The organism is Nonomuraea sp. NPDC049655, from assembly GCF_044465465.1.
GTDB lineage: Bacteria > Actinomycetota > Actinomycetes > Streptosporangiales > Streptosporangiaceae > Nonomuraea.
This window is the reverse complement of record NZ_JBITLS010000001.1, coordinates 508,110-564,003: the sequence shown is the minus strand read 5'-3', so window position 1 is coordinate 564,003 and position 55,894 is coordinate 508,110. Positions and strand designations below refer to the sequence as shown.

The 55,894-nt window shown below is 74.7% G+C and carries 48 protein-coding genes (2 of these 48 only partly in view); 19 read left to right on the top strand and 29 right to left on the bottom strand.

The features are described from left to right. The 3 genes from ACIBQ6_RS02510 to ACIBQ6_RS02500 all read right to left on the bottom strand — a co-directional run. Positions 1-2,308, bottom strand: the 5' portion of a protein-coding gene (locus ACIBQ6_RS02510) for a hypothetical protein (RefSeq protein WP_397209810.1). It extends 185 nt beyond the left edge of the window; the window shows 2,308 of its 2,493 coding nt (coding positions 1-2,308); it begins with the start codon at positions 2,306-2,308; the stop codon falls past the left edge of the window. A 70-nt stretch (positions 2,309-2,378) separates the two neighbouring features. Next, positions 2,379-2,984: a cysteine hydrolase gene (locus ACIBQ6_RS02505; protein ID WP_397209809.1), complete on the bottom strand. Its 606-nt coding sequence runs from the start codon at positions 2,982-2,984 to the stop codon at positions 2,379-2,381. A 26-nt stretch (positions 2,985-3,010) separates the two neighbouring features. After that, on the bottom strand, positions 3,011-4,252 hold the full coding sequence (locus tag ACIBQ6_RS02500; RefSeq protein WP_397209808.1) for an MFS transporter: 1,242 nt from the start codon (positions 4,250-4,252) through the stop codon (positions 3,011-3,013). Positions 4,253-4,388: 136 nt separating this feature from the next. On the opposite strand from ACIBQ6_RS02500, the gene ACIBQ6_RS02495 reads away from it, so the two are divergent. Then, positions 4,389-5,339: a LysR family transcriptional regulator gene (locus ACIBQ6_RS02495; protein WP_397209807.1), complete on the top strand. Its 951-nt coding sequence runs from the start codon at positions 4,389-4,391 to the stop codon at positions 5,337-5,339. Positions 5,340-5,353: 14 nt separating this feature from the next. Here ACIBQ6_RS02495 and ACIBQ6_RS02490 read toward each other — a convergent pair whose 3' ends face one another. Then, positions 5,354-5,701: a hypothetical protein gene (locus ACIBQ6_RS02490; protein WP_397209806.1), complete on the bottom strand. Its 348-nt coding sequence runs from the start codon at positions 5,699-5,701 to the stop codon at positions 5,354-5,356. Between the two features lie 125 nt (positions 5,702-5,826). Between ACIBQ6_RS02490 and ACIBQ6_RS02485 the strand changes: the two genes are divergently transcribed. The 3 genes from ACIBQ6_RS02485 to ACIBQ6_RS02475 all read left to right on the top strand — a co-directional run bounded on the left by ACIBQ6_RS02485 (position 5,827) and on the right by ACIBQ6_RS02475 (position 8,258). Then, the gene (locus ACIBQ6_RS02485; RefSeq protein ID WP_397209805.1) at positions 5,827-6,429 is read left to right on the top strand and encodes a cadmium resistance transporter; all 603 of its coding nucleotides are present in this window, start codon (positions 5,827-5,829) and stop codon (positions 6,427-6,429) included. A 121-nt stretch (positions 6,430-6,550) separates the two neighbouring features. Beyond that, the gene (locus ACIBQ6_RS02480) at positions 6,551-7,204 is read left to right on the top strand and encodes a hypothetical protein (protein ID WP_397209804.1); all 654 of its coding nucleotides are present in this window, start codon (positions 6,551-6,553) and stop codon (positions 7,202-7,204) included. 70 nt (positions 7,205-7,274) lie between these two features. Then, positions 7,275-8,258 carry a hypothetical protein gene (locus ACIBQ6_RS02475; protein ID WP_397209803.1) on the top strand — a complete coding sequence of 328 codons (984 nt, stop codon included), beginning with the start codon at positions 7,275-7,277 and terminating at the stop codon, positions 8,256-8,258. On the opposite strand, the gene ACIBQ6_RS02470 is transcribed toward ACIBQ6_RS02475, so the two are convergent. After that, positions 8,223-9,215: an AraC family transcriptional regulator gene (locus ACIBQ6_RS02470; RefSeq protein ID WP_397209802.1), complete on the bottom strand. Its 993-nt coding sequence runs from the start codon at positions 9,213-9,215 to the stop codon at positions 8,223-8,225. The two genes, ACIBQ6_RS02475 and ACIBQ6_RS02470, sit on opposite strands and share 36 nt — an antisense overlap. 89 nt (positions 9,216-9,304) lie before the next feature. Between ACIBQ6_RS02470 and ACIBQ6_RS02465 the strand changes: the two genes are divergently transcribed. Further along, positions 9,305-10,924 carry an alcohol dehydrogenase catalytic domain-containing protein gene (locus tag ACIBQ6_RS02465; protein WP_397209801.1) on the top strand — a complete coding sequence of 540 codons (1,620 nt, stop codon included), beginning with the start codon at positions 9,305-9,307 and terminating at the stop codon, positions 10,922-10,924. 33 nt (positions 10,925-10,957) lie between these two features. On the opposite strand, the gene ACIBQ6_RS02460 is transcribed toward ACIBQ6_RS02465, so the two are convergent. From ACIBQ6_RS02460 to ACIBQ6_RS02450, 3 genes are all read right to left on the bottom strand, one after another. Beyond that, a complete protein-coding gene (locus tag ACIBQ6_RS02460; protein ID WP_397209800.1) occupies positions 10,958-12,082 on the bottom strand; it encodes an alpha/beta hydrolase family protein in 1,125 nt (374 codons plus the stop codon). Between the two features lie 46 nt (positions 12,083-12,128). Further along, positions 12,129-12,623, bottom strand: coding sequence for an RNA polymerase sigma factor (locus ACIBQ6_RS02455; RefSeq protein WP_397209799.1), 495 nt, complete (start codon positions 12,621-12,623; stop codon positions 12,129-12,131). A 90-nt stretch (positions 12,624-12,713) separates the two neighbouring features. Then, positions 12,714-13,661, bottom strand: a complete 948-nt coding sequence (locus tag ACIBQ6_RS02450) for a MerR family transcriptional regulator (protein WP_397209798.1) — start codon at positions 13,659-13,661, stop codon at positions 12,714-12,716. 213 nt (positions 13,662-13,874) lie between these two features. Here ACIBQ6_RS02450 and ACIBQ6_RS02445 point away from each other — a divergent pair, with 213 nt between their 5' ends. The 3 genes from ACIBQ6_RS02445 to ACIBQ6_RS02435 are packed head-to-tail and all read left to right on the top strand — an operon-like array spanning position 13,875 to position 17,196. Further along, positions 13,875-15,329 (top strand): phytoene desaturase family protein, encoded by a 1,455-nt coding sequence (locus tag ACIBQ6_RS02445; RefSeq protein ID WP_397209797.1) that lies wholly within the window; start codon positions 13,875-13,877, stop codon positions 15,327-15,329. After that, positions 15,326-16,225 carry a phytoene/squalene synthase family protein gene (locus ACIBQ6_RS02440; protein ID WP_397209796.1) on the top strand — a complete coding sequence of 300 codons (900 nt, stop codon included), beginning with the start codon at positions 15,326-15,328 and terminating at the stop codon, positions 16,223-16,225. The genes ACIBQ6_RS02445 and ACIBQ6_RS02440 overlap by 4 nt, the downstream gene beginning before the upstream one ends. Further along, a complete protein-coding gene (locus tag ACIBQ6_RS02435) occupies positions 16,222-17,196 on the top strand; it encodes a phosphate acyltransferase (RefSeq protein WP_397209795.1) in 975 nt (324 codons plus the stop codon). The genes ACIBQ6_RS02440 and ACIBQ6_RS02435 overlap by 4 nt, the downstream gene beginning before the upstream one ends. 5 nt (positions 17,197-17,201) lie before the next feature. Here the strand turns inward: ACIBQ6_RS02435 and ACIBQ6_RS02430 are convergent, their stop codons facing one another. Beyond that, positions 17,202-17,909, bottom strand: a complete 708-nt coding sequence (locus ACIBQ6_RS02430; RefSeq protein WP_358301610.1) for a spheroidene monooxygenase — start codon at positions 17,907-17,909, stop codon at positions 17,202-17,204. On the opposite strand from ACIBQ6_RS02430, the gene ACIBQ6_RS02425 reads away from it, so the two are divergent. Further along, positions 17,881-18,486 (top strand): glycerol-3-phosphate acyltransferase, encoded by a 606-nt coding sequence (locus ACIBQ6_RS02425; RefSeq protein ID WP_397209794.1) that lies wholly within the window; start codon positions 17,881-17,883, stop codon positions 18,484-18,486. The two genes, ACIBQ6_RS02430 and ACIBQ6_RS02425, sit on opposite strands and share 29 nt — an antisense overlap. Here the strand turns inward: ACIBQ6_RS02425 and ACIBQ6_RS02420 are convergent. Genes ACIBQ6_RS02420 through ACIBQ6_RS02410 form a run of 3 tightly spaced genes read right to left on the bottom strand, consistent with a single transcriptional unit; the run spans position 18,428 to position 21,767 of the window. Further along, positions 18,428-19,561, bottom strand: a complete 1,134-nt coding sequence (locus ACIBQ6_RS02420; RefSeq protein WP_397209793.1) for a glycosyltransferase — start codon at positions 19,559-19,561, stop codon at positions 18,428-18,430. The genes ACIBQ6_RS02425 and ACIBQ6_RS02420 overlap by 59 nt on opposite strands. Next, on the bottom strand, positions 19,558-20,997 hold the full coding sequence (locus ACIBQ6_RS02415; RefSeq protein ID WP_397209792.1) for a phytoene desaturase family protein: 1,440 nt from the start codon (positions 20,995-20,997) through the stop codon (positions 19,558-19,560). The genes ACIBQ6_RS02420 and ACIBQ6_RS02415 overlap by 4 nt, the downstream gene beginning before the upstream one ends. After that, entirely contained in the window at positions 20,985-21,767 is a 783-nt protein-coding gene (locus tag ACIBQ6_RS02410) for a carotenoid biosynthesis protein (protein ID WP_397209791.1), read from the bottom strand. The genes ACIBQ6_RS02415 and ACIBQ6_RS02410 overlap by 13 nt, the downstream gene beginning before the upstream one ends. A gap of 121 nt (positions 21,768-21,888) precedes the next feature. Between ACIBQ6_RS02410 and ACIBQ6_RS02405 the strand changes: the two genes are divergently transcribed. Beyond that, on the top strand, positions 21,889-24,024 hold the full coding sequence (locus ACIBQ6_RS02405) for an NACHT domain-containing protein (protein ID WP_397209790.1): 2,136 nt from the start codon (positions 21,889-21,891) through the stop codon (positions 24,022-24,024). Here the strand turns inward: ACIBQ6_RS02405 and ACIBQ6_RS02400 are convergent. Beyond that, positions 24,019-24,516 (bottom strand): ion channel, encoded by a 498-nt coding sequence (locus tag ACIBQ6_RS02400; protein WP_397209789.1) that lies wholly within the window; start codon positions 24,514-24,516, stop codon positions 24,019-24,021. The two genes, ACIBQ6_RS02405 and ACIBQ6_RS02400, sit on opposite strands and share 6 nt — an antisense overlap. Before the next feature lie 100 nt (positions 24,517-24,616). Between ACIBQ6_RS02400 and ACIBQ6_RS02395 the strand changes: the two genes are divergently transcribed. Continuing rightward, positions 24,617-24,862 (top strand): hypothetical protein, encoded by a 246-nt coding sequence (locus ACIBQ6_RS02395; RefSeq protein WP_397209788.1) that lies wholly within the window; start codon positions 24,617-24,619, stop codon positions 24,860-24,862. Here the strand turns inward: ACIBQ6_RS02395 and ACIBQ6_RS02390 are convergent. Together ACIBQ6_RS02390 and ACIBQ6_RS02385 are read right to left on the bottom strand one after the other, a co-directional pair. Further along, positions 24,846-25,469, bottom strand: a complete 624-nt coding sequence (locus tag ACIBQ6_RS02390; protein WP_358301630.1) for a response regulator transcription factor — start codon at positions 25,467-25,469, stop codon at positions 24,846-24,848. The genes ACIBQ6_RS02395 and ACIBQ6_RS02390 overlap by 17 nt on opposite strands. After that, entirely contained in the window at positions 25,466-26,650 is a 1,185-nt protein-coding gene (locus ACIBQ6_RS02385; protein ID WP_364338349.1) for a sensor histidine kinase, read from the bottom strand. The genes ACIBQ6_RS02390 and ACIBQ6_RS02385 overlap by 4 nt, the downstream gene beginning before the upstream one ends. A 148-nt stretch (positions 26,651-26,798) precedes the next feature. On the opposite strand from ACIBQ6_RS02385, the gene ACIBQ6_RS02380 reads away from it, so the two are divergent. Next, complete coding sequence (locus ACIBQ6_RS02380) at positions 26,799-27,887, top strand: FtsX-like permease family protein (protein ID WP_397210362.1); 1,089 nt, start codon at positions 26,799-26,801, stop codon at positions 27,885-27,887. Then, positions 27,884-28,573 (top strand): ABC transporter ATP-binding protein, encoded by a 690-nt coding sequence (locus tag ACIBQ6_RS02375; protein WP_397209787.1) that lies wholly within the window; start codon positions 27,884-27,886, stop codon positions 28,571-28,573. Before ACIBQ6_RS02380 ends, ACIBQ6_RS02375 begins: the two co-directional genes overlap by 4 nt. 30 nt (positions 28,574-28,603) lie before the next feature. Here the strand turns inward: ACIBQ6_RS02375 and ACIBQ6_RS02370 are convergent, their stop codons facing one another. From ACIBQ6_RS02370 to ACIBQ6_RS02360, 3 genes are all read right to left on the bottom strand, one after another. Further along, positions 28,604-29,353, bottom strand: coding sequence for a hemerythrin domain-containing protein (locus ACIBQ6_RS02370; RefSeq protein ID WP_397209786.1), 750 nt, complete (start codon positions 29,351-29,353; stop codon positions 28,604-28,606). Between the two features lie 107 nt (positions 29,354-29,460). Next, complete coding sequence (locus ACIBQ6_RS02365; RefSeq protein ID WP_397209785.1) at positions 29,461-31,314, bottom strand: vWA domain-containing protein; 1,854 nt, start codon at positions 31,312-31,314, stop codon at positions 29,461-29,463. Between the two features lie 160 nt (positions 31,315-31,474). Next, complete coding sequence (locus ACIBQ6_RS02360) at positions 31,475-32,737, bottom strand: MFS transporter (protein ID WP_397209784.1); 1,263 nt, start codon at positions 32,735-32,737, stop codon at positions 31,475-31,477. A gap of 183 nt (positions 32,738-32,920) precedes the next feature. Between ACIBQ6_RS02360 and ACIBQ6_RS02355 the strand changes: the two genes are divergently transcribed. The 3 genes from ACIBQ6_RS02355 (at position 32,921) to ACIBQ6_RS02345 (ending at position 35,802) form a co-directional block, all read left to right on the top strand. Then, positions 32,921-34,309, top strand: a complete 1,389-nt coding sequence (locus ACIBQ6_RS02355) for a rhodanese-like domain-containing protein (RefSeq protein ID WP_397209783.1) — start codon at positions 32,921-32,923, stop codon at positions 34,307-34,309. Positions 34,310-34,384: 75 nt separating this feature from the next. Then, the gene (locus ACIBQ6_RS02350; protein ID WP_397209782.1) at positions 34,385-34,957 is read left to right on the top strand and encodes a rhodanese-like domain-containing protein; all 573 of its coding nucleotides are present in this window, start codon (positions 34,385-34,387) and stop codon (positions 34,955-34,957) included. Further along, positions 34,954-35,802: a sulfite exporter TauE/SafE family protein gene (locus ACIBQ6_RS02345; protein ID WP_352323726.1), complete on the top strand. Its 849-nt coding sequence runs from the start codon at positions 34,954-34,956 to the stop codon at positions 35,800-35,802. The genes ACIBQ6_RS02350 and ACIBQ6_RS02345 overlap by 4 nt, the downstream gene beginning before the upstream one ends. On the opposite strand, the gene pta is transcribed toward ACIBQ6_RS02345, so the two are convergent. Continuing rightward, positions 35,788-37,848 carry a phosphate acetyltransferase gene (gene pta, locus ACIBQ6_RS02340; RefSeq protein WP_397159961.1) on the bottom strand — a complete coding sequence of 687 codons (2,061 nt, stop codon included), beginning with the start codon at positions 37,846-37,848 and terminating at the stop codon, positions 35,788-35,790. The genes ACIBQ6_RS02345 and pta overlap by 15 nt on opposite strands. Before the next feature lie 159 nt (positions 37,849-38,007). On the opposite strand from pta, the gene ACIBQ6_RS02335 reads away from it, so the two are divergent. Further along, entirely contained in the window at positions 38,008-40,911 is a 2,904-nt protein-coding gene (locus tag ACIBQ6_RS02335; protein ID WP_397209781.1) for a pyridoxamine 5'-phosphate oxidase family protein, read from the top strand. Positions 40,912-40,935: 24 nt separating this feature from the next. Here ACIBQ6_RS02335 and ACIBQ6_RS02330 read toward each other — a convergent pair whose 3' ends face one another. From ACIBQ6_RS02330 to ACIBQ6_RS02320, 3 genes are read right to left on the bottom strand one after another with little or no spacing between them, the layout of a single operon-like run. Further along, positions 40,936-42,060: a M50 family metallopeptidase gene (locus ACIBQ6_RS02330; protein WP_397209780.1), complete on the bottom strand. Its 1,125-nt coding sequence runs from the start codon at positions 42,058-42,060 to the stop codon at positions 40,936-40,938. 46 nt (positions 42,061-42,106) lie between these two features. Continuing rightward, on the bottom strand, positions 42,107-42,952 hold the full coding sequence (locus tag ACIBQ6_RS02325) for a universal stress protein (RefSeq protein ID WP_397209779.1): 846 nt from the start codon (positions 42,950-42,952) through the stop codon (positions 42,107-42,109). A gap of 40 nt (positions 42,953-42,992) precedes the next feature. Next, complete coding sequence (locus tag ACIBQ6_RS02320; protein WP_358301668.1) at positions 42,993-43,832, bottom strand: universal stress protein; 840 nt, start codon at positions 43,830-43,832, stop codon at positions 42,993-42,995. 222 nt (positions 43,833-44,054) lie between these two features. Here ACIBQ6_RS02320 and ACIBQ6_RS02315 point away from each other — a divergent pair, with 222 nt between their 5' ends. Further along, positions 44,055-44,966, top strand: coding sequence for a universal stress protein (locus ACIBQ6_RS02315; protein ID WP_397209778.1), 912 nt, complete (start codon positions 44,055-44,057; stop codon positions 44,964-44,966). Positions 44,967-44,976: 10 nt separating this feature from the next. Here the strand turns inward: ACIBQ6_RS02315 and ACIBQ6_RS02310 are convergent, their stop codons facing one another. The 5 genes from ACIBQ6_RS02310 to ACIBQ6_RS02290 form a co-directional block, all read right to left on the bottom strand. Next, positions 44,977-45,687: a universal stress protein gene (locus ACIBQ6_RS02310; RefSeq protein WP_358301674.1), complete on the bottom strand. Its 711-nt coding sequence runs from the start codon at positions 45,685-45,687 to the stop codon at positions 44,977-44,979. A 134-nt stretch (positions 45,688-45,821) separates the two neighbouring features. After that, positions 45,822-48,107 (bottom strand): phosphoketolase, encoded by a 2,286-nt coding sequence (locus ACIBQ6_RS02305; protein ID WP_397209777.1) that lies wholly within the window; start codon positions 48,105-48,107, stop codon positions 45,822-45,824. 42 nt (positions 48,108-48,149) lie between these two features. Further along, the gene (gene mgtA / locus ACIBQ6_RS02300; RefSeq protein WP_397209776.1) at positions 48,150-50,828 is read right to left on the bottom strand and encodes a magnesium-translocating P-type ATPase; all 2,679 of its coding nucleotides are present in this window, start codon (positions 50,826-50,828) and stop codon (positions 48,150-48,152) included. A gap of 133 nt (positions 50,829-50,961) precedes the next feature. After that, entirely contained in the window at positions 50,962-51,810 is an 849-nt protein-coding gene (locus ACIBQ6_RS02295; RefSeq protein ID WP_397209775.1) for a universal stress protein, read from the bottom strand. A 16-nt stretch (positions 51,811-51,826) separates the two neighbouring features. Further along, positions 51,827-52,387 carry a universal stress protein gene (locus ACIBQ6_RS02290; protein WP_397209774.1) on the bottom strand — a complete coding sequence of 187 codons (561 nt, stop codon included), beginning with the start codon at positions 52,385-52,387 and terminating at the stop codon, positions 51,827-51,829. 218 nt (positions 52,388-52,605) lie between these two features. Between ACIBQ6_RS02290 and ACIBQ6_RS02285 the strand changes: the two genes are divergently transcribed. Then, positions 52,606-55,134: a cation-translocating P-type ATPase gene (locus ACIBQ6_RS02285; protein WP_397209773.1), complete on the top strand. Its 2,529-nt coding sequence runs from the start codon at positions 52,606-52,608 to the stop codon at positions 55,132-55,134. Positions 55,135-55,180: 46 nt separating this feature from the next. Here the strand turns inward: ACIBQ6_RS02285 and ACIBQ6_RS02280 are convergent, their stop codons facing one another. Both ACIBQ6_RS02280 and ACIBQ6_RS02275 read right to left on the bottom strand, forming a co-directional pair. Then, complete coding sequence (locus tag ACIBQ6_RS02280) at positions 55,181-55,699, bottom strand: flavodoxin family protein (protein WP_387676455.1); 519 nt, start codon at positions 55,697-55,699, stop codon at positions 55,181-55,183. Between the two features lies 1 nt (position 55,700). Then, positions 55,701-55,894, bottom strand: partial view of an HPP family protein gene (locus ACIBQ6_RS02275; RefSeq protein WP_397159937.1) — the end only. 307 nt of this gene lie beyond the right edge of the window; the window shows 194 of its 501 coding nt (coding positions 308-501); its start codon lies off the right edge, out of view — the gene reads right to left on this strand; its stop codon occupies positions 55,701-55,703.

Sequence of the window (55,894 nt, the reverse complement as noted above, 5' to 3'; positions counted from 1 at the left end):
CGATCGTCCCCGTCGCGCCGCGCAGGCCGGCGTCGCCGCCGACGCCGAAGGAGGACAGGACCTGCACCGAGCCCCGCCCGCACCCCGCCGCCTTGTTGAGCTGGCAGACGGTGTTGACGGCCGTGGCCATGGTCATGAGGGCGTCGTAGGCGAGCGGCCCGCGCCAGTGGTCGTACCAGGCGTCGTGGCCGTAGGCGGCGGAGTAGCGGGCGAGGTACTCCCTGCCCATCTCGTTCGGCGGCCGGCTGGGGAGCGCGTGCGCCGAGTAGTACAGCGTGACGCCGTCGAACGACAGTTGCTGCGCGCGCGTCACCGTGGTGGTGACGTCGGCACCGGCCAGCACGGTGAGGGCGCTCGGGCACGCGTTCTTGCCCTTGACGGTCTGCAGGAAGTCGCGCAGCCGCTGGGCCCGTCCCGGCCAGAGGACCAGGGTGCGCCGCGGGTCCTTGGCGACGATCGCGCAGGTCTCGTCGGCCAGCGCCGACAGGCTGTACACCGTCTTGCCGCCGGGCTGGGGGCTCTTGTTCGACGGCGAGAACCACAGCTGGGTGTTCGGCCGGAACTCGGCGGCGAAGTCGTCGCTGAGGGTCTTGCTGTAGTCGTCGTCGGGATCGCCGAGGATGACGGCCGAGGCGGCGGGGGCGCAGGTGCCGTCGTCGGCGGGGATGACGCCGGCGTTCCTGACGAAGGCCGCGATGAGCCGGGCCTGTTCCGGATTGTCGTAGGAGACCTGGTGATAGAGCGGGTGCGACTGGAAGGTCTCCGAGGTGGCGCCGATGCCCAGCATGGGCAGGCCGCCGTCGCCGAGGATCCGCTGGGCCTCGATCGTCTCCTTCCGGCTCTCGCCCAGCCCGATCACGCCGAGCACCTTCCGGTCCGGCTGGGCCGCGATCCGGCGCGCCATCTCGGGCGCCTTCGCGTACCCGGCGCCGGCCTCCTCGACGTTCACCCGCACGAAGACGTTGCCGTCGTAGTTGCGCCGGCTGTGCGGGGTGGCCTCCGCCATGTCGTTCATCTTCTGCTGGGCCAGCCGGATCCCGCGCAGCTCGGGGAGCACGCCGTTGTACTCGGGATGCTCGAAGGTCGCGACGCCGGAGCCGAGGTACACCACGGTCTTGACGGTGTATCCCTGTTTCTCCTTGGCCTCGACCCTGGCGTTCTCGGCCTCGATCCGCTGCTTGTCCGCGGCGTAGAGGCTCTGCGCCCCGGCGGCGTCCGGGACCGGGGCGGGCGGGCTCGCGGGGCCGGGCGCGGGCCGCGCGAGGCAGGAGGTGTCCGGCGGCCGGATCGGGGGCAGCCAGGGGATCGCGAGCACGGCCGCCAGCCCGACGGCGGCCAGGCCCTGCGCCACGGCCTCGGTCGCGGCGAGCGCGGGGCTGCCGAGCCGCACGGGGATCCTGGTCCGGCCCGCCAGGGCGGCGGCGTCGAGGCCGGCGGTCCCCTGGATGACGCCCTCCGTCGTGGCGAGGGCCGGCCGGCCGTCGAGAGCGCTCGCCGTCCACCTGAGGTCCGGGTCGGCGGCCTCGGCGTCGGACGCCGGCGCGGCGATCACCATCGTGCGGCGTACGCGGGTGTCCCGTACGGCTTCGGCGACGCGGTCGGTGAGCGCGGCCTCGCCGGTGACGAAGAGCACGAACCTGCTGCGGCGACGCCGCCGCCACGGTGACAGCCTGGGGGTGAAGGCCGCCTCCAGGTCGCACAGGAGCGCACGGAGCAGGGCTCCCTCCTGTCTCTCCCGGTCGGGGCCCCACATGAGCCGGCCGGCTTCCGGGAAGAAGTCGGCCTTGTCATGCCCGATGTGGCCGGGGAACCAGCCGCGGGTCCGGCGGCGCCACGACCAGCGGAAAACTCCGCGGATCGCCCAGCCCGCCAGGATGAACAGGAGAACCTGGAAAAACAACGACAATCCGCCTACCTGGTTGGCACTCCGTACGAAATAGGCGAGATTTGGGTGAAGGTCGTGAAATGCCAGCTCCAGTGCGCCGGTTGCCCGTTCGCCATCTTTTATCGCGCTCAAGGCTCGATAACGAGGAAAACGTACTGTGCCCCAGCCACGTGGTGTCGTGTTGCCCAGCTGGACGACGATCCCGCCCAGGCGGGTGGCCTCGTCGATCTCGGCGTGCGGGACGAGGGGCCGGTCGTCCGCCGTGCGCAACCGGCGGGCGAGCGCCTTGACCACGACGCCGGGGGCGGCCGCCCGGGTGCCCTTATAGATCTTCACGACGAGCGCCGGAGCGGCCCTGCGTGCCGTGACTCTTTCGTCGATCATCGAGGCGAACGCGTCGAAATCGCCGTTCAGGGGAGCCATGCACCCAGTATTGGGGGCACGGGCAATTCGGCCCGCCCGCGATACGAAAGTGAAATCGAACGGTTCGCGACTATCGGCTCTCGCGCAGGAGCGAATGCAGCCCGGCGGTGCCGACGACGTGGGCCGTTCTCGGGAACACGCCGGTCATCAGCGTCCGGTGGAGGTGCGGGTCCGGATCGGCGACACCGTCCGACAGGACGTGCAGCCGGTAGTCGCGGTCGGCGGCGTCGGCCACGGTGGACAGGACGGCGCCGCTGGTGGTGAGCCCGGCGACGACCAGGGTGGTGATCCCGCGCTCCCGCAACCGCCGGTCGAGGTCCGTCGTGGACAGCGCGCCCACCCTGGTCTTGCGGACGACGAGGTCCCCGGGCTCGGGCGCGACCCGCCGGTGGAAGTCCGTGCCGGGGTCCTCGTGGTGCAGCAGGCGTCCGCGCCCGATGAGCGAGAACGTCGGGTTGGCGGCCGGGATCGCCGCCCAGTCGGCCTCGGTGAAGCCGAGCCGCACGTGGACGACGGCGGCGCCGTGCGCGCGCATGGCGGCGGCGGCGTCGGCCACCCGGGACAGCAGCGCCTCCTGCTCCTCCGGGCCGGGGAGCGAGGCGAGCACGCCCTGCTGGAGGTCCAGGACGAGCAGCGCGGACGTCCGGGGGTCGAGCTCGGGGGACGTGACGGTCATCGTTGTCTCCTTGGTGATGAGGGGATTCAGGCGTGGGGCGCGGGCACCGGCTCGGGAAGGGCCGCGGCGGCGCGCCGGGGAAGCAGCAGCGGGGTCGCCAGCAGGATCACGCCGGCCAGGCCGATGGCCGGACGGGGGCCGAGCAGGGCGCCCAGCACCCCCCACGCGGCCGTCAGCAGCGCGGTCGACGCCTTGGTCGTCACCGACCAGGCCGACAGCGTGCGGGTGATCCGGTCGTTCGGGGTGCGTTCGAGGCGGTAGGTGGCCGAGACGGGGTTGAAGACGCCGCAGCAGAAGATGAGCCCGAGTTCGACGCCCATCACCAGCAGCAGCCCTCCGGTGCCCGGCCCCACGAAGGCCAGCCCGAGCGGCCACACCGCGCGCAGCGTCCCGGTGACGATCAGGACGCGGTGCTGCCCGAACCGGGTGACCAGCGGACGGGCCAGCCGCGCCCCGAGCAGCCCGCCGATCGCGGGCACGGCGAAGGCGAGACCGTACTGCCACGAGGTGAACCCCAGCCGGCCGAGCATCAGGACGGCCAGCAGCGCGTCGGCGGCCATCAGCAGCCCGTTGAACAGGGCGGTGTTGAGGAACAGCGGGCGCAGCGCGGCGTCGGCGAGGATGTGCCGCCAGCCGTCGAGCAGGTCGCCGGCGCGCATGCGCGCGGGCTCCCGGCGTGCGGGGCGCGGCTCGCCGCCGCCCGCCGCGCGCACTCCCAGCGCCGACAGCAGGTAGCTGACCGCGTCGGCCACCACCGTCGCGACCGGGCCGAGCAGTGCGATGGCGGCGCCGCCCAGCGGCGGTCCGACGATCGTGGTCGTCCAGGTCGTGGACTCCAGGCGGGCGTTCGCGACGAGCAGGTGCTCGCCGGGCAGCAGCGTCTTGAGGTACGCCCCGGAGGCGGCGCGGAAGGTGATGTCGGCCGCCGCCACCACGACCGAGACCAGCAGCAGCTGGACGAAGGTGAGCACGCCGAGCGCGAACGCGGCGGGGATCGTCAGCAGCGCCGCGAACCGCACCAGGTCCGCCGCGATCAGCACGGGCCGCTTGCGGCGGAACTCCACCCACGGGCCGAGCGGCACGGCCACGGCCGCGCCCACCGCCGCGCCCACCGCCGACAGCGCCGCGACCTCCGCCGGCCCGGCGTGCAGCACCTGGACGGCGATCAGCGGGAACGCGCCGAAGGCGAGCCACGTGCCGAGCGCGCTGGTGCCGTACGCCGCCCACAACCATCCGAACCGGCGGCCCAGCCGGTGCCCGTCCCTCATGTCCCCGACGCTCCTCGTCACTCGCCCGTACAACCGATACGCGATCGGGAGCATCCAATCGGGCCGGCGAGCAGGAGATCAAACAACCGGACGGCCTGATCCGCACAACGGATGGTTGTGTCCGTAAGGTGTGCGCATGGACCTCGACATCGTCCGGACCTTCGTCGCCGCCGCCGAGGCGGGGCAGTTCCAGGAGGCCGCCGCCGACCTGGCGGTCACCCAGCAGGCCGTCTCCAAACGCATCGCCGCCCTGGAACGTGACCTCGGGGTGCGGCTGTTCACCCGCACCCCGCGCGGCACCACGCTCACCATCGACGGGCAGGCGTTCCTGCCGCACGCCCGCGAGCTGCTGCGGGTCGCCGAGCGGGCGGTCGCGTCCGTACGGGCGGGCAGCCGTCCGCTGCGGGTCGACGTGCTGGCCTCGCGCGGCGCGGGGTCGGGCCTGATGCGCGGCTTCCATCACGCCTACCCCGGCATCGACCTCGACGTGGTGATGTTGTCCGACATCGACGCGGCCGTCTCCGCCATCCGGTCCGGCACGATTGACGCCTCCTTCCGCGCCGTCGCCATGCCCGGCCGGCCCCTTCCCGACGACGTCGAGTCCGCCTGGGTCGTCGACGAGGCCCTCCAGCTCCTCACCGGCCCCGCCCACGCGCTGGCCGACGCCCGTTCGGTGACCCTCGACCAGCTCACCGGACACCGGATCTGGATGCCCGGCCTCGCCCCCGGCACGGAGTGGACCGCCTTCTACGACGACCTGGTCGCCGAGTTCGGCCTCAGCATCGAGGCGACCGGCCCCAATTTCGGCTCCGACGTGCTCCTCGACACCATCGCCGACACCCCGGCCCTGGCCACGTTCATGGGCGACCGGACCCGGCTCGTCTGGCCCGCCGGTCACGGGCTGCGCCGCATCCCGGTCACCGGCCCCACGCCCGTCTACCCGCACTCCCTCCTGTGGCGCCGCGACAACCCGCACCCGGCGCTGGCCACCCTGCGCGCCCACCTCGCCGCCACGGCGGCCGAGTGCCAGGCCGGGACGTGGGCCCCGGCCTGGGCACGGGCGGGGGACGGCCGCCGGGCGGGCTGACCGCCCCTCGCCGGTCAGCCCTCCTGAGGCCCTTGGGTGACCCAGTAGTCCTGGAGCAGGGTGTTCTTGGGGCACCACTCCTCCGAGACGGACGTGCCGCCCACCATGGGCCCGGGGCGCTCCGGCTCGATCCCGCAGCGGATGTGGACCTGGTGCCAGTGCTGGTAGGTGCCGGCCGGGCAGACGGACCGCGCCCCGAACTGCTCGTACCTGAACACGCCGCCGCCGACGCGGTGGGTCTGCTCGGCCCGGCACGGCCCGTCGGCCGCCCGGAGGTCCGGCCCGGCGTGCGCCGGCCCGCCGGGCACCGTCAGGGCGCCGGCGGCGAGGACGGCGGCTGTGAGTGCGCTGCGTGCGCGCATGGTGCTCTCCTTCGGCCGGACTCGGCCGGACCCGTCCGGTGTGGGACGTCGCGTCGGCGGCTCTCAGGCCCGCCTGCGCCCCGATAGGGTCATCCGGGCATCTCCGGACAGAAGGACCACCTCTGGTGAATCTGGGCATCGTCGGGCAGGCCGCGGGGCTGTTCGCCGTCACCAACATCGACGACATCCTGATCCTGGCGCTGTTCTTCGCCCAGGGCGCGGGCAGGCGGGGCGTCGCCGTCCGGATCGTGGCCGGCCAGTACCTGGGCTTCCTCGCGCTCGTGGCGGTGGCCGTGGCGGCGGGCTTCGGGGCGACCTTCCTGCCCGGGTCGCTGATCCCGTACCTGGGGCTGCTCCCCCTCGCCCTGGGCGTCAAGGCCGCCTGGCAGGCGTGGCGGAACCGCCGCGACGGGGACGACGGCGACCCGGACGGCGACCCGCCCGGCGGCCCGAGCACGCTGGAGGTCGCCGCGGTCACCTTCGCCAACGGCGGCGACAACATCGGCGTGTACGTGCCGGTCTTCGCCACCGCCGGGCCGGGCGGCACCGGCGGGTACGTCGCCGTGTTCCTCGTCCTGGTCGGCGTGTGGTGCGCGGCCGGACGGTTCTTCGCCACCCGTCCCCTGGTCGCCCGCGCCCTGAGCCGGTGGGGGCACGTCCTGCTGCCCGTGGTCCTGATCGGCCTGGGTCTGCTCATCCTCGTCGAGGGCGGCGCCTTCGGCCTCTAGATCCGGGGAAACTTCGGCGCGGCCCGAACCAAGGGCCGGGCGGGGACGTCCAACGAGATCACGGCATCGGAAGGGGGTGGCGGATGTTGATCCGCTCGGGCGGCGCCTCGGGGGCGCGGGCATGGTGACGCGCCGACGCGCAGCCCGTCCGGCCCCGCGGGTCGACGTGGCCCGCCTGCCGGAGGACGTCGTGGCGCTCGTCGACGCCCTCGAACCCGGCGAGAGCCTGGTCCTCACGCGGGACGGCGCGTCGATCGCGACGATCTCCAGCACCGTCGACGTGGTCCAGGGCGCCGTCGTCGGCCGCGGGGCGCCGGACGAGCCCGGCGATCCGCCGCCGGTCGACCACGACAGTGTGACGGTCGTGGCCACCGCGATGGAGCTGTCGAACGCCGCCCGCCTCGCGCTGTCCGACCGGCTCGGCGCCGACTACGTGGTGCTCGACATGCACGCCGCCCCGGCGACGGCCGACGTGCTCCTGGTGCCCGCCGGCAGTCCGCAGCTGATCGCCGGGCTCCGGTCAATGTTCCCGAAGGCCCGCGTGGTCGTCACCGAGATCGAGGACCCGGAGCTCGGGGTCCGGTACCACGGCCCGGTCCGGCGGCTGCTCGACGCCGGCGCGGACGCGTACCTGCCGCCGGCGACCGTCCCGCTGCTGGCCAGGCAGCTCGGCCATGTCCTGGCCCAGGGGCGCGAGCTCACCGGCGAGGCCACGGCACCGCTGCAGATCGCCCCGGCCCCGGCAGCGGACGGCGACCCGGAGGAGCAGGTCTAGCCGGGCACCGAAGAGCTCTCCCGTCAACCGGACGATTGCTTGAAATCGATCACCAGGCGACGATTGGCGCATGCGTCTGAACTTCCAGGTGGGCGACCTCGCGGCCACCCGGTTCGTGGTCTCGCCCCTGACCCACGCGATCTTCGCGGCCTTCAGCGTCCATCATCCCGACCTGACCGAGAAGGGCTCGATCTGGCGGGACATCGCCACAACCGTGCCGCGCCGGACGCTGCCGCTGCTCGACATCCTCAACCGCGGCGCCTCCCGCGTCACCCTGCATGAGGGGCTGGTCACCTCCGAGGTGGCCCCGCCGATCGAGACCGCCGCGCTCTCCGACGAGCTCGACGCGCTCGCCGCCCTGGACACCCCACCCGAGGAGCGCGAGTTCGGCGGCGACCTGTGGCGCTTCAGCGGGGTGCCGGGACGGCCCGACCTCGACATGGACCCGGCGCGGTTCCGCCGGGCCCTGGCCGACAGCATGTACGTGCTCTTCCACCGTTTCCTCGCCCCGGAATGGCCCGGCATGCGCCGGAGGCTCGAAACCCGCCTGGCCGGCTACCAGGAGACGGTGGCGCGGATCGGGCTCGGCTCCGCGCTCAGCACCCTCAGCCCGCGGCTGTCCTGGGACGGCGGCGGCATGGTCGTCGCGGGCGGGCCGCCGATCACGGTCGATCTCGGCGGACGCGGCCTGCTGCTGCACCCGATCTCCGGCGCCTCGCCCCGCTACCTGGGCATCGCGACCACCCGGGACCGGCGCAGCTCGGTGCTCACGGTGCCGATGCCCGACGGCGGCCGCCAGGTGCTGCCGTCACCGGCCTTCGACACGCTCGCCGCGCTGGTCGGGCGGGCGCGGGCGCGGGTGATGCGGGCCGTCGGCGGACACGGCTGCCGTACGGACGAACTGGCCGGGCGGCTCAGGGTCAGCGCCTCCACCGCCTCCGAGCACGTCACCGTGCTGCGCAACGCCGGGCTGATCGCCACCCGCCGCAACGGCCAGGCCGTCCACCACCACCTGACCTCACTCGGCGCCCGCCTGCTGGAGGCCAACGGCTGACCCGGCACGGACGGGCTCACCCCCTCCCGGGGGCGGGCAGCCGACGCGGCGGTACTTGCCGGGGGGCATGCCGTACTCGCGTTTGAAGGCGTTGGCGAAGGCGAACTCCGAGCCGTAGCCGACCGCGGCGGCGACCGTGCTCAGCGCGGCGTCGGAGTCGCGCAGCATGCGCGCGGCCGTGCTCAGCCGCCACCAGGTCAGGTAGCTCAGCGGCGGCCGGCCGACGAACTGGGTGAACCGGCGGGAGAACGCCGCGCGCGACAGCCGGGCGCGGCGGCCGAGTGACTCGACCGTCCAGGGGTGGGCGGGATCGCGGTGGATGCCGTCGAGCGCGGCGCCGACGGCGGGGTCGGCCAGCGCGGCGGCCCAGTTGCCCGCCTCGCAGTGGTCGGCCGAGGCGTCGAACCAGGCCCGCAGGATGTACAGCAGCAGCATGTCCAGCAGCGCCGGGACCACCAGGTCGGCGCCCGGCCGCGGGTCGTCGATCTCCTTGCCGAGCAGCTCGACGGCGGCGCGCAGGTCGGTGTTGCGCCCCAGGCCGGTGGGCAGGTGGATCATCTCGGGCAGCCCGCCGAGCAGCGGATGCGCCCGGCCGGCATCGAGCCGGTAGCCGCCGCAGAGCGTCACGGTGACGGGCCCGGCGCCCTCCAGCGAGGCCGAGGAGAACAGCTCGGCCGGGGCGTAGGGGTCGCAGTCGGGCTCCGGGAGGGGCCGGTCGGGCGAGTCGGCCAGCCCGTAGCCGTGGCCGTGGGGGAAGAACAGCACGTCGCCCGTGCCGACCGGGAACGGCTCGCCCTCCGGCGGGATGGCCCAGCACGAGCCGCGCAGCACGACCTGGAACCCCGCCGACCCGGGCGCCGGCGGGAAGCGCTGCCCCCACGGCGCCGGCCACTCGACCCGCGCCGAGCGCGGCACGCCGATGCGCATGGAGGCGACCACGTCGCTCAGTACGTCCATGGCCGGAGTCTAGTGCGGAAGACGATCGCGTATGAATCAAGCACTCAGGCTCATTGGACGCCTCGCGCCTGGCTCCTAGGGTTGACGGCATGACAAGAGTCCTGGTCAGCGGGGCGACCGGCACGATCGGCCGTCCGCTGGTGGAGCAGTTGAAGGAGGCGGGCGCCGGCGTCCGCGCGGTGACGAGGGAGCTGACCGACCCGGTCGCGCTGGCGGCGGCCCTCGACGGGGTGGACGCGGTGTTCCTGCTGTGGCCGTTCGCCTCGGCGGAGGGGGCCCGCGAGGTGCTGGAGCTGATCGGCGCCCGGCGGGTGGTCTACCTGTCCTCGGCCGCCGCGCGTCCGCACGAGGTCGAGATCGAGCGCCTGATCGCCGGGACCGCCCGGGAGTGGACGGTGCTGCGTCCGCACGCCTTCGCGGCCAATGCCCTGCGGTGGGCCGGGCAGGTCCGGACGGGCGTCGTGCGGCAGCCGTCCGGCGAGGCGGTCTTCTCCCCCGTCCACGAGCGGGACGTCGCGGCCGTCGCGGTGCGCGCGCTGCTCGGCGGAGGGCACCATGGCGCGGTGTACACGCTGACCGGGCCGCGGCCGCTGACCCAGCGGGAGCAGGCGCGGCTGATCGGCGAGGCGATCGGCCGGCCGGTGCGGTGGTCGGAGGAGCCTGCCGAGGAGGCCAGGCGGCGGCTGCTCGGCCTGGCCTGGCCCGCGTCCGCCGTGGACGGCATGCTGCGCGCGCTCACCGAGCCGGGCCCGTCCACCCGGACGGTGGAGGAGGTCACCGGAGTGCCCGCGAGCGACTTCGGGACGTGGGCGAGCGAGCACGCCGCGGACTTCCTCGGCACCATGCGGGCGGCCCGCCTGCACGAGTACGGCGACGCCTCGGTGATCAGGGTGGAGGAGGCGCCGGTGCCGCGGCCCGGCCCCGGCGAGGTGCTCATCGAGGTGGCCGCCACGTCGTTCAACCCCTCGGAGGTGGGGCTGCGCGCGGGCCTGCTGCGGGAGGTGTTCGGCGGCACCCTGCCGCACACGCTCGGCTGGGACGTCGCGGGCACCGTGCTCACCGGGGCGGGCGACCTCGTCCCCGGGGACCGGGTGATCGGGCTCATCGACGGCGCGGCGGCCGAGTACGCGGTCGCCAAGGCGGACGTGCTGGCCAGGGCGCCGCGGCGGATCCCGCTGACGGCCGCGGCGGCCGTGCCGGTGGCCGGGCTCACCGCCTGGCAGGCGGTCTTCGAGCACGCCCGCATCGGCCCCGGCAGCCGGGTGCTGATCAACGGCGCGGGCGGCGGCGTCGGGCTGTTCGCGGTGCAGCTGGCCAAGCACGCGGGCGCGTACGTGGTGGCCACCGCCGGGCCGCGCAGCGCCGCCGCCGTACGGGCGCTGGGCGCGGACGAGGTCGTGGACTACACCGCCGGCCCCCTGCCGGGCGGCAACGACGTGCTGATCAACCTGGTGGCCGACGTGCCCGACTCGGTGACGGAGCTGGCCGCGGAGTTCGTCTCGATCACCCGGCCGATCGACCATCCGCGCGCCGTCCACTTCGTGGCCCGCAACGACCCGGAGCAGCTCGCCGAGCTCGTGGCGCTGATCGACGCGGGCGTGGTGGACGTCGAGGCGGCCGTCCGCCCGCTGGAGGCGCTGGCCGACGTGCACCGGGAGGCCGAGCGCGGTCTCGTCCGCGGCAAGGTCACGCTGACGACGGGCGGCTGATCACGCCTGTTCCTCCGGTCACCGGTCCGGGGCTCAGGTCCGGGAGGCGTCCCCGGAGAGGAAGTCGCGGACGAGGCGGTCATAGCGGGCGCGGTCGACGTTCCACGCCTCCGTGTGCTCGCCCCGCTCGAACGGCTCGAACCGGATCTCCCACCCCAGCCGCCTGCCCGCGGCCACGAGACCGTACGCCTCCTGGATCGGGTGCTCGGCGTCGGGCACGGTATGGATCAGCAGCAGCGGCGGCCGGACCCGCGGCGGACGCCGGATCAGGCTGAGCCGGTCCGGATCGACCCCGGTACGCCACCGGACGACCTGGTTCGACAGCCCGGCCAGGAAGCCGGGCAGGTGGTGGTTCCTGACGCCCTGTTCGGCGGTCATGCCGACGTCGATCATGGGGGCGTCCATGACGATCCGGTCGACCAGGGCCGCCAGCGGCGACCGGTCCAGGAACTGCCCGACGACCTGGCCGCCCATCGAGGTGCCGTACAGGACGAACCGCCGCGCCCCCATGGTTCGCGCGTGGCGCAGGGCGGCCTCCAGGTCGCGCCACTCCGAGTCGCCCAGGTGCAGCAGCCCGTCGGGCGAGGCGGGCGCGCCCTGGTCGTTGCGGTAGCTGATGTCCAGGAAGGGCAGCCGCAGCCCGTGCACGACGGGCAGGACCTTCAGCTCCGCCTTGCGCCGCCCGTTCTGGCCGTGGACGGCGACGACCCAGGTGTCGCCCTCGCCCGGCACGTACCAGGCCGGCGCGGGTCCCAGTTCGGTGGGCACCATGATCTCGGTGTAGCCGATCCCCCAGGCCACCTCGGGATCGCCGGGCGGCACGTTGCCGAACCAGCCGGGCGTGCCGACCGACGGGACGTGGCCGCGCAGCACCTTGCGCGTCACCCGGTCGGCGGCGCCGGGGACGACGTCGCCGAGCATGGCGTACGAGCCGGTCCACTCCAGCCAGTACGTGCCCGGCTTGCCGGTCTCCGGCGTGCGCGTGAGCGTCACCAGGTCGCCCCGCACGGCCAGGACCTCGGTGTTGGCCGCGCCGTGACGGACGACGCCGACCGACTGCTCGCTGCCGAACCAGGCCCCGGCCCCCGCCGCCCCGGCCAGGACGACGACGACCGCCAGACCCGCGATCCACAGCCGCCTCTTCTTCAGTGCTCGCATGTATACAGAGTAAACTATGGACGTTTACGGCGTATACATCCTCGGCTCAGGCCGTTCCGGCCAGGAGGTCCGAGAGCCGGTGCAGCCCACGCGAGATGCGGGCCTTGACGGTGCCGATGGGCACCCGCAGGTGCTCGGCGATCTCCCGCTGGGTCAGGTCGGCGAAGTAGGCCAGCTCGATGGCCTGCCTCTGGGCGTCCGACAGTTCGGCGAGCGCGCGGTCGATCTGGTCGCGGTCGCCGAGCGCGTCGGGCACCGGCCGGGCGCGTCCCGGCAGATCGCCCGCCTCCTGCAGCGGCACGGTCAGCAACCGCCGCACCCGCAGATGGTCGACGGCGCGGCGGTGGGCGATGGCGAAGACCCACGCGGCCTGGCTGCGCCCGGGATCGTACCGCCCGCGCGAGCGCCAGACGTCGGCGAAGACGACCTGCAGCAGGTCCTCCACCTCCTCGGCGGGTACGAACCGGCGCAGGTAGGAGCGCACGGAGGGAGCGTGCGTGCGGTAGCACTCGCCGAGCGCTTCCTCGTCACTGGTGTCCATGCGCCTGCCCCTCACCGCAAAAACCTATTCAAAACTTATTCATATCGAGGCGCGGCAGGCGGTCACAAGCTCATCGGGGGAAAGGGCGGCTCAAATCAGGGTCGACATGACGCATGCGACGGCGTCGGGCAACGTCGACACCCGCACGACGCCCTCGGGGGCCGGGCCCTGCCAGCCACGCCCGCCGATGACGATCCGGCAGGCGGGACGCACCTGGGGCAGTGCGGCGAGAGGCGCGGTGTCGCCGGTCTCCGCCCGCTGCGACCAGACGAACACGGCCGCGGGCCCGAGCCGCCGCATCGCGTGCGCCAGCGCCGGGTAGGGGGTGCGTGCGCCGAGCACGCGGGTCTGCACGCCGCGTTCGGCGAGCGCGGCGGCCAGGGCGTGCACCGGAAGGCTGTGCTGCTCCTCCTCGGCGCAGGCCAGGAGCACCGGCCGGTCCGACCGCGGCGGCACGTCGCCGGCGAGGCGGTGCAGCGCCGCCTGGAGGTGGCCGGACAGCAGGTGCTCGGCGTCGATGCCGGACCCGGTCGCGTCCTGGCCCCGGCAGACGGCGTCGAGCGCGGGCAGGAAGAGGTGCTCCCACGTCCACACCACGCCCTGCGCGGCCAGCGTCTCCTCGACCAGGGCGGCGACGGCTCCGCCGTCGAGCATGACCGCGGCGCGGGCCAGCGCGGCGACGACCTGCCGCGGCGCGGGGGGCCCGCCGGGAGGCCGCGGCGTCCGCCGGCCGCCGGAGGGGACGGCCGCCGTCCGCGCGCCGGAGGACGACGCGGCAGGGATGTCGGGCAGCGCGAGGGCGAGCCTGGCCGCCTCGGCCGGCACCAGGCCGGTGGCGATCAGGCGTTTCATCTCGGCCAGCCGCCGCACGTCGGCGGCGCCGTAGCGGCGGTGGCCCCCGGGACTGCGGCGGCTGGGGCCCAGGCCGTAGCGCAGGTTCCAGGTGCGCAGCGTCGGCGCGGGGATGCCGAGGCGCCGGGAGACGGCTCCGATGCCGAATCCCGCGTCCTCCTCGCTGACCGGTGTGTCCTCGTCCATGGTGTTCCCGCTGCCGCTCGACGTGTCCGACTATCTTTTCGCGCTTGCGGGGTCCTTGGGCGCATGGCTGGGCGCGTCCGGCTTGATCCCGTTGTCCGGTGACGTGCAACCGGGCGCGCTCCTGGCACGAATTCTGTTCATAGCGACAGAAGGAGCTGCGTGCATGGACACGGTGACCTCGCAGGCCGGGCACGTGCGTGGGACGGCCGACCGATGAGCCCGGTGGTCGTCGTCGGGGCCGGGCTGGGCGGGCTGGCCGCGGCCGTCCACCTGGCGGCCGCCGGTCGTCAGGTCACCGTGGTGGAGGCGCTCGACGAGCCCGGCGGCTGCTGCGGCACCGCCCGCCTCGGGCCGTTCCGCTTCGACACCGGTCCCTCGGTGCTGACCATGCCCGGCGTGCTGGCCGAGGTGTTCGGCGCGGCCGGGCAGGAGCTGCGGCACTGGCTGCCGTTGCGCCGCCTGGACCCGTCGTACCGGATGGTCTTCGACGACGGGTCGCGGCTGGACGTCCTGCCCGAGCGCGAGGCGATGGCCGAGCAGGTGCGGACGGTGTGCGGGCCCGCCGAGGCGGCGCGCTACGACCGCTACCGGGCGCTGCTCGACGAGCTGTTCCGGGTGGAGTGGCCGGCGTTCATCGACGCGGACGTGAGCCGGCTGCGCGCCCTGGCCCGGCCGGCCGCGCTGCTCCGGCTGGCCCGGCTGGGCGGCTTCCGGCGGCTGGACCGCCTGGCCGCCCGGCACCTGCGCGACCCCCGGCTGATCAAGGCCCACACCTTCCAGTCCCTGTACGTGGGGCTCGCGCCGCAGCGCGCGCTCGGCATCTACGCCGTCATCGCCCACATGGACACCGTCGGCGGCGTGTACTTCCCGCGGCGCGGCGGCATGCACGCCATCCCCTCGGCCATGGCGGCCCTGCTGGCGAAGCTAGGCGGCGACCTCCGCTACGGCGCCCGCGCCGACAAGGTCGAGACGGACTCCGACGGCGTCACCGGGGTGCTGCTGGCGGGCGGCGAGCGGCTCGCGGCGCGGCAGGTGGTCGTGGCCTGCGACCGCCTGGCCGCCCGGCGGCTGCTGCCCGGCCCGGCGGCCGACTGGCGGTTGCGCCGCCCCCACCACTCCCCCTCCTGCCTGGTGCTGCACGTCGGACTGGACCGTCCCCTGGACGGCCAGGCCCACCACACCCTGCATTTCGGACGGGCCTGGCGGGAGACCTTCACGGCGCTGGCGGCCGGCCGTCCGCAACCCGATCCCAGCCTGCTGATCACCCATCCCGAGCCGGACGGCGAGGCCGCGCCGCCCGGACAGGCCACGCTCAGCGTCCTGGAACCCGCGCCCAACCTGCGGACCGCCGACTGGGGCCGGTTGCGGCCGGAGCTGGAGACGCGGCTGCTCGGCCGCCTGGCCGCACTCGGCCACGGCGACCTGTCCGGCGCGCCCCGGCTGGTGCTCGACCCGCCCGCCTGGGCGGCGCGCGGGCACAGCGCGGGCACCCCGTTCGCGCTGGACCACCGCTTCACCCAGACGGCGTGGCTGCGGCCCTCGGCCGTCGCCCGGCGAGTGCCGGGACTGCACTTCGCCGGCATGTACACCGCGCCCGGCGTCGGGATCCCTCCGGTGCTGATCTCCGGCCGGCTCGCCGCCGAACGCATCTTGAAGGAGGCCCGTTGACGCTCACCGCCAGCTACGAACGCTGCCGACAACTCCACGCCCGCTACGGCCGCTCCTACTACCTGGCCACCCGCCTGCTGCCCCAGTGGAAACGCCGGCACGTGCACGCCCTGTACGGCTTCGCCCGCTACGCCGACGAGATCGTCGACTCCTTCACGATGACCGGCGACCGCGCCCGCGCGCTCGACGACCTGGCCGCCAAGGTCGAGGCCGGGCTGGGCGGGGCGGCGACCGGCGATCCGATGTTGCCCGCGTTCCTGCACACCGTGCACTCCTTCGGCATCGACCACGGCGACGTCCGCGCCTTCCTCGCCTCGATGCGCGCCGACCTGTCGGTGCGGCGGTACGCGACCTACGACGACTTGCTGGGGTACATGTCGGGATCGGCCGCCGCGATCGGCACGATGATGCTGCCGGTGCTGGAGCCGGCGCCCGGCCACGAGGAGGCGGCCCGCGAGCCGGCCCGCCAGCTCGGCCTGGCCTTCCAGCTCACCAACTTCCTGCGCGACGTCGCCGAGGACTTCGCCCGCGGCCGGGTCTACCTGCCGATGGAGGACCTGGACAAGTTCGGCGTCGTGCCCGGCATGCTGGGCGAGCGGCGGACCCGGCGGGCGGTGCGCGACCTGCTGGCCTTCGAGGCCGGGCGGGCCCGCGAGCACTACCGGGCCGCCGACGAGGGCATCGGCCTGCTCGTCGCCTCCTCGCGGCCGTGCGTGCGCGCCGCCTTCGAGCTGTACGGCGGCATCCTCGCCGAGATCGAGCGCCGCGGCTTCGACGTCCTGGCCGGGCGGGTGCGGGTGCCGCGCCGCCGCAAGGCCGCCGTCTTCGCCCGGCACCTGCTGGCCTCCGCCGGGTCGGGCCGGGCCGAGCGGCGCGTCCGCGTGGAGCTGCCGTGACCGGCGCGGCCCCCGTGGTGCTGGACGCGATGGGCGGCGACCACGGGCTCGCCGAGGTGGTCGCGGGGGCGGTGCTGGCCTGCCGCGAGCACGGCGTGCCCGTCGTCCTGGCCGGCCCGGCGCCGCGGCTGGCCGAGGAGCTGCGGCGGCACGGCGCCGCGGACCAGATCGAGGTGGCCCACGCCGAGGACGCCGTGCCCATGACCGAGCGCGGGGCGGGCGCGACCGCGCTGGCCGCCTCCAGCCTGGCGATCGGCTGCGACCTGGTCGGACGGGGCGAGGGCGGGGCGCTGGTGTCGGCCGGGTCCACCGGCGCGGTGGTCGCCTGCGCGGTGCGCGGCATCGGCCGGGCGACCGGCGTGCTGCGGCCCGCGCTGGCCGTGGCGCTCCCGTCGCTGCCGGGCGGGGCGAGCGTGCTGGTGGACGCCGGCGCGATCACCGATCCGAGCCCCGCCATGCTGGCCCAGTTCGCGCTGCTCGGCGCGGGGTACGCGCGGGCCGTGCTGGGCGTGGCCGACCCGGTGGTGGGGCTGCTGTCGATCGCGGCGGAGCCGGGCAAGGGCAACCGGCTGGCCCGGCAGGCCGAAGAGCTGCTGGGCGAGCTGCCGGTGCGCTTCCACGGCCCGGTCGAGGGGCACGACGTCCTGGCCGGCACGGTGGACGTGATCGTCACCGACGGCTTCACCGGCAACGTCGTGCTCAAGAACGTCGAAGGCTGCGTGCGCACGGCGCTGACCATGGTGGCCGACGCCGGCCTCGCTCCACCCGACCGGCTCGCCGAGGTGGCGCGCCGCTACGACCCGCAGACGCACGGCGGCGCCGTCCTGCTCGGCCTGCGCGGCACCGTCGTGGTCGCGCACGGCTCCTCGCGGGCGGCCACGATCGCCCGCGCCTGCGTGGTGGCCCACACGCTGGCGGGACGGGATCCGGCGGCCGGGATCGCGGCGAGCGCCGTCACGGCGGCGGGATGAGGGGGTCAGCTCAACGGGTCGCGCCCGTCCCAGCGGCCCTCGCTGGCATAGGGGACGAAGCGGGCGAACAGCTCTTCGGCGTACCAGTCGCGGGCCCGTACCCGCTCGACGACCCGCCGGTGGGCCTGGCCCCGGTAGGCGAAGTCCCGTACGGCCCGCCGGTCGCGCCACAGCGAGAAGGTGGCCTGCCGGGCGAGCGGCCACTCCCCCATGCCTACCGAGGCCAGGCAGCCGTCCTGCCGCCGCAGCAGCTCCTCGACCGGCGGGACCGACCGGTAGAAGGCGACCAGCCGGCCGGGCCGGATGGACGCCCTGGTGAGCACCGCCACCGGGCCGGGCCCGCCGTCGTCGCGGGCCGGCGCGCCGCCGAACGGGTCGCGGCCGCCCCACGCGCCGCGCGAGGCGAGCGGGGCCAGCCGGGTCTGCCAGTACTCCGCGGACTCCGTCCGCCAGCGGGCGGCGATCGGCGAGTCGCGCAGGAACTCCGCCAGGTCGCTCTCCCGCCGCCAGACGGCGAACAGCGCCCAGCGCCGCAGGTCGGCGCCCAGCGACATCGAACGTCCCCTGCCGGTGCCGAGCAGCCGCCAGAAGATCGGGCCGCCGGGGCGGCGCAGCAGCGGCCGGTCGAAGGCCATGTGCTTCATCGCCCCCCTGCCGCCGTACCGGACGAGGTGGAACGACGCGATGGTTGAGGTGCTCGTGTCGGTGGTCATCGGCTACCTGCTGGGGTCGGTGCCGGTCGCGGTCCTGACGGCGCGGGCGCACGGCGTCGATCCGCGCGACGTCGGGGACCGCAACCCGGGGTACTGGAACGTCAAGGAGCAGCTCGGGCGGTGGGCGGGCGTGCCGGTGTTCGCCGGCGACACGCTGAAGGGCACCCTGGCCGCCCTGGTCGCGCTGGTGATCGGCGGCGGCCACACCGCCGCCTTCGGCGTGGTGTCGGGGGCGAGCGTGGCGCCGGTGTACCTGGCGGTGGCGGCGGCCATGGCGGGGCACGCGTGGCCGCTGTTCGCCGGCTTCCGGGGCGGCCGGTGCGTGCTCACCTTCGCCGGCGGGGTCGCGGTCATCTGCCCGCCGGCGTTCGGGCTGGCCGTGGCGGCGCTGACGCTGGTGGCGCTGGCGACGCGGTCGTTCGCGGCGGGCGCGCGCCTGGCGGTGTTCGGGATGCCGCTGCTGCAGCTGCTGTTCATGCCGGCCGAGCTGGTGGCGGCCACCGGGGGGCTGATGTGCCTCATCGGGCTGCGTTTCGGGCAGGCCGCGCTGGCCGGACGCCGCTCGTCCCACCGCTGACGCCGCCGCCGACCTCGTAGGTGCGGCCGCGCCAGTTGCGCACCGGCCGTACGGTGGCCTGCGTCAGGCGGAACGCGGTGGCCGGGTCCAGCAGCGGCGACAGCAGCAGCCCCACTCCGGGCCGCCGGTAGCTGCCCCGCAACGCGGCCGTCAGGGACACCCGCAGTCCCAGCAGCGCCAGGTCCAGGCCGGTCGGGCGGGCCGCGGCCAGCCGCAGCACGGGCAGCGCCGCCGTCAGCCAGATGACCGCCAGGTCGGCCGCCTGCCGGCCGGGGCCGGTCACGTCGGCCAGCGGCAGCGAACGGCCCCACTCCCGCCACAACTCGGCCGCCGAGTCGTGCATGTCGACCTCCAGCAGGCCGCCGGCGTCCAGGAAGCCCACCGACCAGCCCTGTGCGGCCAGGCGGCGGGCCAGCGCCACGTCGTCGGTCATCCGGTCGCGCACGAGCGCGAAGCCGTCCGCCTCGGTCATCCGGGACCGCCGGAAGGCCATGCACTGGCCGTTGGCGATCACCCGGTGCGGCGGCGGCGGGCTCGGCGGGCCGACGGGGCCGAAGCGGTAGACCAGCGTCGCCAGCATCGAGGCGTGCAGGGCCTGCTCCAGGGCGCCGTCGCAGACGAAGCGCGGGCCGGCGCTGACCAGGTCGTAGCGGTCCAGGGTCGCGGCCAGCGCGCCGAACAGGCCGGGCGCGGGCCGGACGTCGGCGTCCAGCGTGACCACGACGCCGGCGCGGGCGGCGGCCACCCCCTGCCGCAGCGCCCACTGCTTGCCGACCCAGCCGGGCGGCAGCGGATCGGCGGTGACGACGGTGGCGCCCAGCGACGCCGCCAGCCTCGCCGTGCCGTCCCGGGAGCCGTCGTCCACGACGATCACCTCGCGGACGCCGGGGGCGGCCAGCGCGGCGCGCAGGCACGGGCCGATCCTGGCCTCCTCGTCGCGGGCGGGGATCACCACGGAGACCGGCTCGCCCGCGACCGGACGCGGCCGCAGCGCGGGCAGCCGCCGCCGTCCCCGCGCGAGCCGGGCCGCCACGACGGCCGCCGCCACGCCCTGCGCGACGGTGAGCGCCCTCATCGCGAACCGCCCGCGAGGTCCTGCGCCACCAGGCCGGCCACGATGCGGGCGCCCAGCGTCACCATCGGCAGGCCCCCGCCGGGGTGGGCCGAGCCGCCCACCAGGTACAACCCGCGTCTCGGCCCCCGGTTGCCCGGCCGGGCGAAGGACGCCAGCCTGCCCCGGTAGGCGCTGCCGTAGATCGCGCCGCCCCAGGAGCCGTACCGGTCCCGCAGGTCGGCGGGGGTGAAGACGTCGACGAAGCGCAACCGGCCGGCCAGGTCGCAGCCGCGCCCGGCCAGCCGCTCCAGCACCAGGTCCCGGTACGCCTCGACCCCGATCCCCCACCGGGCCGGATCCCGGGCGGGCACGTTGACCAGCATCGTCCAGTTCTCCGCCCCGCCCGGGGCCTGGGAGGCGTCGTCCACCGCCGAGCAGCCGACGTAGACCGTCGGGTCGAGGGGCGGACGTCCCCGGTCGAAGATGTCGGCGAACTCGCGCTCATAGTCGGCCGAGAACAGCACCGAATGGTGCGGCAGCCCCGGCGTGCGGCCCTCCACCCCGGCCAGCAGCAGGAAGGCCGAGGACGAGGTGCCGAGCCGGGCGATCCGGCGCAGCCGCCGCCGGTCCGGCGACAGGCGGCCGTACAGGGCGGCGGCGTCGGTGCCGGCCACCACGACGTCGGCCCGCACCCTGCGTCCGCTCGCCAGCCGTACCCCGGTGACCTTGGACGCGTCAGCCTCGACGGCGGCGACGGGCTCGGACAGGAAGATCTCCACCCCGGCGGCCTTCAGCAGCAGCGCCAGGTCGTCGGCCAGGCGGGCCAGACCGCCGGGCGCGTACCAGACGCCCTCCCCGTGCTCCAGCGCCGGGACGCAGCCCAGCGCCGCCGGCGCCCGGTACGGGCTCGACCCGGCGTACGTGGCGTAGCGGCCGACGTACTGGCGCAGGCGGGGGTCACCGAAGTGGCGCCGCGCCAGCCCGGCCAGGGTGCGGGCGGGGGCCACCGCGGTCAGGTCCGACAGCCGCGGCCTCCCCTGCCGCCGGATCGGCGGCCCGGCGAACACGGTCCGCTCGGCCGCCCGCAGGCAGCCCTGCGCCCACTGGTGGAAGGCCGTCCAGGCCCGGCCCTCGCCCGGCGCCAGCCGCTCCACCTCGGCGGCCATCCGCGCCGGGTCGCGGTGGGCGTCCAGGACCGTGCCGTCGGCGAAGCGATACCGGCACAGCAGGGCGGGTTCGATCAGCCCGCGCTCCAGCCCGAGCTCGCGCAGCACGCGCGGCATGGTGAGCAGCGAAGGGCCGAGGGAGAAGGTGAAACCGTCCCGGCGATGCTCGGCCAGCTTGCCGCCCAGCCGCGGCAGCTGCTCGTACAGCCGCACCTCGTGGCCCTGGCGGGCCAGCAGCAGCGCGCACGCCATGCCGCCCATGCCGCCGCCGATCACCGTCACCTCGGCCATGACCGCCTCCAGGCCGGCGCGGCGAACGCGCCCATCGTGATCCCTCCGGCGGCGGCGACCAGCAGGTCCGGCGGCCGGAACACCGCCGCGAAGCCCACCGTCTCCATCACCGCCATGACCGTGTACAGCGCCAGCAGCCCGCGCGCCGGGGCGCCGGCCCGGACGATCCGCCCGACGACCACCATGACCAGCGCCGACACCAGGAGCCAGCCGGCGAAGTTGCTCAGCGGCACGCCGCGGTAGAAGCCCTCCCGCGCCCACGTCCACAGGCCGAGCCGGACCATCTGGGGGTCGAGGAACAGGTCCCACGCCGTCAGCGCGCCCGCGCCCGCGCACACCCTGGCCACCCCGCCGGACGGCACGACCGCGACCGCCACCGCGTGGGCCGCCAGCCCCATGCCGCCCCACGCCAGCACCACCACCACGGGAACCCCGGCCACCTGCGGCCACAGCGCGTCGCTGTAGCTGTAGGAGCCGAACGGGAACCCGGTCAGCAGCCCCGCCAGCTCGGCCGCGTACCCGGTCAGCGCCGCGCCGGCGAAGGCGGCCGCCGCCCTGGCCGCGCCCCAGGCGTCCGCGGCGAAGGCCAGGGCGCACGCCGCCAGCAGCACGACGATCACCCCGGTGAGCCGTTCGGGCCGCGCGGCCAGCCCGGACGCCACCTGGCAGCCCACCATGGCCAGCACCGACAGCACGCCGAGCGCGCGGCCCGGCCGCAGCGCCGATCTCAGGGCCGCGCCCGTCAGCTGCCGGCCTGGTGTGCCTTCCACATACCTGTGTTTCGCACGTGCCGCCCGCGGGGTTGCACGGGCCGCGAGCCGGTACGGGACGAAGAGGATCTTTGTCGCGTTCCCCGCACACGACGGGTGCCCGCTTTGAAATGCTGGGACCGTGAGCCGGCGGACGAGGACATGGTGGTTCTGGGCGGGCGTGGCGGCCGGGATGGTCATGCTGGTGGCCGCCGCGCTGCGGCTGTGGACGCTCTACCCGGGCGACGTCGACCCGGTCGGCGCCGGGCTGGGGCTGGCCGGGACGGGCATCGCCGCGTTGTCCTGGTGGCAGGCGCAGCGGCTGGCCGACACCGACGTGCAGGCGGCCGCGATCCTGCTGGCGGGGCGGGTGCTGGCCGAGGAGCGGGCCCAGCGGGCACAGCTGCTGGGCCGCAAGGGCAGCGACGCGGTCATCGACGTCGACTTCTCCTTCCATCCCACCGGCGGCTCCGTCTCCGCGCCGCCGGCCGGCAGCCTGAAGCAGGTGGCCGCCTACTTCCGCGAGCTGGGCGGACCGGGGCGGCTGGTGATCACCGGGGTGGCGGGTTCGGGCAAGACCGTCCTGGCCATCGAGCTGATCCTCCGGCTGCTCGACGGCCGGCGGCCCGACGACCGCGTCCCGGTGCGGATCTCCGCGGCGAGCCTGGATCCCGACGTGCCGGTGCGGGACATGCTCGCCCGGCACCTGACCGCCGCGTACGGCCTGAAGCCGGTGACCGCGCGCACGCTCGTGGCGGCGGAGCGGATCCTGCCCGTCGTGGACGGGCTCGACGAGATGGACGAGACCGACGAGCCGGGCTACGGGTCGCGGGCCGCCCGGGCGCTGCGCGCGCTGGAGGAGTACGAGCACGGGCTGGACCGCTGCAGCATGGTCCTGACCTGCCGCACCGACCAGTACGACGCCCTGGTCGCCGACCGGGCCGTCCCCCGCGGGATCGTCCGGGTCGACGTGGGCAAGGTGGGCGGCGACAAGGCGTGGCGGTTCATCCAGGCCGTCACCGACCAGGAGGACCCCGACCGCTGGCGGCCGGTCCTCGATGCGCTGACCCGCGACGGCCACGTCCTGGCCGAGGCGCTGAACACGCCGTGGCGGCTGACCCTGGCGGTCAGCGTCCACGAGCAGCGCGACCCGGTCACCGGGCGCTACGTGCGCTCCCCCGAGGTCCTCACACGCTTCGCCGACCAGCAGGCCGTACGGGAGCATCTCCTCGGTCTGTTCATCCCCGCCCGCCTGGCCGCGGCGGACCCGGCGGGCAAGGGGCCGGACGCCCGGCGCACGCACGCCTACCTGGCCGTCCTGGCCGCTCACCTGCACGCCAACACGGGCCGGCCGCCGTTGCACGGGCGCGTGTTGTCCGGCACGGATCTCGTGCTGCACCGGTTGTGGCCGCTGGCGGGCGACCGGGCGCGGTTCTTCGGCGCGCTGGTGGCGCTGGCGACCTGCCTTCCCGGGGTCGCCGCCGCCGTCGTCGCGGCCGTCGTGGTGTTCTCGCAGGTCGAGATCGTGGACGGGAAGATCTCGGGCGCGACGGTGATGGCCGTCGGCCTGCTCCTGCTGCCCGGCACGGTGGCGGTGCGCCTGCTGACCGAACCGGTCACGGCCTATCGGCAGGCGTGGTCCGCGGCGGACGAGGACGGCCTGCTCCGGTCCCGCGGCGGACAGAGCCGCAGGCGGAGCGTCGTGGACGGCGTGCTGGCCGCCCTGTACGGCTGCCTGACGAGCGCGGCGGTCATCATGGAGTTCGGCGCCGCCCTGCCGCTGTGGGTGCCGATCGTCTTCGGCGTCCTGGTCGGCGTGGGGATGGCGAGCGGCAGAAACGTGGAGCTGGGATACGCCGGCTCCTGGGACGGCGTCGACCCCAGGACGGTCATCCGCAACGACGTCGTCTCGACGCTCGTGGCCGCGCTCACCTTCGGCCCCGGATTCGGGTTCATGCTGGGCATCTGGTTCGTGAAGCTGCTGGCGGGGATCCCGGTCGTCGCGGCGGTCGCGGTGGCCGCGGTGTTCGGCATGTCGCTGGTGGCGTCCTGGTCGCCGCTGCTGGCGCGCCGCTACCTGGGGCTGCTGCTGGCCACGCGGGGCCGGCTGCCGTGGCGGCTGGGACGGTTCCTGCACCGCTGCTACGACGCCGGGCTGCTGCGGATCTCCGGGATCGCCTACCAGTTCCGGCACCGCGAGCTCCAGGACTACCTGGCCACGCACCCCCAGGCTCCCACGGCGGCCCCGGTCCCCTGCCTGGAGGGAGAACCCTCATGACGACTCCTGCGAGCGCCACACGCCCACGATGAGCGCGAGCGCCGACGTCACGACGATCAGATCGAAGATCACCTGCACGATGACCAGGGCCTTCGCCCCCTGCCCGAGGGGGACGACGTCGCCGTAGCCGACCGTGCCCAGGGTGATCACCGAGAAGTAGAGCGCGTCCACCCGCGTGCGCAGGCCGTGGAACTGCGCGGCCATCAGGAAGTACAGCGCCGCGAAGAAGACCACCACGACGGTGACGACGGTCAGCAACATCGCCAGTTGCTCCCCCAAGGACCGTCCGGGCCGCAACGCCCGCGCCACCTGCCGCGCCAGCAGCCAGGCCAGCACGATCACCCCGGCCAGGCAGGCCAGGGCGCGCAGCTCGGGCGAGCCGTCCTGGAGTTTCTCGGTCGGCAGCGGCACGACGAAATAGACGCCGGTGATCAAGGCGGCGGCGACCGCGCTCCGCACCCATGCCAGCACGCCGGCCGGAGAAGCACACATGAGAGGAACGTTCCTCGGAGCGGCGGCCGCACCGCCCGGAATGCTCTTTCTTGGGGCTCTCCTTGCCCTCATCGCAGACTGCCGAGGGCAGGACGCTCACATGGCAGACCTTCCCGTCCAGGACCGGACGGACTTCGAGCACGCCGATCGCGGCTTCGTCGCCAGGCTGACCCCCGGCGTGGTCAGGACGTCCGGGGGCGAGGTCGTCTGGGACAACGACGTCTACGACTTCCTGACCGGCGACTGCGACACCTGGCCTCCCTGCTGGAGCAGCCCCAGCCGGACTTCGCCATCGTCACGCCCTGATGACCCGAGCGCCGCGCCGCGGCTCACGGCGGGCGGATGAGGCCCCGCTTCGAGGCCGCCGCGACGGCCGCGGTGCGGGAGTCCACGTCCAGCTTGGTGTAGATGTGCGCCAGGTGGGTCTTGACGGTGGTCTCGCTGAGGAACATCACCTTGCTGATCTGCCGGTTCGACAGGCCGGCGGCGACGTGCCCGAGCACCTCCAGCTCGCGCGGGCTGAGCGTGGCGTCGGGGGCGCGGACCCGGCCCAGCAGGCGGGCGGCCACGCTCGGCGCCAGGGCGCTGGCGCCCGCGGCGGCCGACCGGATGGCGGCGTGCAGGTCCTCCGACGGGGCGTCCTTGAGCAGGTAGCCGGTCGCGCCGGACTCGATGGCGGCCACGATGTCGGCGTCGGTGTCGAACGTCGTCAGCACCAGGACGCGGGGGCCGTCCAGGGCGACGATCCGGCGGGTCGCCTCGCTGCCGTGCATGCCCGTCCCCAGTTGCAGGTCCATCAGCACGACGTCGGGGGCGAGCGTGGCGGCCAGACGCACGCCCTCCTGCCCGGTGGCGGCCTCGCCGACCAGGTCGAAGTCGGGCTGCCCGGCGAGCATGGCGCGCAGGCCGGAGCGGACCACGGGATGGTCGTCCACCAGGACGATCCGGATCACGGCCCCTCCAGCGGCGGCAGCGGCAGGGTCGCCACGACGGCCGTGCCCTCGCCGGGGGCCGACTCCACGGTGAGGCTGCCGCCCAGGGCGCTCACCCGTTCGCGCATCGCGCGCAGGCCGTAGCCGGCCGAACGCCCGGGGTCGAAGCCCCGGCCGTCGTCGTACACGTCCAGCATGACCACGTCGTCCAGGTAGGTGAGGGTCACCCCGGCGTGGCCGGCGCCGGAGTGGCGGCTGACGTTGCCGAGGGCGCCCTGGGCGACGCGCAGCAGCGTCGCGTCGTAGTCGGCGGGCAGCGGCGCCGGGGTGCCGGAGACCTCGAAGCGCGCCTGGATGGGCGTGCCCGCCACGGCGGAGTCGCCGGCCCTGCGCAGCGCGGCGGCCAGCGACGAGTGCCGCAGCGCCGCGGGGGCCAGGCCGCGGACGAAGTTCCTGGCCTCCTCCAGGTTCTCCTTGGCCGCGTCCGCCGCCTCGGTGATGCGGCGCTCGGCGGCCGGGAGGTCGTCGGCCAGGTCCCGCCGGGCCGCCCGCAGCAGCAGGATGATGCTGGACATGCCCTGTGCCAGGGTGTCGTGGATCTCTCTGGCCAGGCGTTCCCGCTCGGCCAGCCGTACGGCGTCGCCCTCCGCCTGGAGCAGTTTCCCGCGCGTGCGGACCAGGTCGTCGATCAGCAGGCGGCGCTGCTCGCTCTCGGCGTGCAGCGCCTTGTAGACCATCGCCATCAAGGTGGCCACCGCCGCGCCTATCGTCGGGCCGATGACCAGGGCGGCGGTCAGCCGGCCCTCGTGCCAGGCGGCGGCCAGGACGGCCGCGACGGTCAGCGCCGCCACGCCCGGCAGCGCGACCGCCAGCGGCAGCAGGTGCAGGTAGGCGAAGAAGAGCGGGAAGGCCAGCCAGACGAACTGCGGCGCGGCCAGCGCGAGCAGCGCCCACCCGGCCGTGGTCAGCACCAGCCAGATCCGGCCCAGCAGCAGGTGCGTCGGCCCGCCGAAGTGCGGCAGCCGCGCCTCGATGGTGATGCCCGCCGCGTAGAGGACGCCGAGGAGCGCTCCGCCCAGCGTCGGCGCGAGCCGTCCGGTCCCGGCGACGCCGGCCAGCGCGATCGCCAGGAGGGTCGCGAACGTGCCGTGCACGGTCCAGCGGAGCAGGCGGAGGGCGGGCGGGAACGGATAGTCAGACATCTCTCACCAAGCGTATGCGACGGCCCTGCGCCACAAATCGTCCGAAAGAAGTATTACGGGCGGACCGCATGCACGATGCGCGGCCGATCCGGCGGCGCGCACGCTGGAGCACGTCAACGTGACCTTCAACCGCAACGGGGGACGCGCCGTGTTCGTGGCGCTCAGAGACCTGCGCTTCGCGAAGGGACGGTTCGCTCTCATGGGCGCCGTCGTCTTCCTCATCACCCTCCTGGTGACCATGTTGTCCGGCCTGACCGCCGGGCTGGCGCGGGAGAACATCTCGGCCGTGGAGGGCCTGCCCGCCGGGCACCTCGTCTTCGCCGGCGGCGGGAAACCGTCCTTCGCCGACAGCCGCGTCACCGACCGGACCTGGCAGGAGTGGCGGCGGGCGACCGGCGGCGCCGCCGAGCGGCTGGGCGTCTCCATGTCGCGGCTCGGCTACGACGGCGACGGGAGCGCGGGGGTGGCGCTCTTCGGCGTCCAGCCGGGCGGCGCCCTCGCCGAGGGGCGGCCCGTGGACGACGGGAAGGTCGTCCTCTCCGCCGCGCTCGCCGCCGACACCGGGGTGGGCGCCGGGAACACGGTGCGGATCGCGGGCCGGGACTTCACCGTGTCCGGCGTCGGCGGCCAGGCGTCCTACAGCCACACGCCCGTCGTCTGGGTCGGCATCGGCGACTGGGAGCGGATGGGCCGCCAGACCGGCGCCGACAGCGTGGCGACCGTCCTGGCGCTGCCCGCCGGTGACACGGGGCTGCCTGCCGGTGGCACGGCCGGTCTGGCCGCGGCCGACGCGCGGCTCGGCACCACGACGGTCCCGCTGTCGCAGGCGCCCGCCGCGATCGGCTCCTTCTCCTCCGAGAACGGGTCGCTCCAGCTCATGCGCGGGTTCCTGTTCGCGATCTCGGCCCTGGTCATCGGGGCCTTCTTCACCGTCTGGACGATCCAGCGGCGCGGCGACGTCGCCGTGCTCAAGGCCCTGGGCGCGAGCTCCGGCTACCTGCTGCGGGACGCGCTCGCCCAGGCGGTCATCGTGCTGCTGGGCGGCGCGGGCGCCGGCGGCCTGCTCGGCGCGGGCCTCGGCGCGCTGGCCGAGGGCACGGTGCCGTTCGTGTTGTCGGCGGCCACCACCGTGGCGCCGGTGGCCGTGCTGATCGTCCTCGGCGCCGCCGGGGCCGCGCTGGCCATCCGCAAGATCACCTCTGTCGACCCGCTGACCGCCCTGGGAGCCTCCCGATGACACTCAAGCTGACCGACGTCGTCCTGACCTATCCCGACGGCGACCGTACGCTGACCGCGCTCGACCACGTCAGCCTGGCCGTCGCGGCGGGCGAGTTCGCCGCGGTGGTCGGCCCGTCCGGCTCCGGCAAGTCGAGCCTGCTCGCCGTCGCCGCCACCCTGATCACGCCCGCCGCGGGCAGCGTGATCATCGCCGGGCAGGACGTCTCAAGAGCCGGCCAGGCGGCCCGCACCAGGGTTCGCCGCGACCACGTCGGCATCGTGTTCCAGCAGGCCAACCTGCTGCCCTCGCTCACCGCGCTGGACCAGCTCCTGGTGATGGCGCACCTGGCCGGCGAGTCCCCGCGCGCGGCCGGCCCGCGGGCGCGGGAGCTGCTGCTCGCCGTCGACCTGGGCGGCAAGGAGCACAAACGTCCGCACCAGCTGTCCGGCGGCGAGCGCCAGCGCGTCAACATCGCCCGCGCCCTGATGAACTCCCCCGAGGTGCTGCTGGTGGACGAGCCCACCAGCGCGCTCGACCACCACCGGGGCGAGCGCATCGTCTCCCTGCTGGCCGACCTCACCAGGCGCAACGACCTGGCCACCGTCATGGTCACGCACGACCTGGCCGCCCTGGACCAGGTGGACACCGTCCTGTCCATGGACGACGGCAGGCTCGGCGAACGCGCCGCCACCCGGGTCGCCTGACCGGGCCCGCGCCGCGAGCACCGGCCGGGGTCAGCCGCGCGGGGTGAACTGGTCGAGGTCGTAGATGCCGAGCGCCTTCTCGATGTCGGCCACCTGCGCGACCACGCCGGTGAAGCCGGCCGCGCCGAATCGGCGGTGCTCCTCGTCCTCGAACGTCTCGGCCAGCTCGGCGAACTCCTTGGGCGGGATGACGGCCCGCATGGCGGGGAAGACCACGGTGTCCTCGCGCGCCTCGTGCGGCTCGTACATGCGGACGAAGGCGGCCAGGTCGGCGGTCAGGCCGCGGCGGACGCTCTGGGGAACGGGCCGCGCGGTGGCGTCCAGGATGCGGCCGGTCAGGACGCGTCCGCGCCGGTGCTGCCGGATCAGCACGGGCACGACGTCGGTGAGCCTGCCCGCCCCGACCAGGCGCGGGAAGACATAACGCTCTTCCAGCCGCTCGTGGTAGTCCTCGACGAACGTGCGGATGATCCCGGCCCCGGCGTGCAGGGGGCCGACCGGCACCCGCTCCCCGGCGCCGATCCGCCGGACGCCCTCCCGGTAGACCAGCAGGACGCGCTTGAGGACCCCGTGCTCGCGCATGAGGTCCTCCGGCGGCGTGACCGGCACCTCCCCGGCCCGCTCCGGGCCGGGGGCGGGGCTGGCCGTCGCGGCACTGCGGGCCGGCCGCGCGGTGTCGCAGCCGGTCAGCATCGCCGAGCCGCAGGCCAGGGCGACGGGCATGGCCAGCATCTCGCGACGGCGCACGCTCGCCGGCCCGCCGCCTGCTTCGTCCCGCATCGTCCGCCCCCGTTCCCGAGCCGCCCCTCCCAGGTGCTGCCCGTCGGCCGGCGGTCCGACGCGAAGGCGCGGGTAATCCTTGTGCCGGGAACGCGTCTACCTGCGGGCTACCACTCCTCGTTCCAAGCCTCGTCAGGGTCGGACCACTCCTGCGGGTGCGGGCAGGCGAAGGCCGATTTGTGGCAGACGTCGTGCCAGCCCGGGTGCTCCTCGCAGTGGTCCCAGTACGGATGCCCGCCGTGGCAGTGCTCCGGACGGGTCGGCGTGGGCTTCGGCGTGGGCGTGGGCGTCGGGGTCGGCGTGGGCGTGACGGTCGGCGGGACCGTGGGCGTCGGCGTGACCGTCGGGGTCGGGGTCACCGTCGGAGTGGGCGTCGGTGTCGGTGTCGGAGTGGGCGTGGGCGTGGGCGTCGGGGTCGGGGTCGGCGCGGGCGGGCGGTTGTAGACGGTGCAGCTGACGGCAGCGTCGCTCGGCACCTCGACCGTGAAGCCGAGGCCGCCGCTGTTGCTCACCGGCACCTCGACGCCGGTGTCGATCAGGCGGCAGACGGCGTTGCGCCCGTCCTGGGTGACCAGGGTGTGACCGGGGTGCTGGGCCTCGGTGACGGTGACGTCGGCCGACGCGGTCTGGCTGAAGGTGAGGTCGAAGTTGACCGACCCCGTGCCGTCGCCGGTCGTCGACTCGGTGGCGGGCAGCCCGCCGATGCCCGGCGTGGTGGTCTCGGCGGTGAAGTCCCAGCCGGGGCCGGCCGGGGTGGCGCCGGTGACGTCCTCACCGGTGTTGCCGGACGGGACGAGCTGCTTGATCACCGACAGCGACCCCTCGCACTGGGCGCGGACGATCTCCCGCAACGCCTGCCCGGCGGCGGCGTAGTCGCTGGTCTGGAAGTAGTCGGCGGCGACCGCGTTGGAGCCGTCGAAGGCGGTCGTGCCGGAGATGGCGCGCAGGTTGAGCGCGGTCAGGCCGGTCACGCCGTTGCCGACGCCGACGGCCAGGACGCGGGTGCCCTCGGCCTTGACCGCGTTGGCGGAGAAGATCCCGGCCTCCACCTCGGCGATGCGGGTGTTGCTGCCGTCGCCGAGCAGGGTGTCGTAGTAGGTGGGGTTGCCGTCGGTGAGCACCACCAGCAGGTCGTAGCGCGGCGCGGCCTCGGCGACCGCCCACAGGCCGCGGTCCCAGTTGGTGCCGCTGCCGAGCTGCCAGTCGGCGTACTGGTTCTTGAACGCCTCGGCGCCCGCCTCGGTGGAGACCGGCATGAGGTCGGGGTTGTTCGTGGTGCCGGCGCTGGGCGAGTTGCGGTCGAAGGTGAACAGCGCCATCCGGGACGGGGTGCCGGTGAGCGCGTCGGTGAAGGTGTCGGCGGCCGCCTTCAGGTCGGGCAGCGCGCTGCCCACCGAGGCCGACAGGTCGAGCAGCAGCGCGACGTCGAGGCCGCAGGTGAGATCGGGCCGGGGGTTGACCCGTGACTGCTGCCAGATCCCGGTCGAGGCGGTGGCGTCCGCGCGGGTGTCGTTGATCATGAAGTCGCTGGTGGAGGAGTACGTGGTGCCGCTCTCCAGTGCGGGGGTCTGGAAGACGTACGGCGTGGCGACGGAGTTCGATCCGCTGCCGCGGCCGGTGCGCAGCTCGGGGTTGGTGTACCAGCCGCCGGGGGCGGAGATCTGCTTGACGTAGAAGCGGGCGCCGGCGTTGTCGCCGCCCGGCTCGGTGCCGGGGACGACGAAGCTGCAGTCGCCGTCGTCGTCCGAGACGCACACGCCCCAGTCGGCCTCGACCGGGACGGCCGCGTCGGGCGTGGCGAACAGGCCGAGCTCGACCCCGGCCAGCGGCCCCACGGTGGTGTCGCCGGTGCGGTCGCCGCCGGTGCGCACCGTCACGACCGAGGTGTCCGGCGACGGATCGGGCACGACCAGCGGGGACGACGGGACCGCGAGCAGCCCCGCGCACAACACTTTCGCCATCCTGCCGGCGACTATGCGAACACTCTTCATCTTCCCCCCAGAGCGATCCGATCACTACGGACTGTAACCAGGAGTGGATCAAAGGGCGCTTCCGCCGTCCCCGGCCGCGCGATCAATGCCGACCGCACCTTGGGACGCGCTTGACCTGGGACAGGCCCCGTCAGCCCGCCGTACGGTCAGTGATCCAGCGGGCGGCGAGCAGGCCGGAGACGGCGGTGAGGACGGCCCCCGCGACGACCGTGGCGCCGAGGCCGAGCACGTCGGCGAGCACCCCGGCGACCAGGGCTCCCGCCGCGTAGCCGACGTCGCGCCAGAAGCGGTAGGCGCCCAGGGCGTTGGCCCGCCAGGAGGGGTGGGCGCGGTCGGAGACCGAGGCGATGAGGGCGGGGTAGACCATGGCGGTGCCGAGCCCGAGGACGACGGCGGACAGGACCCCGGCGAGCAGGGCGTCGCCCAGCGGGGCGACGGCCAGGAGGAGCCCGCCGGCCTGGACGAGCATGCCGGTGACGATGAGGGGTTTGCGGCCGAGGCGGTCGGCGAGGTGCCCGGCGGGGATCTGGCCGACGCCCCACAGCAGCGGGTACAGGCCCTTGATCAGGCCGACGGCGGCCAGGCCCAGGCCGTGGTCGGTGAACAGGAGGGGGAAGACGCCCCAGGTGAGGCCGTCGTTGAGGTTGTTGACCAGGCCGGCCTGGCTGACGCCGCGCAGCGAGCGGTCGCGCCAGGACGTGCGGGCGAACGCGGCCGCCGGACCGATGTCCCCGCCGGCCGGCCGGGGGTGCCGGTCGAGTTCGAGGGCCACGTGGGCGGCGGTGTCGCGGACGGCCAGGGCCAGGGCCAGCCCGGCCGCGACGAAGACGACGCCGACGAGCTCGGGAAGGGGCCGCAGGCCGTGACGGGTGGCGAGGTAGCCGGTGAGCAGGGCGGTGGCGCCGACGGCGGTGTACCCCGCGGCCTCGTTGAGGCCGGTGGCCAGCCCCCGCCGGGCGGGCCCGACCAGGTCGATCTTCATGTTGACGGTCATCGACCAGGTCAGGCCCTGGTTGAGGCCGAGCAGGACGTTCGCGGCCACGATCCACCCCCAGGAGGGCGCCCAGGCCAGGGCGAACGGGACGGGGATCCCGATCAGCCAGCCGGCCACCAGGAGCCGCTTGCGGCGGAACCGGGCCGTCAGCGCTCCGGCGGCCAGGTTGGTGACCGCCTTGGTGAGCCCGAAGGCGACGATGAAGGAGAAGACGGCGAGGTCGCTGGTCAGGCCGAAGGCGTGGGTGCCGATGAGCGGCACGGTGGTGCGTTCGAGGCCCACCAGGCCGCCGACGGCGACGTTGACGACGACCAGCAGCGAGAACTGCAGGGCGTTCGCCCGGAGCCCTAGGCGTACGGGGGGTCGGCCGGCCGGGGCGGGAGCGGAGGTGTTCTGCACGACGGAGGTCCCTTCGCGCCTGGATTGCCGGATGGATATGTCCAGGTCACCATACCCCCCCAGGTATCTTGGGCAATACCACGGGGGGTATTTGACATCCTCTCCGCGGAGAACCTACTGTCGGGTCGTCGATACCCCCCCGGGTATCAACCCACTGGCCGCGTTCCTCACGAAGGGATTGCCGTGTTCTTCACCCAGTACTACCTGGACTGCCTCTCGCAGGCGTCGTACATGATCGCCGACGAGGGGACCGGTCGCGCGGTGGTCGTCGACCCCCGGCGGGACGTCTCCGAGTACCTGGCCGACGCCCGCGCGCACGGCCTGACCGTCGTCGGCGTCGTCAACACCCACTTCCACGCCGACTTCGTCGCCGGCCACCTGGAGCTGGCCGACAGCACCGGCGCCTGGATCGGCTACGGCCGCCGCGCCGAGACCGAGTACCCCATCCGCAAGCTCGGCGACGGCGAGCGCATCTCCCTCGGCGACGTCACCCTGGAGATCATGGAGACGCCCGGCCACACCCCGGAGTCGATCAGCGTCCTGGTCCACGAGCACGCCGAGGACCCCGTCCCGTACGGGGTGCTGACCGGCGACGCCCTGTTCATCGGCGACGTCGGCCGCCCCGACCTGCTCGCCTCCGTCGGCGTCACCCCCGGGGAACTGGGCGCGATGTTGTACGACAGCGTGCAGAACAGGCTCATGGGCCTGCCCGACGCGGTGCGGGTCTTCCCCGCCCACGGCGCCGGCTCGGCCTGCGGCAAGAACCTCTCGGCCGAGAAGCAGTCGACCATCGGCGAGCAGCGGGCCACCAACTACGCGTGCGCGCCGATGGACCGCGAGACGTTCGTCGCGCTCGTCACCGCCGGGCAGCCCGCCGCCCCCGGTTACTTCGCCTACGACGCCGACCTCAACCGCAGGGACCGCGCCCGCTACGACGCCTCGGCGGCGCCCGTGCCGCTGACCCTCGACGGGTTCACCGAACTGAGGGCCGCCGGCACGGTCGTGGTGGACGCCCGCGACCCGCAGGACTTCGCCGCCGGGCACCTGCGCGGCGCGGTGAACGTGCCCGCCGACGGGCGCTTCGCCGAGCAGGCGGGCACCGTGCTCGACCCGGCCGCCGAGCTGGTCGTCATGGCGCCGCAGAACCGCGAGGAGGAGGTCGTCACCCGCCTGGCCCGGATCGGCTTCGACCGCGTCGCGGGTTACCTGCGCAACCCCGACGACGCGCTGGTGGCCCTGGCCGCCGAGGTCGCCCCGGCCAGCCGCCTGACCGCCGCGCAGCTGCGCGCCGCGCTCGCCGGCGACGCCCCGCCCGTCGTCGTGGACGTGCGCACCGCGGGCGAGCGCGAGGCGAACGGCTTCATCGACGCCGCGCTGCACATGCCGCTGAGCGAGCTGCCCGCCCGCAGCGGCGAGCTGCCCGCCGACCGGCCCGTCGTCCTGCACTGCGCGGGCGGTCACCGCTCCTCCGTCGCGGCGAGCCTGCTGCGGCACCGCGGCTTCCAGGACGTCTCCGACGTGCTCGGCGGCTACGCCGCGTGGGCCCTGTCGGCCGAGCCGGCCGGCGTCTGACCGGACCGTTCCCCGTCCCTGTCCTACACATATGTCTACTAGATACCCCCCGGGGTATCGGCGAAGGAAAGACCCATGAACACCTCCTCCGTCCTCACCCCCACCGTGCTGCAGCGGCTCGTCCAGGAAGGGCGGGCGCCGCGGCTGCTCGACGTGCGCACGCCCGGCGAGTTCCGCACGGCGCACATCCCCGGCTCGTACAACGTGCCGCTGAACACCCTGCGCGAGCACCGGGCCGAGCTGCTGACCCACCTGGACGAGGACGTCGTGCTCGTCTGCCGCTCCGGGGCGCGGGCCGCGCAGGCCGGGCAGGCCCTCGCCGAGGCCGGGCTGCCGAACCTGCGCGTCCTGGAGGGCGGCATCGTCGCGTGGGAGACGGCCGGCGCGTCCCTGGAGCGGGGGCCCGAGCGGTGGGACATCGAGCGCCAGGTGCGGCTCGTGGCCGGTTCCGTCGTCCTGGTCACCGGTCTGGCCGGGATCTTCCTGCCCGGCGCGCACCTGATCGGCACCGCGATCGGCGCGGGCCTGACGTACGCGGCCGTCAGCAACTCCTGTGCCATGGGCGTCCTGCTGTCCCGGCTGCCCTACAACCGCGGGCCGCGCACCGACATCCGCACGGTGCTCGCGGAGCTGCGGACCACCCCGTGACCGTGCTGATCGTCGCGGCGTCACTGCTCGTCGGGGTCAGCCTCGGCGTGCTGGGCGGCGGCGGCTCGATCCTGACCGTGCCGATCCTGGTCTACCTGGCCGGGCAGGACACCAAGGAGGCGATCGCCACCTCGCTGTTCGTCGTCGGCGTCACCAGCCTGGCCGCGCTGGTCCCGCACGCGCGGGCCCGGCGGATCCGCTGGCGGACCGGGCTGCTCTTCGGCGCGTTCAGCATGGCCGGCGCGTACGGCGGCGGACGCCTCGCCGAGTACGTCCCCGGCACGGCGCTGCTCGTCGCCTTCGCCCTGATGATGCTGGCCACGGCGGTCGCGATGCTGCGCCGGCCCCGCAACCCCAGGAAGCGGGCGCGGCCCGCCCACGGCGACCTGCCGCTGCCGCACATCGCGGCGGAGGGCCTGGTCGTCGGGGCGGTGACGGGGCTGGTCGGCTCCGGCGGCGGTTTCCTCGTCGTCCCGGCGCTCGCCCTGCTGGGCGGGCTGCCGATGGGCGTCGCGGTCGGCACCTCGCTGCTCGTCATCGCGATGAAGTCGTTCGCCGGCCTCGCCGGGCACCTGGCGGGCGTCGCGATCGACTGGCGTCTCGCCCTGATCGTGACGGCGTCCGCGGTGATCGGCAGCCTGGCCGGCGGCCGGCTCGCGGGCCGCATCCCGCAGGACGCGCTGCGCACGGCGTTCGGCTGGTTCGTCGTCGTCATGGGCGTGTTCGTGCTCGTCCAGCAGGCCGGCGCCGCCGTCTGGAGCCATCCGGCCACGTGGGCGGGGGTCGTGGCCGTGCTGGCCGCCGTCCTCGCCGCCCGCCGGTGGCGCGCCTCAGGCGCCGGCTGACGGGCCCGAGGACGCCGGTTCGTCGCGCACCTGGGCGGCCGTGACCGCCACGGTGGTGACGATGTCGGCCACGGTGGCGCCCCTGGACAGGTCGTTGACCGGCCTGCGCAGCCCCTGCAGCACCGGCCCCACCGCGACCGCCCCCGCGCTGCGCTGGACGGCCTTGTACAGGTTGTTGCCGGTGTTCAGGTCGGGCACCACGAAGACGGTGGCGTGCCCGGCCACCTGGCTGCCGGGCATCTTGGCCCGCGCCACGGCCGGGTCCACCGCGGCGTCGTACTGGATCGGCCCTTCCACCTGGAGGTCCGGGCGGCGCTGACGGACCAGCTCGGTGGCGGCGCGCACCTTGTCGACCTCGGCGCCCGCGCCCGAGGTGCCCGTCGAGTACGACAACATCGCGATCCTGGGCTCGACGCCGAACATCGCCGCGGTGCGGGCCGAGGCGATCGCGATGTCGGCGAGCTGCTCGGCGGTGGGGTCGGGGTTGACCGCGCAGTCGCCGTAGACCAGGACCCGGTCGGCCAGGCACATGAAGAACACGCTGGAGACCAGCCCGAGCCGCAGGATCTCGAACGCCGGCCTGATCGTGTGCGCGGTGGTGTGCGTCGCGCCGGAGACCATGCCGTCGGCCAGGCCGGCGTGGACCATGAGCGTGCCGAAGTAGGAGACGTCGGTGACGGTGTCGCGGGCCAGCTCGACGGTCATCCCCCGGTGCGCCCGCGCCTCGGCGTAGGCGTGCGCGAACCGCTCGCGCAGCTCCGGGTCGAACGGGCTGAGCACCCTGGCCGCGGCCAGGTCGAGGCCGAGCTGGGCGGCCTGGACCCTGATGCGTTCGGCGTCGCCGAGCAGGGTGAGGTCGGCCACGTCCCGGCGCAGCAGGATGTCGGCCGCGCGCAGGATGCGTGGCTCCTCGCCCTCGGGCAGCACGATGTGCCTGCGCCGGGCGCGGGCCCGGTCCAGCAGCTCGTACTCGAACATCAGCGGCGTGACGACGTCGGTCTTGGCGATGTCCAGCCGTTCCAGCAGCAGCGGGCCGTCCACGTGCTCGGCGAACAGGCGCAGCGCCGCGTCGATCTTGCCGCCCGCCTCGGGCGTGAACCGCCCCTCCACGGCCGACAGCCGGGTCGCGGTGTCGAACGTGTCGTGACCGGTGGCGATCACCGGCAGCGGGATCTCCATGCCGCGCAGCAGCCGTTCCACCGAGCCGGGCAGCTCGGTGCCGCCGGTGAGCACCACCGCCGACAGGGCCGGGAAGCCCGGCGAGGTGTGCGCGGCGATCAGGCCGGGCAGCAGCGCGGCCGCCCGGTCGGACGGGATGATCACCGCCGCGCCCTCGGTGAGACGCTCCAGGATGCCGGGCAGCGACATCGCGCCCACCATCAGCGCGCTCGCCTCCCGGCCGAGCCCGTCGCGCTCGCCGAGGAAGAACCAGCCGTCGCAGGCGTCGAGCAGGTCGGCGACCGTCGGCGCCCGCAGCGAAGGGGTCTCCGGCAGCACGAACACGGGCGTCGCATGGCTGAACGCGAGCGGCCCGCCGGTCGAGCGGGTGACCACGACCGCGAGCTCCTGGGCGTGATGGTGGGCCAGCTCCCTGGAGGACACCTCGACCGCCGCGGCGGTGCGGGCGGCCGTCCGGCCCCTGCCGCTCACCACGTTGATCACCGGAGTGCCCAGGTCGGCGGCCAGCCGGGCGTTGAACCCGAACTCCGTCGGCGCGCCCACGTCGGTGTAGTCGGTGCCGACCACCACGACCGCGTCGCAGCGCCGGGCCAGCGCGCGGAAGCGGGCCACGATGTCGCCGGCCGCCCGCTCGACGTCGGCGTGCACCTCGTCATAGGTGACCCCCGCGCACGCCTCGTAGGGCAGGGCGAGCTGGAACCGGCTGCGGATGGTGTTGACCAGGCCGTCCTCGCGTCCGGCCCGTACCACCGGGCGGAACACGCCCACGCTTCCCACCTGCCGGGACAGCAGCTCGACCAGGCCCAGGGCGACGGTCCCCTTGTTGCTTCCCGCTTCGCCGGCGGCGACGTACACAGCTCGTGTCATGACACTCATTCTCGACGCCCCCGCCGGGTCCGGAACGCCATCGGGCCCGGATCAGTGCCGTACGCCCCAGGTGGCAGGGACCAAGGTCCCTGTCTTGGGGGTGAGGCAGGTGGGTAGCGTCATCGTCATGGCCGCCTTGACCCGGTCCGTGGGGTCGCGATGAACCCGTGGACGCTCACGTACGAGGGCTTCGCCCCGGGCTCGGCCGGGCTGCGGGAGGCGCTGTGCACGCTCGGCAACGGCCGCTTCGCCACCCGCGGCGCCACGCCCGAGGGCCGGATCCGCACGCCCGGCACCTACCACGCGGGCTGCTACGACCGTCTGGCCTCGCAGGTGGGCGGCCGGACGGTCGTCAACGAGGACCTGGTCAACCTGCCCGACTGGCTGCCGCTCGGCTTCGCCACCCCCGGCCAGGACTGGTTCAGCCCGGAGCTGGCCGACCTGCTCGGCTACACCCAGGAGCTCGACCTGCGCCACGGGGTGCTGCGGCGGGAGCTGCGCTGGCGCGACGCGCGGGGCCGGGTCACCCGGGTGCGGCAACGCCGCCTGGTCTCCATGGCCGATCCCGCCCTGGCCGCCCTGGAGACGACCTTCACCGCGGAGAACTGGTCGGGCCCGCTGCGCGTCCGCGCCGGGCTGGACGGGCGCGTCACCAACAGCGGCGTCGAACGTTACCGCGACCTGCGCGGCGACCACCTGACGGAGCACGCCACGGGCCACCGCGACGGGCTGACCTGGCTGACCGCGACCACCCGCGCCTCCCGCGTCACCGTCGCGCTCGCCGCCCGCGCCGACGCCCCCTCCCCCGGCTCGCCCTCCATGGAGCCCGACCACGTCGCCAGCGAGCACGTGCTGACGGTGACCGAGGGCACGCCGGTGACGTTCACGAAGGTCGTCGCCCTGCTGACCTCGCGCGATCCCGCCGTGCACGACCCGCTGTCGGCCGCCCTGCGCCGCGCGGCCACGGCCCCGGGCTTCGCCGAGCTGCTGGAGGCGCACGCCGCGGCCTGGGAGCGGCTGTGGGAGCGGGCCGAGCTGAACGTGGACGGGCCGGAGCTGTCGCAGATCGTCCACCTGCACATCTTCCACCTGCTCCAGACCCTGTCGCCGCACACCGCCGACCTCGACGCCGGGGTGCCGGCGCGGGGCCTGCACGGCGAGGCGTACCGGGGGCACGTGTTCTGGGACGAGCTGTTCGTCCTGCCCTGGCTCAACCTGCGCTTCCCCGAGATCTCCCGCGGCCTGCTGCGCTACCGGTGGCGCCGCCTGCCCGAGGCCCGCGCGGCCGCCCGGTCGGCCGGGTACGAGGGCGCGATGTTCCCCTGGCAGAGCGGCAGCGACGGCCAGGAGGAGACCCAGACCTACCACCTCAACCCCGCCTCGGGACGCTGGCTGCCGGACGTCTCCCACCTGCAGCGCCACGTCGGCCTCGCCATCGCCTACAACGTGTGGCAGTACCGCCTGGCCACCGGCTCCATGCCGTCGTGGTGCGCCGACCTGCTGATCGCCATCGCGCGGTTCTTCGCCTCGCTGGCCGTGCTCGACCCCGTCTCCGGCCGGTACGAGATCCGCGGCGTCATGGGCCCGGACGAGTACCACACCGCCTACCCCGGCGCCGCCGAGCCGGGCCTGGCCAACAACGCCTACACCAACGTCATGACCGTGTGGCTGCTGCGGCACGCCCTCCGGCTCGGCGCGGCCGGCGCGCGGGAGGCGGCGCGGTGGGAGGACATCACCCGCCGCATGCGGGTCGACTTCCACGACGGCGTGATCAGCCAGTTCACCGGCTACGCCGGGCTCGCCGAGCTGGACTGGGAGCGGTACGCGGGCGTCCGCCGCCTCGACCGCGCCCTGGAGGCCGACGGCGACGACGTGAACCGCTACAAGGCGTCCAAGCAGGCCGACACGCTGATGCTGTTCTACCTGCTGGGCGCCGACGAGCTGCTGGCGATCCTCGACGGGCTCGGCTACCCGGCCGACCCCGGCCTGATCCCGCGGACGACCGCCTACTACCTCGACCGCACCAGCCACGGCTCCACGCTGAGCGCGGTCGTGCACGCCTGGGTGTTGTCGCGCTGCGACCGGGCGCGCTCCTGGCAGTTCTTCGCCGAGGCGCTGGTCGGGGACGTGCACGACGTCCAGGGCGGCACCACCGCCGAGGGCGTGCACCTGGGCGCGATGGCCGGGACGGTGGACATGCTGCAACGCTGCTACCTGGGCCTGGAGCCGAGGCCCGAGGGCCTGTTCCTCGACCCTCTGCTGCCCGGACGGCTCGGCACGCTCTCGTTGCCGGTCCTGTTCCGCGGACGCCGGATCACCATCGAGGCCGGCCACGACGGCACGCGGGTCGACGGCGTCCCCGTCCCGAGCGGCGCGGGCCTCGTCCTCACGGAGAGAGAGATGATCATGACGAACAGTGGCGACTTCGGACGCCGGGTGGCCCACCACCGCGACCGGCTGGGCCTCACCGTCGACCAGCTGGCCGAGCGCGCCGACATGTCCCCCGGGTACGTCACGTACCTGGAGGGCCACCTCGGCATCCCGGACAGGAACACGGTGACCCGCCTGGCCACCGCCCTGGAGACGACCCCGCAGGACCTGCTGGGCGGTGGCCGCGACCGCCCGCCGGGCCCCGGCGCCGGCCCGGACGAGCCGGTCCTGGAGGTCCTCGACCCCGAGGAGTGCCTGCGTCTGGTCGCGCCGGGCGGGATCGGGCGGATCGCGTTCAACGGCTCGCACGGGCCCACGGTGCTGCCCGTCAACTACCGGCTGCACGAGGGCGCCGTGCTGTTCCGCACGTCCCACGGCGGGCCCATGGACCAGGACCTGCGCACCGGCCTGGAGGGCGTGGACATCATGATCGGCTTCCAGGTGGACCGGATCGACGAGGTGCGCAAGGAGGGCTGGAGCGTGCTGATCCAGGGGCCCGCCCACCACGTGCCCGAGGACGAGGTCGCCAAGCTGGCCGACGCGGGCGTCACGCCATGGGCGGGCGGGGAACGTCATCTCTACATCCGGGTCGTGCCGCACCAGGTCACCGGCCGCCGGATCCACGGCCTGTGAGCCGGCCGCCGCCGTGGACCCGCGTCACACGGGGGCGGCGGGCCGCAGCAGCGCCTGTTGCAGCGCCCTGCCGAGGTCGGCGTCGGTGATCATGCCGGTGACCGCGCTGCCCTCGACGACCACCGCCGACAGACCGCCCACCCGGGACGGACGTTCCAGCAGGGCGGCCGCGTCGTCGTCCGGCGACAGGACGCGCGGCGGCTTCTGGGCGGCGACCAGCGTCTCCACCCTGGTGTCCCCCCTGCGCTCGGCGGGCACGGCGAGCAGGGTCTCCAGCGAGACCACGCCGAGCGGCGCCCCGTCGAGCCCCACGACGGGGAAGACGGACTGGTGCGAGCCGAGCACCACCGTGTCGACCAGCCCCTGCACGGTCAGCCACGCGGGGGCCAGGTCCGGCGTGGCCGTCATGACGTCCCGCACCAGCACTCCCCCGAGGCCGCGCCGGGCCGCCCTGCTCATGATCTCGCCGCGGGCGGCGCCCGCGATGTACCAGCCGGTGATCACCACCCACATCCCGCCCAGCGGGTTCCACACCCAGATCACGACGAACCCGGTGAAGGTCAGCGCCATGCCGATCGCGTAACCGGCCCGCGCGGCGCCGGCGTCGGCGCGGGCGCGGTCGCCGTGGCGGCTCCACATCAGGCCGTGCAGCACCCGCCCGCCGTCGAGCGGGCTGCCGGGCAGCAGGTTGAACACGCCCAGGACGAGGTTCATCATGGCCAGCCACGCCGCGGCGGCCCTGGGCACGCCCGGCGGCAGCACGGCCGTCACGGCGAGGGCGAGACCGCCCAGCAGCAGGCTCGCGGCGGGGCCGGCGGCCGCCGTCACCACCTCGGCCCCGGGCGTCCGCGCCTCGTCGCGGAACTGCGTGACGCCGCCCAGCGCCCAGAGGGTGACGGACTCCACCTCCATGCCGCACCGCTTGGCCACCAGCGCGTGCGCCAGCTCGTGCGCGAGCAGGGACACCATGAGCAACAGTCCCGTGAGCGCGCCGGCGACCCAGTACGTCGTCCTGCCCGCGCCCGGGGCGGCGACGGCCAGGACCCCGGAGCCCAATCCCACCGCCACGAGCAGGACGATGGCCAGCGCGGACCAGTGAGCGCCGACGGGGATGCCCGCCACCCGTCCGAAGCGCAGGGTTTGCCTCATACTTCCAGCTTGCATGCTTCTCGACCCTCCTGACCAGGGACGACCTCTAGGGGCGGACCACCGCGACGGCGCAGCGGGCGTGGTGCAGCACTCCCCTGCTGACCGAGCCGAGCACCAGCGAGCCGAACGTGCCCCGCCCGTGGGAGCCGACCACGACCAGGTCGCAGGGGGCCCCGGTGAGCGCCTCGACCGGATGCGCGCTCTGGACGTCCTCCACTATCGTCACCTCGGGGCACCTCTCCCGCCATCCGGCCGTCCGGGCGCGGACCGCCTCGTGCTGGGCGGCGCGCACCTCGTCCAGGTCGTAGGCGATCTCGGGGGCGAAGGCGTGCACGGGGATCTGCCAGGCGCGGATCAGGCGCAGCCGGGCGCCGCGCAGCCTGGCCTGCTCGAAGGCGTAACCGATGGCCGGCTCGCAGACGTCGGAGTCGTCGATCCCGACGCCGATCTCGGCGACCGGCCCGCCGCCCTCGGCGCGCACCACCACCACGGGACAGGCGGCGTGCCCGGCCACGTGCGTGGTCACCGATCCCAGCAGCGCGCCGGCGAAACCGCCCAGCCCCCGGTTGCCGATGACCAGCTCGTCCGCCTGCCGCGCCTGATCCAGCAGGACGGCCGCGGGCGTCCCCTCGACGGCCTCGGCGTGCAGCCGCACCGACGGCTGCCGGGCGCGCGCGGCGGTCTCGGCCGCCTCCAGCACCTTGGCCGCCGCCAGCAGCAGGTAGTTGCCCTGGCCGTAGTCGGGGAACCTGGTGACGGCGTACGGCTGCCGGTCCAGGGCGTGCACGATCCGCAGCTGCGCGCCCGTCCGCGCGGCGTCGTCGGCGGCCCAGCCGACCGCCGCGGCGGCGGGGGCCGAGCCGTCGGCTCCCACCACGATCACACCGGCCATGACGCCCCCTCGTCCGACACTCCGAACACCTCCGGTCCCGTCATCCCTTCTCCGCGCGCGGCCGTACCACCGCCACCGGGCAGGCCGCGTGATGCAGCACGCCGTGGCTCACCGAGCCGAGCACCGCGGAGGAGAAGCCGCCCCGTCCGCGCGAGCCGACCACGACGAGGTCCGCGGCGGCGGCCGCCTCGGTGAGCGCGGCCACGGGGTGCCCGCGCACCTGCTCGTCGGTGATCTCGACGTCGGGGTTCTCGCTCCGGCACGGGTTCACCCGCGCCTGGGCCGCCCTCGCCTCCTCCTGGAAGGAGTCGGCCAGCAGGTGGCTGTAGGCCGCCCAGTACGGCGAGACCGCCGGCGCCTGCCAGGCGTAGACCACGTGCAGCCGGGCGCGCCGCGCACGGGCCTGCTCGACGGCGTACGCCATGGCCTGGCGCGATCCCGCCGAGCCGTCGTCGCCGGCCACCACCAGGTCGTGCCGGACGGCGACCACCCCGCGGACGACCACGACGGTCCCGGCGGCGTGCCCGGCCACCGCCCGGCCCACCGACCCCAGCACCATGCCGGCGAAGCCGCCCATGCCCCTGCTGCCCAGCACCAGGCTGTCGGCCGTGGCCGATTCGACGATCAGCGCGTCGATCACGTTGCCCGCCAGCATCTCGGCGGTGACCTCGACGCCCCCGCCGATCGCGCGGGCCCGGCCGGCGGCCGCCTCCAGCGCGCCCACGCAGTACCGGGCGCCGTCCACGCCGAGCACCCACTGCTCGCACACGTGCACGAGCCGGAGCGGCAACCCTCTGCGCTGGGCGTCGCCGGCGGCCCATTCCACCGCGGCGGTCGATGACGCGGAGCCGTCCACCGCGGCCACGATCCGTCCGCGCATCTTCCCTCCTTCGCGCCTTCGACATCCCCATACCCGCCATAACGGATATAAGGGGCGTAAACACACCAAAAGTCGCCGCTGTCCCCTCCAACTTCGGGACCCGGCGCGCGACGGGCAAGCAGGCTAGGCCAAGAGTTTCCTCCCCTGTGGGGCTCGTCCCGCCGGTCCAGGGAAGGCTCATCCGCGCAGGTAACCGGACAGAATCCGCTCCCGGAGGCGGCAGTGATCGACGCCCACGCCGGCCGGCCCGTGCTCGTCGGGTACGACGACTCGACCGAGAGCCGCCACGCGCTGCACTGGGCGGTCGCCGACGCGCGCCTGCGCGGGCTGCCCGTCCTGGTCTGCCACGCCCTGCACTGGCCCTACGCACCCAGACCCATCGCCCAGGAGATCATGCGGCACGTCGAGCCGGTGGCGCTCGGCGTCGTGGACGAGGGCGTCCGGCGGGCCAGGGAGCTGGCCCCGGAGCTGGACGTGCAGCCGCTCCTGGGCCGGGGCACCCCCTCGGCGGTGTTGCTGGAGGCCGCGCGCGAGGCGGAGCTGACGGTGCTCGGATCGCGCGGGCAGGGCGGGTTCGAGGGGCTTCAGGTGGGGTCGGCCGCCGTCCAGGTGCCCGCGCACAGCGTCACGCCGGTCGTGGTCGTCCGGCCGCCGCTCCAGCCGCCCACCCGCCAGGACGTCAGGATCGTGGCCGGCCTGGACGGCTCACCCGCCAGCCTGGCCGCCTTCGACCTCGCCCTGGACGAGGCCGCCCTGCGCGAGGGCACCGTGACGGCCCTGTGCTGCTGGGCCGACTGCGGGTCGTCGTCCTGGCAGGAGCCGCTGCCCTTCGTGGACTCGCACGCGCTGCGCAAAGGCGCGGAGAACCGCTTCCGCGAGGTCGTCTCCCACCTGGCCCGCAGACGCCCCGAGGTGACGGTGGTCACCGAGTTCCTGACCGAACGCCCCCAGCGCGTGCTGATCGAGGCCTCCAAGGACGCCACGCTCCTCGTGCTCGGCAACCGGGGTAACGAGGCCCCTCCCTGCCTGCTGCTCGGTGCGGTGACGCAGGCCGCCCTGCTGGAGTCCAGGTGCCCGGTCGCGGTGGCGCCCGCGGCCGTGCTGAACCCGCGGCTGCCGCCCGCGTCCGGGTGACGCGGGGAGCTCAGGGGCGGTCGCCCGGCACCACCGCGACCGGGCAGGGCGCGTGCTGCGGAAGGGAGCTCGCGGTGCCGAGATGCGCGGCCCGCGGCCGGCCGACCACGACCAGCGTCGCCCGCTCGTGGGGCTCACCCTGCTCCACCTGGACCTCCGGACGGCGAGCCGCCCACTCCCCCAGGTCGGCGGAGGCCGCGAGCGGCAGCCCGCGCAGGGCCGCCTCGGCGAAGGCGAACTCGACGACCGCCGCGTCCGGCTCCCGCTCGGCCAGGACGACCGGGCCGGGACGGGTGGCCTTCGGCAGCGGCCCCGGCCCGCGTACGACGATCACCGGGCACTCGGCGTGCGCGGCGGCGTACCCGGCCACCGAACCGACCACCACCCTGGGCAGCGCGCTCAGCCCCCGCGAGCCGACCACGACGAGCGTGGCGTCGCCGGACAGCTCCACCAGCCGCTGGGCGGCCGGGCCCTCGTACAGGTCGGTCTCCACGCGGACGCCCGAGCTGGTGGAGCGGGCGCACTCGGCGCCGTGCCACAGGACGTGCTCGGCCGCCTTGCGCAGGTGGGCCTTGGCCTCCTCCTCCGCCTCGCCGTACGGCCATTGCCAGGCGTGGACGACGGTCAGCGGCAGGTTCCTGAGCTCGGCCTCGTCCAGCGCCCAGTCCAGGGCCTGGACGGAGAAGTCCGAGCCGTCGTAGCCGAGCACGATGCGATCCATGTCCGTGATCCCTTCAGACGTCGCTGAAAGTCAGCCTCGGTCCCGCGAGGCCGGCCGCCCGTGGTGCGGCGGCCCGTCTTGACGGGACCTTGGCCCTCCTTTTCCGGCAGCGCGGGGCCGGTGTCCTTCGCGCGTCACCAGGTCCAGTCGCGGACGGCGGGGGCGTCCTCGCCGTGTTCGCGGGTGTACGCGCGGGCCGCCAGCCGGGCGTCGGCCATGCGCTGGCGCAGGTGCGCCTGGGTGGCGCCCAGGCCGGGCACCCGGTCGATGACGTCGATGACCAGGTGGTAGCGGTCGATGTCGTTGAGCATGGCCATGTCGAACGGCGTGGTCGTGGTGCCCTCCTCCTTGTAGCCGCGCACATGGATGTTGGCGTGCCCGGCGCGGCGGTAGGTCAGGCGGTGGATGAGCGAGGGGTAGCCGTGAAAGTTGAAGACGACCGGCCTGCCGGTGGTGAACAGGGCGTCGAACTCGGCGTCCGGCAGGCCGTGCGGGTGCTCCGACGGCGGTTGCAGCCGCATCAGGTCCACCACGTTGACGACGCGCACCTTCAGCTCGGGCAGGTGCTCGCGCAGGATGGCCGCGGCGGCCAGCGTCTCCAGGGTGGGCACGTCGCCCGCGCAGGCCAGCACGACGTCCGGCTCGGCCCCCTCGTCCGAGGACGCCCAGGGCAGGACGCCGAGGCCGCGGGTGCAGTGGGCGACGGCCTCGTCCATGGTGAACAGGTCCAGCACCGGCTGCTTGCCCGCCACGATCACGTTGACGTAGTCGCGCGAGCGCAGGCAGTGGTCGGCCACCGACAGCAGGGTGTTGGCGTCCGGCGGCAGGTAGACCCGCACGACCTCGGCCTTCTTGTTGACCACGACGTCGAGGAAGCCGGGGTCCTGGTGGCTGAAGCCGTTGTGGTCCTGCCGCCACACGTGCGACGACAGCAGGTAGTTGAGCGAGGCGACGGGCCGCCGCCACGGGATCCTCTTCGCCGACTGCAGCCACTTGGCGTGCTGGTTGAACATGGCGTCGATGATGTGGATGAACGCCTCGTAGCAGTTGAACAGGCCGTGCCGGCCGGTCAGCAGGTAGCCCTCCAGCCAGCCCTGGCACAGGTGCTCGCTGAGCACCTCCATCACCCGGCCGCCCGGGGCCAGGTTCTCGTCCGTGGGCTCGACCTCGGCGTTCCAGGCCCGCGTGGTCGTCTCGAAGACGGCCTGCAGCCGGTTGGAGGCGGTCTCGTCCGGGCCCATCAGCCGGAAGTCGTGCGGGTTGGCGGCGATCACGTCCCGCAGGAAGGCGCCCAGCACCCGGGTCGGCTCGGTCGACTGCGCCGCGGGCGACTTGACCTCCACCGCGTGGTCGCGGAAGTCGGGCAGCGCCAGCGGGCGCAGCAGCTCGCCGCCGTTGGCGTGCGGGTTCGCGCTCATCCGCAGCGGCCCCTCGGGGACCGTCCCCAGCAGGACGGGCGCCGGGCGGCCCGCGGCGTCGAACAGCTCCTGCGGCCGGTACGAGCGCATCCACTCCTCCAGCATGGCCAGGTGCGCCGGGTTGTCGCGGACGCCCGACAGCGGCACCTGGTGGGCCCGCCAGGTGCCCTCGACCGGCTTGCCGTCCACCTCGCGCGGGCCGGTCCAGCCCTTCGGCGTGCGCAGGACGATCATGGGGAGGCGCTCCAGACGGCCCTCCTTGTAGGCGGCGATCTCGTCGAAGACGGTGTCGAGCGTGCGCGCCATCTCCTCGTGGTCGGGGCCGACGAGGTGCGGGCGGTACCCGTACCCTTCCATGAGCTTGACCAGGTCGTCCTGCGGGATGCGGGCCAGCACGGTCGGGTTGGCGATCTTGTAGCCGTTCAGGTGCAGGATCGGCAGGACGACGCCGTCGCGGTAGGGGTCCAGCAGCTTGTTGGAGTGCCAGCTCGCGGCCAGCGGGCCGGTCTCGGCCTCGCCGTCGCCGACGACGCAGGCGACCACCAGGCGCGGGTTGTCGAAGGCCGCGCCGAACGCGTGCGCGAGCGAGTAACCCAGCTCGCCGCCCTCGTGGATGGAGCCGGGCGTCTCGGGCGCGACGTGGCTGGGGATGCCGCCGGGGAAGGAGAACTGCCGGAACAGCCGCCGCATCCCGGCGGCGTCCTGGGAGACCTCGGGGTACTTCTCCGAGTAGGAGCCCTCCAGCCAGGCGTGCGCGACGGCGGCGGGCCCGCCGTGGCCGGGACCGGCGATGTAGATCATGTCCTGCCGGCGTTCGGCGATGATCCGGTTGAGGTGGGCGAAGCAGAAGTTCAGCCCAGGGGTGGTGCCCCAGTGGCCGAGCAGCCGCGGCTTGACGTGCTCGGGGCGCAGCGGTTCGGTGAGCAGCGGGTTGTCCAGCAGGTAGATCTGCCCGACGGACAGGTAGTTCGCCGCGCGCCAGTAGGCATCGATGTGCTGCATCGTCGTCATGATGACGATGATTTCCCGATGCGCTTCCGCGCCCTAGGGACCTTGGTCCCCTTCTCGGGGGGCGGAGGGCGGACGTCCGGCGGCGAGGGCGGCGGCCACCGTGCTGAACCGGTGGGCCCTGCGGTGCGTCGGGTGGGCGGCGGTGCGCCCGCCGCCGGCCAGGGTCTCCGGGGCGGCCCGGTAGAAACGGCGCTTGGCCAGCTCGACGAGGGCCAGGTAGGCGACCACCATCAGGCCCAGCACCGCGAAGAACGGGCCGGGCAGCGGCTGGAAGCCCAGGGCGCCGGCGAGCGGGGTGACCGGGATGACCGCGCCGAGTACCACGACGCTCAGGGCGGCGACCGTCAGGGGCAGGCTCGGACGACTGCGGAAGAACGGCACCCGCCTGGTCCTGATCGCGAAGACCACCAGTACCTGCGTGGCCAGGGACTCGACGAACCAGCCGGTGCGGAACAGCGGCGGCCCGGCGTGCAGGACGCCGAGCATGACGGCGAAGGTGGCGAAGTCGAACAGCGAGCTGACCGGCCCGAAGAACAACATGAACCGCCGGATCGACGCCACGTCCCACCGGGACGGGCGCCGCAGTTGCTCGGGATCGACGTTGTCGGTCGGGATGGCGAGCTGGCTGGAGTCGTAGAGCAGGTTGTTGAGCAGGATCTGGGACGGCAGCATCGGCAGGAACGGCAGGAACGCCGAGGCCGCGGCGGCGGAGAACATGTTGCCGAAGTTGCTGGACGTCCCCATCAGCACGTACTTCATGGTGTTGGCGAAGATCTGCCGGCCCTGGATGACGCCGTCGGCCAGGATGGCGAGGTCCTTCTCCAGCAGCAGCACGTCGGCGGCGTCCTTGGCGACGTCGGTGGCCGCGTCGACGGAGATGCCCACGTCGGCGGCGTGCAGCGCGAGCGCGTCGTTGACGCCGTCGCCGAGGAAGGCCACGTCCAGGCCGTTGCGCCGCTGGGCCCGCACGATGCGCGCCTTGTGCTCGGGGCTGACCCGGGCGAACACGACGGCCTGCTCGATGAGCGCGGCCAGCCGGGAGTCGTCGGCGGCCTCGACGTCCTGGCCGGTCAGCACCCGCCCGCCGGGCAGGCCGAGATCGGCGCACAGCTTGGCCGCGACCGCGGGGTTGTCCCCGGTGAGCACCTTGACGGTGATGCCGAGGCCGGCCAGGCGGCGCAGCGCCTGCTCGGCGCCGGCCTTGGGCGGGTCGAGGAAGACCAGCAGGCCGCGGAAGGCGAGGTCGTGCTCGTCGGCCTGGCTGAGGGTCGTCCGGCGGGCGGCCTCGCCGGTCAGCCGCCGGGTGGCCACCGCCACCACCCGGTTGCCGGCGGCGAACTCGGCCTCCAGCACGGCCCTGGCCCGGTCGGCGACCGGGGTGCAGCGCGCCAGCACGGCCTCCGGAGCGCCCTTGGTGACGATCATCCGGCCGTCGTCGTCCTCGACCAGGACGGAGGCGGTTCTGCGTTCGTGGTCGAAGGGCACGACGGCCAGGCGCCGGCCGGGCGGCCCGGGCCGGAGCGCGGCGGCGGCGGGCGCGTCCCACAGGGCGACGTCCAGGGGGTTGCCGCTCGCCGAGCGGCCCGGTTCCCCGTCCCGGCCGCTGACGACGGCCTCGTTGCAGAGCAGGCCCAGCTCCAGAACGCGGTCGTCGGGGCTGCCGTCCGGCCCGAGTGAGCGCGCGAAGCTGATCCGCCCCTCGGTCAGGGTTCCGGTCTTGTCGGTGAACAGCACGTCGATGTCGCCCAGGTCCTCGATGCAGACCAGCCGCTTGACCAGCACCCGGTGCCGGGCCAGCCGGTGGGTGCCGGCGGCCAGGCTGGTCGAGACCACGGCGGGCAGGAGCTGCGGGGAGATGCCGACGGCGATCGCCAGCGAGAACAGCAGCGCGTCCAGCACCGGGCGGTGCAGCACGAGGTTGACGACGAAGATCCCGGCGGTGAGCGCGGCGGCGACGCGCACCAGCAGCATGGAGAACCGGCGCAGCCCGATCTGGAACTCGGTGTCCGGATGGCGGTCGCCGAGCCGGAGCGCGATGCGCCCGAACTCGGTCCGTCCGGCCGTGGCCACCACCACGCCGGCGCCGGACCCGGCGTGCACGACGGTGCCCATCAGCGCGCAGCTGGCCAGCTCGGCCAGCGCGCGGTCCGGTCCGACGGGCTCGACGGCCTTGGCCACGGGCAGCGACTCGCCGGTCAGCACCGACTCCTCGCACTCCAGCCCCGCCGACGACACCAGCCGCAGATCGGCCGGGACGATGTCGCCCAGCCGCAGCGTGACGACGTCGCCCGGGACCAGCGTGACCACGTCCACCAGCCGGGGACCGCCGTCCCGCAGGGCCAGGCAGCGGTGCCGGATCTGGGAGTGCAGCGCCTCGGCGGCCTTCTCCGCCCGGTACTCGTTGAAGAAGCCCAGCCCGACCGACACCGTCAGGATCACGCCGATGATGATCGCGTCCGTCGGCTCGCCGAGGAAGAACGACGCGGCGGCGGTGACCGCCAGCAGGATCAGCAGGGGCGAGCGCAGCTGGCGGGCCAGCACCGCGATCCGCCGGGCCCGGTGGGTGCGCAGGGAGTTGGGGCCGACGGCGGCCAGGCGGCGCTCCGCCTCGGCCTGGCTCAGGCCGCCGCCGGTGCCGCCCAGCCGGGCCATGACGTCGTCGACCGGCAGCGCGGCCGCGACCGCGACGTCCAGTGCGCCCTCTCCGGTCATGTCACTGTCCGAGCCGTCCCGCCCGGCCTCCCCCTGGTTCTGGTAACCGGCCCGTCGCCAAGACAAAGGCAAAGGCGCTCCACGCCCGTCCCAACGCCCGTCCCGACGCCCGCGCCGACGCGGCGACGTGCCGTCAGTCCCGCGGCCGGACGACCGCCACCGGGCAGCGGGCGTGGTGCAGCACGCCGCGGCTGACCGACCCGAGCAGCGCCGACCCCAGCCCGCCGCGCCCGTGCGACCCCACCACCAGCAGGTCGGCGTGGTCGGAGGCCGCGCTGAGCGCGTCCACGGGGTGCGCCGACGGCGTCTCCCGCACGACGACGACCTCGGGGTGGTCGGCGGCGAACACGTTCACCCGATCGTCGATGACCTGCTGCTGTGCGGCGCGGACCTCGTCCATGGCGTAGGCGGCCTCCGGCGCGAACGCGTGCACGGGCAGCTGCCAGGCGTGCAGCACCCGCAGCGTGGCGGCCCGCAGCCGGGCCTGCTCGAAGGCGTGGGCCAGGGCGGGCTCGCACTCCGGCGAGTCGTCCACCCCGGCCACCACCTCGCCGCGCACCTGCCGCCGGTCGCCGCGGACCACCACGACGGGGCAGCGGGCGTGCCCGGCGACGTGCGTGCTGACCGAGCCCAGCAGCGCGCCGGCGAACCCGCCGAGGCCGCGGCCGCCGAGCACGATCTCGGCGGCCTCCTTCTCCTGCCCACGCAGTACGACGGCCGGCAGGCCCTCGACGTCCTGCGTCGCGACCTCGACGGACGGCTGCCGTTCCCGGGCCAGCGCCTCGGCCTCCCGCAGGATCCGCTCGCCCTCCTCCGCCGGCAGGTCGGGCGCCCAGCCCGGGGAGAACCGGTGGATCTGGTACGGCGTGCGGTCCACGGCGTGCACGATCCGCAGCGGCAGCCGCATGCGGAAGGCGTCGTCCGCGGCCCATGCGACGGCGGCGCGCGAGGCCACCGAGCCGTCGGCTCCAACAACGATCATGACGTTCCCTCCTTCGTCACCTCCCATGAGACCCGGCCTCCCGCCGTCCCTCGCAGAGCCGAAGGTCGGCCGGGCCAGGGCCGAAGGGCCTTCCCCGATGCCGTCCGGCGAACGCGGGCGGCCGCGGCGGCGTCCCCCCGTCCGTCGCCGCGGCCTGCACCACGACCACGGGACACGGCGGCAGCCGCAGGCACGACAGCAGCACCGCGCCCAGCCGCCCGTCCCCGGCGGGCCGCGCGGCCGAACCGAGCACCAGCAGGCCGGCCCCGCGCGCCTGGTCCGCGAGCGCCGTCTCCGGACGGCCCCGCACGAGCCGCGCCTCGACGGCGACGCCGGGGAACCGGTCCACGACCAGGGCCACCGCCTGATCGAGCACGGCGCTCGCGCGCGCCTCCTCGAACCCGGCGGGCCGGGGCGGGCAGGGCGCGTACGGCGCCCTGTGCTCGATCGAAGGCTCCCAGGCGTGCACCACGACCAGCCGCGCCCCGCGACGGGCCGCCTCGTCGGCGGCCCACAGCAGCGCGGCCGCGCAGTCCTCGGTGCCGTCGGTCCCGGCCACGATCAGGCGAATGCTCATATCTCCACGATCCGCCCGCGCGACCGGGGCGGAACAGTGCCGAAAGCCCCGCTTGCGATGACTTTCGGCCCTGCCGCCGTCCGGCCGGTCTCCGGAGGCTGGAGGGGCGGGGAGACCCGCACGTTTACCGCCCTGAGCAGGGCGAAGACTAGATCCTGAAGACACCTCGCAGCGACTCCGCCGGCCCGAGGGCCACGGCGGGCAGGAAGGACACCCACGTGACGCCCTCGTCCTCTGGCCTGTCGTCGGCTGGCCTGTCGTCGGCGGAGGCAGCCGTCCGCCTGGAACGCGACGGCCCCAACCTGCTCCCGCGCAAACCGCCCACCCCGCTGTGGCGGCGCGTCGTCACCCAGCTCCGCGATCCGCTGATCATCGTGCTGCTGATCGCGGCGGCGCTGACCGTCGGCACCGGCGACTGGACGGACGCCGCGGTGATCGCGCTGGTCATCGTGGTCAACACGGCCGTCGGCGTGACGCAGGAGGTGCGCGCCGACCGCGCCATCACGGCCCTGGCCGAGCTGGTCACCCCGGAGGCCCGCGTGGTGCGCGACGGCCACCAGCGGCAGGTCCCCGCCGGTGACGTCGTGGTCGGAGATCTGCTGGTGCTCGCCGAGGGCGACATCGTCCCGGCCGACGCCGAGCTGGTGGAGTCGGCGGCGCTGCTGGTCGACGAGTCGGCGCTGACGGGCGAGTCGGTCCCGGTGGACAAGGACGCGGGCGCGGCGGTCTCCTCGGGCACCGTCGTGGCGCGCGGCAGGGGCCGGGCGGTGGTCACCGCGATCGGCGCGGCGAGCGCGAGCGGGCGCATCGCCTCGCTCATGGTCAAGGGCGCCGGGCTCACGCCGCTGCAGCGCCGCCTGGTCGGGGTCGGACGGCTGCTGGCCGGTGTCGCGGTGCTGCTGTCGGCGCTGGTGCTGGTCCTGGGCCTGGTCCGCGGCCAGCCGGTCGAGCTGATGGTGGTGACCGCGATCAGCCTGGTGGTCGCCGCCGTGCCCGAGTCGCTGCCCGCGGTCGTGACCCTGAGCCTGGCCCTGGGCGCCCGCCGGATGGCGGCCCGTGACGCGCTCGTCCGCAACCTGCCCGCCGTGGAGACGCTGGGCTCGGTGACCGTGCTCGCCACCGACAAGACGGGCACCCTCACCGAGGGCCGGATGGTCGCCCGGCACCTGTGGACCCCGGCGGCCGAGGCCGCGGTCGCCGGCTCCGGCTACGCGCCCGACGGCGGGCTCGCCACCGGCCGGGACCCGGACGAGTTCGCCGAGCTGCTGACCGCCGCGGCGCTGTGCAACGACGCCCGCCTGCGCCCGCCCCAGGAGAACGGGGAGGAATGGACGGCGCTGGGCGACCCCACCGAGGCCGCGCTGCTGGCCGCCGCCGCCCGGCTCGGCCTCGACCGCGCGGACCTCCAGGAACGGTTCCCCAGAATCGCCGAACTGCCCTTCGACAGCGACCGCAAGCGGATGAGCACGGTGCACCTGCTGCCGGGCGGCGGCGTCCGCCTGATCTGCAAGGGCGCCCCGGAAGCGCTGCTGCGCCCGGACGTGCTGACCGGCGACCCGGAGCTGCCGGCCCGCGCCGCCGAACGCGCCGACCGCTTCGCCCGGGACGGCTACCGCGTGCTGGCGGTCGCGGCCGCCGACCTCGACGCCGTCCCGCATCCCGTGCGGGAGGACGGGCTGAGGCTGCTCGGGCTCGTCGCGATCCTCGACCCGCCGCGCGCGGCGGCGGCCGCGGCCGTGGCCGACTGCGCGCGGGCCGGCATCAGGACGGTCCTCATCACCGGCGACCATCCGGGCACCGCCCGCGCGGTCGCCGCCGACCTGGGCATCATCGGCGCCGCCGACCGGGTCGTCGACTGCCGGGAGCCCGGCGCGCTCGCCGCGGGCCCGGCCGGCGTCTACGCGCGGGCCACCCCCGAGCAGAAGCTCGACATCATCGAGGGCCTGCGCGGCCGGGGCGAGGTCCTGGCGATGACCGGCGACGGCGTCAACGACGGCCCGGCGCTGCGCCGCGCCGACATCGGGGTGGCCATGGGCAGGCGCGGCACCGAGGTCGCCCGGCAGGCCGCCGACCTCGTGCTCGCCGACGACAACCTGGACACCGTCGTGGCGGCCGTCGAGGAGGGCCGCCGGGTCTACGCCAACATCCGCCGGTTCCTGGTCTACGGCCTGTCGGGCGGCGCGGCGGAGATCGCGGTGATGGTGCTGGGCCCGTTCCTCGGGTTGCCGCTGCCGCTGCTGCCCGCGCAGATCCTGTGGATCAACCTGCTCACCCACGGCCTGCCCGGCGTGGCGCTGGGCGGGGAGCCGACGGTGCCGGGAACCATGTCGCAGCCGCCGCGTCCGCCGGGTCAGAGCATCATGGGGGCGGGCCTGTGGCAGCGGGTCGTCCGCATCGCCGTGGTGCTCACGGCCGTCACCCTGGGCGTCGCCGTCTGGGGGTCGATGACCGGGCGGCCCTGGCAGAGCATGGCCTTCTTCGCCCTCGGCGCCACCCAGCTCGGCGTGGCGCTGGGCACCCGGACCCGCCCCGGCACCCTGGCCAACCCGATGCTGCTGCTCGCCGTGGGCGGCGCGTTCGTCCTGCAGCTGGCCGGGATCTACCTGCCGCCGCTGCGCGAGCTGCTCGGCACCCGGCCGCTGTCGCCGGGGGATCTGCTGGTCGTCGTCGCGCTGTCCACGCTGGGCTACGCCGCCGCCCGCCTGGACCGGATCCTGCACCCGTCCCCGACGCCCGCGCAGGACTGAGAACGGCGCGCGGCGGAAACCGCCGGGCGCCGTTCTCAGCGGGCCGTCAGGACGCGGGGACCGGGAAGGACGCCGCCAGGCTCTCGCCCCACTGCCTGGCCCGCTCCAGTTCGCCCGGCACCAGCGGCCCCTGCGTCCCGGTCACGTAGAAGCTGCACGGCGGCACGGCGAGCCGCACGCCGAGGCGGCGCAGCCGCTTGGCGACCGCCCGGCCCGCCGAGCCCGGCAGGCGGGGCTTGGCCACGCGGGTGTCGAACGCCGCCGAGCAGAGCCCGGCCGACGACGTGCTGAGCGTGGCCAGCCACTCGCGCACGCCCCTGCCGCGCGACACCAGCGGCCCGGCCGCCTGCTGGGCGGCCGACTCGCGGGTTGAGGCCCGGCTCATGGAGAAGGCGTGCGTCGGGCCGCCCACCACCAGGAGGGTGACCTCGTCCCCCACGTGCGCGGGGGCCGAGCCGACCTCCGCCACCTCGGCCCGCATCCGGGTGGCCAGCCCTTCGGCCACGGCCTGGGCGATCCGCTCGGTGTTGCCGTACATGGACTCGTAGACGACCAGGGCCTTCATCTCACGCCTCCCGCCGTTCCGGCAGGATGGGTTCGAGGTGGAACATCCCGGTCACCACCTCGCTCGGCTCGGGCCGCGGCTCGATCCGTCCGGCGACCGCCGACAGGACGTCCCGGGCGGTGATCAGGCCCACCAGGCCGTCGTCGGACAGCACGGGCACGGCGTCCACGTCGGCGTCCAGCATGGCGGCGGCGA

Excerpts from the sequence above, each read along its gene's own strand:
- ACIBQ6_RS02505 (WP_397209809.1), bottom strand. The coding sequence starts at position 2,984 with ATGACCGTCACGTCCCCCGAGCTCGACCCCCGGACGTCCGCGCTGCTC.
- ACIBQ6_RS02460 (WP_397209800.1), bottom strand. The coding sequence starts at position 12,082 with ATGCGAGCACTGAAGAAGAGGCGGCTGTGGATCGCGGGTCTGGCGGTC.
- ACIBQ6_RS02335 (WP_397209781.1), top strand. The coding sequence starts at position 38,008 with ATGAACCCGTGGACGCTCACGTACGAGGGCTTCGCCCCGGGCTCGGCC.
- ACIBQ6_RS02365 (WP_397209785.1), bottom strand. The coding sequence starts at position 31,314 with ATGGCGAAAGTGTTGTGCGCGGGGCTGCTCGCGGTCCCGTCGTCCCCG.
- ACIBQ6_RS02475 (WP_397209803.1), top strand. The coding sequence starts at position 7,275 with ATGCGTCTGAACTTCCAGGTGGGCGACCTCGCGGCCACCCGGTTCGTG.
- ACIBQ6_RS02500 (WP_397209808.1), bottom strand. The coding sequence starts at position 4,252 with ATGAGGGACGGGCACCGGCTGGGCCGCCGGTTCGGATGGTTGTGGGCG.
- ACIBQ6_RS02290 (WP_397209774.1), bottom strand. The coding sequence starts at position 52,387 with ATGAGCATTCGCCTGATCGTGGCCGGGACCGACGGCACCGAGGACTGC.
- ACIBQ6_RS02415 (WP_397209792.1), bottom strand. The coding sequence starts at position 20,997 with ATGGCCGAGGTGACGGTGATCGGCGGCGGCATGGGCGGCATGGCGTGC.
- ACIBQ6_RS02445 (WP_397209797.1), top strand. The coding sequence starts at position 13,875 with ATGAGCCCGGTGGTCGTCGTCGGGGCCGGGCTGGGCGGGCTGGCCGCG.
- ACIBQ6_RS02330 (WP_397209780.1), bottom strand. The coding sequence starts at position 42,060 with ATGAGGCAAACCCTGCGCTTCGGACGGGTGGCGGGCATCCCCGTCGGC.
- ACIBQ6_RS02455 (WP_397209799.1), bottom strand. The coding sequence starts at position 12,623 with ATGGACACCAGTGACGAGGAAGCGCTCGGCGAGTGCTACCGCACGCAC.
- ACIBQ6_RS02325 (WP_397209779.1), bottom strand. The coding sequence starts at position 42,952 with ATGGCCGGTGTGATCGTGGTGGGAGCCGACGGCTCGGCCCCCGCCGCC.
- ACIBQ6_RS02480 (WP_397209804.1), top strand. The coding sequence starts at position 6,551 with ATGGTGACGCGCCGACGCGCAGCCCGTCCGGCCCCGCGGGTCGACGTG.
- ACIBQ6_RS02450 (WP_397209798.1), bottom strand. The coding sequence starts at position 13,661 with ATGGACGAGGACACACCGGTCAGCGAGGAGGACGCGGGATTCGGCATC.
- ACIBQ6_RS02425 (WP_397209794.1), top strand. The coding sequence starts at position 17,881 with ATGGTTGAGGTGCTCGTGTCGGTGGTCATCGGCTACCTGCTGGGGTCG.
- ACIBQ6_RS02470 (WP_397209802.1), bottom strand. The coding sequence starts at position 9,215 with ATGGACGTACTGAGCGACGTGGTCGCCTCCATGCGCATCGGCGTGCCG.
- ACIBQ6_RS02490 (WP_397209806.1), bottom strand. The coding sequence starts at position 5,701 with ATGCGCGCACGCAGCGCACTCACAGCCGCCGTCCTCGCCGCCGGCGCC.
- ACIBQ6_RS02375 (WP_397209787.1), top strand. The coding sequence starts at position 27,884 with ATGACACTCAAGCTGACCGACGTCGTCCTGACCTATCCCGACGGCGAC.
- ACIBQ6_RS02295 (WP_397209775.1), bottom strand. The coding sequence starts at position 51,810 with ATGATCGTTGTTGGAGCCGACGGCTCGGTGGCCTCGCGCGCCGCCGTC.
- ACIBQ6_RS02495 (WP_397209807.1), top strand. The coding sequence starts at position 4,389 with ATGGACCTCGACATCGTCCGGACCTTCGTCGCCGCCGCCGAGGCGGGG.
- ACIBQ6_RS02350 (WP_397209782.1), top strand. The coding sequence starts at position 34,385 with ATGAACACCTCCTCCGTCCTCACCCCCACCGTGCTGCAGCGGCTCGTC.
- ACIBQ6_RS02395 (WP_397209788.1), top strand. The coding sequence starts at position 24,617 with ATGGCAGACCTTCCCGTCCAGGACCGGACGGACTTCGAGCACGCCGAT.
- ACIBQ6_RS02420 (WP_397209793.1), bottom strand. The coding sequence starts at position 19,561 with ATGAGGGCGCTCACCGTCGCGCAGGGCGTGGCGGCGGCCGTCGTGGCG.
- ACIBQ6_RS02465 (WP_397209801.1), top strand. The coding sequence starts at position 9,305 with ATGACAAGAGTCCTGGTCAGCGGGGCGACCGGCACGATCGGCCGTCCG.
- mgtA (WP_397209776.1), bottom strand. The coding sequence starts at position 50,828 with ATGACCGGAGAGGGCGCACTGGACGTCGCGGTCGCGGCCGCGCTGCCG.
- ACIBQ6_RS02305 (WP_397209777.1), bottom strand. The coding sequence starts at position 48,107 with ATGCAGCACATCGATGCCTACTGGCGCGCGGCGAACTACCTGTCCGTC.
- ACIBQ6_RS02280 (WP_387676455.1), bottom strand. The coding sequence starts at position 55,699 with ATGAAGGCCCTGGTCGTCTACGAGTCCATGTACGGCAACACCGAGCGG.
- ACIBQ6_RS02310 (WP_358301674.1), bottom strand. The coding sequence starts at position 45,687 with ATGGATCGCATCGTGCTCGGCTACGACGGCTCGGACTTCTCCGTCCAG.
- ACIBQ6_RS02385 (WP_364338349.1), bottom strand. The coding sequence starts at position 26,650 with ATGTCTGACTATCCGTTCCCGCCCGCCCTCCGCCTGCTCCGCTGGACC.
- pta (WP_397159961.1), bottom strand. The coding sequence starts at position 37,848 with ATGACACGAGCTGTGTACGTCGCCGCCGGCGAAGCGGGAAGCAACAAG.
- ACIBQ6_RS02400 (WP_397209789.1), bottom strand. The coding sequence starts at position 24,516 with ATGTGTGCTTCTCCGGCCGGCGTGCTGGCATGGGTGCGGAGCGCGGTC.
- ACIBQ6_RS02370 (WP_397209786.1), bottom strand. The coding sequence starts at position 29,353 with ATGCGGGACGAAGCAGGCGGCGGGCCGGCGAGCGTGCGCCGTCGCGAG.
- ACIBQ6_RS02320 (WP_358301668.1), bottom strand. The coding sequence starts at position 43,832 with ATGCGCGGACGGATCGTGGCCGCGGTGGACGGCTCCGCGTCATCGACC.
- ACIBQ6_RS02430 (WP_358301610.1), bottom strand. The coding sequence starts at position 17,909 with ATGACCACCGACACGAGCACCTCAACCATCGCGTCGTTCCACCTCGTC.